This window comes from Bdellovibrio bacteriovorus, from assembly GCF_001592735.1.
GTDB classification, from domain to species: domain Bacteria; phylum Bdellovibrionota; class Bdellovibrionia; order Bdellovibrionales; family Bdellovibrionaceae; genus Bdellovibrio; species Bdellovibrio bacteriovorus_D.
Map to the genome: position 1 here is coordinate 115,191 of NZ_LUKE01000002.1, position 57,671 is coordinate 172,861.

Genomic DNA, 57,671 nt, shown 5'->3' on the forward strand with positions numbered 1-57,671 from the left:
TCCCAGACCTGCTGTACCGACACATAAAATAAAAATAAGTTTGACCATATGTGGACGCGAAGCAATGGGACAATATCTCCGTACTGCGCTCCAAAAGTACTACGTACTATCACATCAGCAAAAATTGATATCATCGCAGCCAAAGCAATAGCCGCCAAACTTAATAAAAAGAACAGCATTCTTAATCTTCGATAATAAGCAGAAAGACTTTTGGACTTACTTAAAATAAGCCCAGGCAACATTGAACTTATTAAACCTGAAGCTATGAATCCCCATGGTTCCGATATTTTTACTGCATTTGAATAAAGCGCGATATCCCGCTCCATCCCGAAAAAGCCCAAAATCAAAATATCCTGCCTGTAAACCAATAATGATAGAATAGACACCATCAAAAGAGGAGCCGACTTTTTCATTAGTCCGACTAAAATATTTCGATCGAATCCATGGTTAATAAGGGATCTCAACTCACCTTTTGCCACAGCTAAGCTTCCCAACACACAAGTGACATTGGTAACTAAGACAACAAAAACTTGGGAAAATGACGAGACTGAAAAATGAGCGGCTGTAATGCGATATGTCGCCCCCGCCGAGTTCCCAAAAAATAAAATTATCTGCGTTTTTAAAGCCTGCAATTTGTTATCAAAGTAGTAAACGATACCACTGTAAAACTTAAAGGCCTGCCCAATGGTCATCATCAAAACGAAAAGCAATAGAGTATCTCCGCGAACAAAAAACAGAAGCCCTATAACCGCTGAAAATATTATTCCGACGAGCGAACCGATCAGACCAATAGCTATTATATAACTTCCAACTCGATCCTGGTTCTTAACCATTTCAATTTTAGCAACATTAGGATGGGCCAAGTTCTCAAAAAGCTGGATGAACAAAAACCAAGTCGAAGCCAACTGCAAGGTTCCATAGTCAACCAAGGAAAGCGTCCTAGCGACCACGATGGAGGCGCCAAAACTGATCAGCACCCAAACAACATTTCCTGCGAAGATCCAAGTGGTGTTTCTTAAAATTTTATTTGAAATAGTGGCTTTGAGAGTATTGATCACCAGAGTTTGTTCTCGTTTAGTTTTACAAACGCCCCCAACAAAAAGAAAAACAGCGTGCCAAAATTAGCCACCATAAATATTTCCCACACACCGTTAAGCACTAGAAGTACCGCGATGCAAAGACTAATAAAAACATATTTATAACCTGCTGGCACATCCACGCTGAATGATTTTTTCAGAATGAGATAAAGAAAGCAGACATAAGGAACAAAACCCACAAGACCCATTTTCCATAGCGCCGTGATATAAAGATTGTGGGGCGATAATCCCGCAGGGTATCCGATACCAGGTATATCCTGGATAAAAAGCTGAAATCCGTGAAACCCTGTGCCCACCAATATGTTTTTTGACCATTGCTGAAGGGCGATTTTATACAGACCAATACGCCCGCTAGAAAGCATGTCTAAATCCATTCTCTCCAACGCGGTCACAATTTGATCAATTTTATGAGCCCAAACACGTCCCACATAGTCAGACGTAAAAAACAAAACTAGCGCGGTACCAAATATAAACACTACACCTACAAGCACTTTAGGCGTGCGACGCAAAAAAAGCCCCATTACACAAAAAATGAATACCATCATTGCCAACAGTGCCTCTCGCGAAGCCGAATTGAAAATAAGGTAGGAAAGCAGTACCAGGTTCACCAACCCTAAAGCACCCTGCCAACTTCTGAATTGCATCGCGGCGGCTAAAATCGAAACCGCCGCCATGAGAAAATAGAAAGATGCTAAAGAATTAACTCCAAAGGCCGCATAAAGCGGAAGGTTAAAAAAATCGCCCTGCAATACACTCATTCGGTCACGGAATAGACCATCATATTCTGCATGCACCGAGAAGATAACAACGACAACAAATAAAAAAATGAGTAACTGGGCCCATTTCAAAATTTGTTCGAAAGTTTGCTTATCCTTAATCACGGAGATAGCCAAAAAATATCCCAAAATCGGTTTATAGAAAAAAAATACCGACAACACTGGTCTTATCTGCAGAAAGCCATAATGTTCTATAGCTATGACAAAAACTGCCAGAAAAGACATGAGCACGGCTAAACAAAAAATCAGAGTTTCCAATCGACCGATCTTAGTTAAAAAAAAGAAACCGCCGAAACAGACCGCGATGTCCGAAAGAGGAATTTGCAAGCCACTTATCTCAAACATAGAGATTGGCAAAATCAAAATAAGCGCTAACAGAAAGGAAGCAATGCCCCGAATTCTCTCTTTATTTTGAGAGAGCTTCACGAAGCTGGAATGTATCAATGTCATGTCCTTTCAATATCACGGAAGCAGGTCATATTATGACTCTAAAATTCACCCCTTAACGCAAGGTGTTGCTGGTTTTAAGATAGACACGTAGATACTACTGCTCAACAATAGCACCATTCTTCTACACTCTATTCTATTTCCGGAATTGCATGATTTGGTCTCTGTTCACTGACTTAGCTATAGCCACAAATATTTTATCTTATCGGAGTTTGGATTTTTTCTTCACGCTGGTTATATTGGTTGGTTTGTCGAGATGGATGAAACGGAAAGAACCATTTCTAGGGTCCATCTTCGCGGAATTTCCAATTTTAAATCTTTGCGTTTGTGCTTTTATCTTGATCGCCGCTTTAGGGTATCTGACCTATAATTCGACCTTAATGAGCGCAGCCGAAGACATTTTCAGTTTACGCTGGATAGCAGCGCTGTATGCCTCTATTTACCTAGGAATCCTCTTGAGACAGGCTTCTCCAAAATGGAGTTTAACTTCTCCGCTTTTGCCTTTTATCTTAACAGTTCTGCTTTTAATTTATCTCTTTCATCCCAACCGCGACATTATTAGCTCTGAAAGACGTCTTCTAATTTTTTACCAGAATACCAATCATCTCGCATTGGCGCTCCTTTTTCCATGGGCACTTTATCTTGGGAATTTTTCCTTAGAAAAAAAAATGTTTAGCTTTCGAACTATTCCCTGCGTGCTAGGACTCATGCTCTTATCCTTGGCCATTCTTTTTACTTATTCCCGCTCCGCTTGGTTTGGAATGATCATTGCCGGAATTTTTGCTTTAGTATACTCAAGGCAACGCTTATTAATTTACTGTACTATGGTCGCCGTCGCCTTCTGCGCTTTCTGTTATCTCACCAATGCATTTTACATCCAGGATCGAGTTAACTATACATTTGATTTCTCTGAGGCCAGCTCCCAAAATTCGCGACTCGTTGCTTGGGAAGCATATGGAAGAATGTTCCTGGAACATCCCTTACTAGGGGTTGGCTTGGAAAACAGTAATAACTTTCAAACTAAATATTATGACCAAATGAACACCCCGGAAATACTTCGGTCCGGACACGCTCACAACCAATTTTTACAAATCTTAGCTGGGGTCGGAATCTTCGGTTTTATTTCTTACTATGCCATCATCTTTACGGCTTATATATTCTTTCATCGTCATTTTTATAAAGCCAAATCTGAATCGTCAAAAAAAATGGCCCTTGCCGGGGTCCTCATAATAGTATCTATGCTATGCGCATCGATCACCGACACCCCTACCCGGATTGCTGAAGGCCGCAACTATGCACTGTTGCTTCTTGGCTTAGCCGCTGGATTCTTGAAAAAAGACGACCTCGAGTTGAGAAATCATGAACCTCGAAAATCTTAAGTATATTTTTTTAGCTTTACTTTCTGTGCTTTTGTTCGTCACTGGAGTCGTGACTCCCCAGTATAATTGGGACATCATTGGCTATACGGCGGCTTCATATTTTCAAGATGGGCTCAGGGGAGAAGATCTCAGAGCAAAAACCTACCAAGAGATCTCCCGCGTTCTTCCTGAACAAAAATATCGTGATTTAACGGAGCTCGGAGAATATCGAAGAACTGTAGCTACTGACCCTACCGCCCTTGAGGAACACATGCCGTTTTATACTATACGTATGGCTTACATCGGGGTTGTGAGATCTTTTGAACAGGGACTCAATATTTCTGCCCCCACGGCTACTTTTTACACTGCCGCTTTTTTCGCTGGGTGTACTTTCTTTGCCCTGGGACTTCTTTACACCTTTCACGGTGTCTGGATGCTTTTACTCTTTTTCATCGCGACACTCTTTTCCGGTTTTCTAGATTTAGCACAGCTCTCAAGTCCTGACTCTATGGCAGCGTTTTTTTCAATTTTATGCCTGTTGCTAAATAAGAAAAATTCCCGATGGATAGTCGTGCCACTCACAATACTTCCTTTTATTCGTACCGACTTTATTATTTTGGCGGGTATTTTTGGGCTATTAGAGTTACGACGTGCCCGCTTCGCCAATTTCTTTTTGTATATCTTGCCACCATTGCTTGGATACTTCGCAGTAAATTCGCTAAACGAAAACTACGGTTATCTTAAAATTTTCAATTTTACTTTAATACAGATTGATCCACACCCTAAGAGCATGGGAATCGAAGTATCCCTGTTTCCATATCTAAATGCATATCTAAATTGTCTGGCTGACTTTATTAGACATAAACATTTTTGGATATTTGCAGGATATTTTATTATCTGGTGGCGCAACTACAAAAACAAAGGTGATACCTATCAGCAAAGAGAATTCATCGTAATCTTTGGATTCGTTCTCTTACACCTACTGTTATTTCCTGCATATTATCAAAGGTTCTTTTCCTGGTGTGCCGCAATCGCCGGCTGGAGAGTTATCTCTTGGATTCTACAAAACAGGAATCACCTATTTTCAAAATTCAAGTTCAAAACCCACTTTATAAAGACTTAATGATCTGATCAAATCGACCTAAAATACAATCGGCTTGAAAGTCTTTAGCACGACTTAACGACAACGTCTCATAATCCCGCATCGCATCGGGTTCTCCAAAAAGTTTTAATATTGCCTCCGCCATTTGCTGAGGATCTTTGACCGGCACTAAAATCCCGTACTTACCATTATCTAAAACCTCTCGAGGTCCCACCGGAGAATCCGTCACGACAACTGCTTTTTGTAAAGCCATCGCTTCAACAAGAACAAGGCCAAAACCTTCTAGAAAAGCTGAATGCACAAACATCTCTGCATTCTTCATCCAAATATAGGGATTCGGACGAGCCCCCAATAGCACGATATCCTGCTCTAAGTTTTCTTTTTTGATCTCGTCTTTGATTTCCTGACGGCGCGGCCCATCACCAACGATGTAAAGCTTACGATCAAACCCATTGTTCTTCAGTATACTGTAAGCCTGAATTAAAGTAATAAAATCTTTTTCAGCCGCAAACCGCCCCACAGCCAAAATATATTTGCCTTTTATAAGACGACGATCCTCTGCCGACAAATCACTGTCATCGTTAGCACTTTCCTTAATCCGCTCAATATCAAACGGATTATAAAGCGAAAACACTTTCTCTTTTAAAGACGGCAACAATGTTTGCATTTCTGTCTTAAGATGCTCACTAACAGCTAAAATCAGGTCATAAGCACGCAAGCGAAGACCAAACTTACGCAGTTCCAACTCGTCCATGTGGGATTTCGGCCCATGAATCCAGTAAATCTTTTTATATCCAGGGAAATGATACGCGAGTTTAATCAGCACTGATGAAAAATCGCAAATGTAGCTTTCTTTAGGCAAAGAAAGAAAGGCTTTTTTCATACGGATAGTTAAGTCGAGTTTTGCAAAATTATTTTTGCGCCATTGGGCAAACCAGCTTAACTTTTCGTTGTCCGGATATATCGTCTTAATTTCCACATACTCTGGCACACTGCTTAGAAGATAGTTATCCGGAAGCTCATCCCGCAAAATTAAACAAAGTTTATACTTCTCACGATCAATGCAACTTAAGTATTCAATCAAAGCACGTTCAGATCCGCCGAAAGAAAGGTGTTCCGCCAAGAATACTAAATGCGGTCGATCCGCAATGAAATAATGTTTCTTTTCGACAGGAAAGAAAAAGAAATCGATATAGGCGTGATCCGAAGTGTGTTTTTTATCCTGTAGGGCTTTACGAGCCTCTTCGACCGAATAAATCTTTTCAGACTTCGGATCAAAGACGTTGTAATCTGCATTCTCAAAAAACTGGAAAGGATCTTTATTCCCTTCCGTCAGCGTTGAACATTCAATCAGGACAATAGGACGAAATTTCTTTAAAGTTTCGATGGCTCCATTAAGAACTTCCACTTCATGTTCTTGAACGTCAATTTTGATCAAATCGATCTTTTTTAAATCCTCTTTTTTTACAAACAGATCCATGGTGGTCAGGGAAACTGAAACCTTTTTTGCCGTTTCAACGTTGGGAATACTATCTTTATTCAAAGAATTACCACCATGATTATTCTGATCCATGTAAAACACGGCCGTGCCTTCACGATCAGAAAGAGCCTCTGAAACGATCTTGATGTTATTCAAACCATTATGATCGATATTTGCCTGGATACATTCTCTAGATTTTGAATCAGGTTCAAACGCATAAACCTTAGTATTCGGTCCTTCCATGGCAGCCAGGACGGAGTAAATTCCCACGTTGGCCCCGACATCCAGAAAGACGCTATCATTACTTAATACCCGACTGATATACTTTTGATTTTCACTCTCATAAGAGTCCACACCCCAGTGCATAAGGTGGTAAGATGGACCATATAAGTCACCGAGATAAAGAAAGAACTTAAGACCTTTGCTCTTCACATAGGCAATGCCTTCGGGATGAACACCGAAAAGGCGACGCAGCCAACGAGGTTTACTAAATTGGAGAGAAAAAAAATTCTTTATCTTATTCAAAATAGGCCCTTCATTTTTTAGAAGCCGCCACCATACCTAATCATGACTGGTACTACACCCAATGTCGCTTAGCATTAATGCCTTACCTTTAGGGTTTTGAATGGTAGCTTGCTCAAATGACTAGATACACCGTGTGCGACTTAGATAACTGCTTAATCAAGACTGATCTGCTGTACGAGCAGTGGCTGGTACTTCTAAAGTCAAAGCCTTGGTTTTGGGTCTTAAGTTTTTTCTGGCTTATGAAAGGCAAGGCCTTTTTCAAACACAATTTGGCTACGCACACGAAGCTTCAACCCGATTCCTTACCCTACAGATTTGAAGTGATTGATCTTCTAAAAAGAAGAGCTTCCGCAGGAGACGTTCTTATTTTAGCCTCAGCAAGTCCGGAGCCTTGGGTCCATTCAGTGGCGTCTTATCTGGGTCTATTTCGCTCAACTATAGGCAGCACCTCTTCAGACAACCGCAAAGGCTCATCAAAACTTCGCGCAATCCAAGATCTCTCTCAAGGTGTTGAATTCTCGTATATTGCCGATGCTCCGGTGGACCTTGAGATATGGAAAGAGTCTCAAGAAATCGTAGCGGTTAATGCCTCGCCCTCCTTGAAAAATAAAATCCACACCTTAAATAAGCCAACCCAGTTTATAGAAGACGGAAATAAATCCTTATTAACACTTATCGTAAAACAGTTACGCCCCCATCAATGGATTAAAAATGTTCTAGTTTTTCTGCCTGCGCTTGCTGGCCATAGATTCCAAAGCTTAGACGTCCTGACGAATGGATTTTTAGCTTTTTTTGGGTTTTCCCTAACAGCATCATTTGTGTATATCCTTAATGACTTGCTGGATCTGTCATCAGACCGCAACCATCACAGCAAAAAAAATCGCCCCTTTGCCTCGGGAAACCTACCGCTTATTTATGGCTTCGCCCAATTACCCCTTCTATTGGCAGTTTCGCTAGGTATTGGGCTTCTTTTACCGCCTCCGTATCTTGGATGGATTCTGACCTATTTGATTTTAAATTTGGCTTATTCGCTTTATCTAAAGCAAAGCGTGGTGGTAGACATCATAATTTTGTCTTTGATGTACACCCTAAGAATCTTCGCGGGATCCGCGGCTACTGATGTTCCGGTTTCTGAATGGCTTTTAAGCTTCTCGACACTTTTCTTTTTTAGCCTTGCATGTATCAAACGCTACACGGAAATTATCCGCAGCAAGAACAAGATCACACTTGATGGGCGCGGCTATAGACAAGTTGATCATCCGATGGTGCAAAACTTAGGTGTCGGCGCCGGGCTACTTTCAATTTTGATTGTGCTTATGTATCTTCAAAGTGAAGACGTTCGCCGACTATACACCCAACCACAAAATCTTTGGTTTGCGACGCCCGTTTTACTTTTTTGGATTTCGCGCATTTGGATTTTAACCAATCGTGATGAAATCCATGACGACCCTGTGGTCTTTGCCGTTAAAGATAAAATCAGCTGGGTCTGCTTAGGTATATTGGCAGTTATCTTTGGGATATCATCATGAGCGAGTTTCCAAGTTGGGGATTTTATCCGCCGGCGAAAGATCAATCCCTTATTGAGTTAAAAACTAGATTCCACCCCCTGCCCACCAGTTCCCAAAGTATTTTGCCCCGAGGACTGGGAAGATCCTATGGCGATTCCTGCCTCAATAATGGTGGATCTTTGATTGATACTCATCTGCTAAATCATTTTATCGAGTGGGATCACCAGAACGGTGTGATTCGTTGTGAGGCCGGTGTTTCATTTGATGAAATTTTAAAACTCGTTGTTCCGAAAGGTTGGTTTTTACCTGTCACCCCGGGAACCAAGTTCGTAACCGTCGGTGGCGCGATTGCCAACGATGTGCACGGGAAAAATCATCACAAGTCCGGCAACTTTGGAAACCACATTCTTTGCTTTGAGCTGTTAAGATCATCTGGTGAGCGTCTTATATGCAGTCGCCGAGAAAATAGTGATTTATTTTTTGCGACCATTGGCGGTCTGGGGCTGACCGGGCTAATTACGTGGGCCGAGTTTAAACTTGCGCCCATCAATTCATCTTGGATCGTTCAAGAGCAAATTCAATTCCATTCGCTGGCAGAGTTTTTTCAACTGTCGATAGAGTCTGAAAAGGATTACGAGTTCACCGTATCTTGGGTTGACTGCGTAACCCCCGGAAAAGACGTTCGAGGAATCTTCATTCGGGGCAATCAAGCAAGCCCTCGCCAAGAAGCCAACTTTAAAGTTCACGCCGATCCAGGCATTAAACAGATTCCATTCTTTTTCCCTGAATGGTCTTTAAATTCGGTTAGTGTCCGGGCATTCAATGAGCTCTACTATCGCAAAAATCTTTCAAGCACTAAAACCAATGTAGTTCATTATGAACCCTTTTATTACCCCCTTGATGCTATTCACAATTGGAACCGGATTTATGGACGACGCGGTTTTTTGCAATATCAGTGCGTGGTCCCCTATAAAAACGATTCGGGCAAAGCTTTGGAAGAAATATTCTCTATCTTCAAAAAAACGCAGATGGGATCTTTCCTCGCAGTTCTTAAAACTTTCGGTGCAATCAAATCAGAAGGTCTTCTTTCATTCCCACGCGAAGGTGTTACGCTGGCACTGGATTTTGCAAAACATGGCATAGAACTTTTAGAGACCTTAGAGCTTTGTGACAAAATAGTCCGAAGTGTGGGCGGAGCCGTTTATCCAGCAAAAGACGCGCGCATGACAGCCGAAAGCTTTCACTCGTTCTTCCCAAGAGCAGAAGAATTCAAAAAACATATAGATCCCCAATTTTCATCCAGTTTTTGGAGACGCATCCTATGAAGAAAATCGTTATTATCGGAGCAACTTCTTACATTGCCCAAGACGTCGCAAAAATCTATGCCGCTGAAAAAAATGAATTTGTTTTAGTTGGACGTAATCGTCAACATCTTGAAGTTATCTCCCAAGATCTTAAAGTTCGCGGAGCCAGCCAAGTTCATATATTGACTGAAGACCTTAACCAAATATCTGAGCACGCAAAACTTGTTGATGCCATTTGGTCCCAGCTGCAAAACGTCGACATTGTTTTATTAGCGCACGGAATTTTGGGTGACCAGCGAAAAGCCGAAACGGATGCTAACGAATTTTTATCCATCATTAATAGCAATTTCGTTAGCCATGCTTCACTTATGAATTTGATTGCAGAAAAAATGAAGACGCAAAAAAAAGGCACTATCGCAGTTATTTCCTCAGTGGCCGGCGAAAGAGGAAAACAGTCCAATTATATCTATGGCGCCGCAAAAGCCGCTAAGTCCGTATTTTCAGACGGCCTTAGAAATAGACTTTTTCCCTATGGGGTTCATGTCTTGACCCTTAAATTAGGATTCGTTGATACTCCCATGACGAAGTCCTTTAAAAAGGGTCCCATCTGGGCGAAGTCCCCGACTGTTGCTAAAGGAATTGTTCACGCGATTGCAAAGAAAAAGGACTCCGTGTATCTGCCATTCTTTTGGCGCTACATCATGATGATCATCACCTCAATTCCAGAGAGAATATTTAAGAAATTAAGCCTTTAACATCTTCGCACAGCTGTCACCTCAAGGACCGCAATACTTAATGGCTGTTTTGCTTTCTTCATAATTTGCTAAAACTTTTAGCGCTTCCCAACGCACGTCGCGCACCCATTCCTTTTGGGAAATCTGCTCAAAGTGATCGTAGGCTTCAAGACAGATGCTAGATTCGTCGTTACAATTTATATATCGAAGGTTTTCGCAGGCAATACCAATGCGACGAACAGCAAGTGCGCGAGAGGTCTCATCTGGATGAACGGCCTTTGTTCCGGCGCCTAAGATTTCGTCGAGCAGGAATCGAACCGTCTTTTCGGCGTCCGCCCGTCCAATAGGAGCAAAAGGTCTTATTTTCTCGACCACCACCCTGGACACTGTACTTCCGCGAACTCTATGCGCATCGAGAATTAGGCCGAGACTCGCAAGGTTCAAATCTAGGGACCCCATTTCCAGATCCCACGCCGCCGACCTTTGCATCATCAAACCATCCTGACCATCGCAGTAAGGTGGTTCTGCGGCCAACAAAATGCGTACGGAGCTGCTTCCCGGGAGACTCCAGACGCTTTTGATATAATCATCCCAATCACTAATAAATGAACGTCTTGATCCATCCGCCATAGTATAGTTTTGACTACAGGGCAGACGCCCTGCATTGTAACTTTCCAACCAGGGGCCTGCAGCTTCGCCGCCTTTAAAATGCGCTGAAAACGGTTTAAATAGAGATGCTTGAGCTTCATACTGCACAACTGAAATTGGGGCACCATCATCATTCAGATGGTCTGGATACATAGTGGAATCCGCCGCGTACTGCTTTAAGATATCTATAAATGAAGAATCAGTGGGAGCCAAAACCCGCAGGGCCCGCAAAGTACCGACAAATCTGCTGTAACCCACAATTTGGTGATATCCCCCTGAGGTGAGCCATCGCTGGTCCCCAATGGCTTTCAAATCCTGCAGCAATACACCTGATGATCGCTTGCACCCGAATTTTGCTATCTCTCCAACAACATTAAACAAACTATCTGGAAGGTACCCGTCTTTTCCGGGTAAGGCATCTTCCCCAATATGAGCGCTCAGTATTTGCTCTAAGTCCGTTAAACGAGCTTCATCTGCCGCACTCAAATTCTCACATTCAGCGGCCTTTAAAAATAGCGATTGCTCAGTCAGGACATTCTCGTTCTTATTCAACGCTAACGTTTCGCTGCCCTGGTTCGCAGTTTCCTTACAGCCAACTGCAAATAGTAGGGTTAGGCACATAAAACTTTGTTTCACCCAAAACCTCCCGGCGAAGTTTTATTATATCCTCCCTCATCTCCATCTAAACTATTTTCTATTTCTGTATAATTCCGAGAAAACCTGTGTCATTTAAGTCACGCATTTTTGAGAGTACTTAGGGACTCGTTGTTCTCAAAATTAGATTTTCATTGAATCTCTGTGTTGACTCCGACACTTGTCAAAGAGTCATAAAAAATAAACTAGTCGATTATTTTGGCGTTATAAGCGGCCGCAACATTAACATCGCCGCCCGACAGTTAAAGTGAACCCCGTCATTCCAATTCACATGGGTAGCATCCGCACCCGCAATACCGTTAAAGTTATCCGCAACCGACAACCCCGGCTTATTTAAAGTTTTTAGCTGTTCAATCCAATTTAAATGACGTTGATAGATATCCGGTTGTTCTAATTTTAGACGGGCTAAAAAGTCAGGGTGATAAGGAATAATCACCACCTGAACTTCAATACCCTTGGCCACCAACGCATTCATAACGTCAGAAAACTTTGTCCAGGCCTGACGACTTTGCTCTGGGCTGATCACCCCGTGTACATAGCTTTGATACAACAGGTTCACTTCTTTTTTTAAGCTTTCAGCAGTTTCATTGCCCTGATAATCCGAGCTTTGACACAGACGATAGTCAATCTCGGCCCCCGAGCCTTGGGTGATCTCGGTTTGATTGCGATTTTTTAAAAAGTGCAACGAAGCTTCCAGGTTGTTGTGATCCAAAAGTCCTTGCAACGCTAACAACTTATCGCTTACGGAAAATGAATCGTCCGCTTTTAAAAAATGCTTTAAAGCAGGTGTATTTTTAATCTTTGCATCTCGGGTTTCACCGACAAGCTCAAAATAATCCGCTAGCCAAATGACTTTGCGAAGTTTGATATTTTCTTCGGCAATTTTTAAAAACGCTAGCTTCGTGGTGGCCTCGGCCCCGGCCGCACTGAGGTTCAATGTTTTTAAACCAGAGACCTCTTGCACCCATAGAGGAGGTGTTGTCTGTCCGCGAGAAGATCCCAAGATGATCACTTCTGCGTCTGGATGAGCTAAGATTCTTTGCGCCACTTGATAATATGAATTTAAAGTCCGCTTATTTACGTCAAGTTGAGGACATTGATAATAACACTGTGGATCGACCACATAGTTAACACCGGCGATTACCGACACTATCGTTAAAACTGAAATCAATAAAGTTATGAGACTTCGTTTTGCCATCTTATGTTCCTAAAATTGGAAGTATAAAAACGGCGATTCTTCGCCCATAAACGATAAACACACCACGAATAAAAATGCCAATATCAAAGCATTTTTATAGCTCGGCTTAAACTGGATCTGCCAGGTGTTCTTAGCCATGAAAGCCGCCCCTAAAGCCACAGCCAACATCAAGAAAAAGCGATCTTTATGTTTTGTGGGAATAAGCATGATATCCCACGCATAAGATCCACCATTTAAGAAAAACACCTTTTCTAACCACATCGTCGCCACACCAAAATTGGGCGATCTAAAAAACACCCACGCCACTGAAACAAAGAGGAACGTTAAAGTCCACTGCACATATTTGTTGCGAATGACATACCACCCGCGATCTTTAAAGTAACGTTCAACGGCAAGTAGAGATCCATGCATGACTCCCCAGACGACATACGTCCAAGCAGCCCCGTGCCATAATCCACCGATGGCCATTGTCAGCATTAGATTGCGATACGTTTTAATTTTGCCAGCGCGGTTGCCGCCCAGAGAAATGTAAAGATAATCCCGCAACCAAGAAGAAAGCGTGATGTGCCAGCGCTGCCAAAATTCGGTGATTGATCGCGATTTATACGGCGACATAAAGTTCGCTGGGAACTGAATGTTCATCATTAAGCCCAATCCCACGGCCATATCCGAATAACCACTGAAATCAAAATACAGCTGCATGGTATAACCGACCATCGCAAGCCAGGCTTCTGTATTCGAAGCCATTGCCATATTTCCAACCAGTGGATCAACCACCGCGGCAATACGATCGGCGATCAACATTTTTTTAGAAAGACCAAAGACAAAGAAATAACACCCTCGCCAAAAGTTTTCGGCATTAAAAACATAGGTCTGCGGATTTTCAAGCTGCGGGACAATTTGATTATGACGGACCAAGGGGCCAGAGATTTGATGAGGGAATAATGTGACGTAACCCGCGAATTCTAACAAATGCCCATGAGCGTTTGACGTGCGACGATACACGTCGATCACGTAAGACATGGACTGGAATGTGTAAAATGAAATACCAATAGGTAAAATAAGATTCAATGCTGGCAAGATCGAAGATCCCCCCGCCATGGTAGCCACTTCGTTTAGGTTTTCAGCAAAGAAGTTATAATACTTAAAAAATCCTAAAACACTTAAGTTGGCGACGATTGAAAGCATCAACAGAGCTTTGCGCTTCCCTTGCGACGAGGTCCAAAAAATGGCCTTGGCCAAATAGAAATCCATAACCACCGTAAAGAGCAGCAAAAAGACGAAGGTGCGACTCCAATAGCAGTAAAAAACAACGCTTGAGAAAAATAAAAACCAAAGCTGAGTTCTTTTATGAGAAATAAAGAAATAACCCATCAAAGTGATAGGCAAAAACAAGAATAAGAACGCGTATGAATTAAAAAGCATTAGGGACAGAAATAATGGAAAACCAGGGCCGGCGCAAAACCTGAGTTTAAATTCATCGCCACGTCGCGTCTTTAAGGGCTATTAAGCTGAGGTCCCAGCATTCGCATCACACTTTTACAAGTAAGATGAACGCCGTCATTCCAATAACCAGACCCAAAATCATCCCCTGGCACCCCATCAAAGAAATTAAGAACCTGGACGCCGGGAGCGGCTAAGGACTCTAAGTCCGCAATCCAGTGCTTTTGATACTCTTTGGTTTCCGGATACTCGGCAGCCAGTTTCTCATTAAATTTCGGATGAAAGGGAGCAATCAACAGTACTAGCTCAATATTCTTCTCCTTCAAATGCTGAACTTGTTTTTTAAATAACTCCCAATACTCCGGACTTTGAGGCCTTTGCACGTGAGGCGAAAAAATTCGGTAAGAAGATTGGATATTCTTTTTTAAATCCCCCTGAGGGATTTCAGATTGAAAATCCATAGCCTCACACCGAGCGTAATCAATGTTTGCGCCCATTCCCTGCTCCAAAAAGAGGGGACTGGTTTTATCATTAAGCTGCTCAATCGCGGCTTCAAAAGTATTGTGATTAATGAGCGTTTCTAAAATCAAACCCCAGTTTTGGATCGGATTTTTCTGGGTGATGTCTTTGATATGTGCTTGCAACGACGGGGTTAGTTTCATTTTTATATCTGTAAATGAAGGTACTAAGTCCAGATAATCCGCAAGCCAGATTACTTTTTTTACTTTAGAACCCGCATCTAGCGAAACATTTAAAACCGACATCTTATAAAGCAGGTCCCCACCACTTTGAGACAGATTGACCGTTTTTTTCCCCGTCATACCTTGGATCCAGTGCGGTGGTGTGGTTTCACCACGCGAAGACCCGAGAACCAAAATCTCGGCATCGGCATTTGCCATCGCAGTTTGGGCCACTTTGTAATAAACATTCTGGGTTCGTTTGGTTAGGTCAACTTTCGGACAGTGATAATAGCACAATGGATCCACCGCATAGTCGAACGACATAAGCGCCAAGCTTAAAATAAGTGCGAATCCAAAAATCCAGAAAATTGACCGTTTCGTGTTCAACCTCGAAGCTAAAACCACTTTTATTCAAATAGCTTTAGAAGAAAAACCTTTCCAAGGCAAAAGCTTCTTTCTTCTTTTGCTTTTATCTCGAATCAAGCTACCATAAAACCCTAAGGAGCACCAAGATGACCTTCCTCGTCGTCCCCTGCTACAACGAAGAAAAGCGGTTAGACATTAAAGCCTTTCAAAAAGCTTTAAGTCCGGATTTGCACATCCTCTTTGTCGACGACGGCTCGAAAGATCGCACCGTGCAAATGTTAAAAGATAATTTCGGCAACAACCCTTACGCCCACATTTTGCCGCTAGCAAAAAATGGCGGCAAAGCCCAAGCCGTGCGTTTAGGGGTTCTGCATTTATTAAAAATCCCTGAGGCGCAAAAAGCCGACTGGTGGGGTTTTTGGGATGCCGATCTTTCCACCGACCTAAATGAAATTCCGCAATTTCTGATTTATCAAAAAACCTTCGCGCCGCAAGCTTCGGTCATTTGTGGCAGCCGCGTTTATAGACTTGGATCAAAGATCCGCAGATCTGCTTTACGCCATTACCTGGGCCGCGGATTTGCCACGATCGTCGCTCACGCCCTGCAGGTGGAAGCTTACGACACCCAATGTGGAGCAAAACTTTTTAAGCCCTTCTTAGCCGAAAAAGGCTTCCAAGAAAGCTTTATCAGTCCTTGGATTTTTGATATCGAAGTCCTATTAAGAATCGGCCAAGACCACGCCGTGGAATACCCGTTAGCTAAATGGGAGGACGTGCCGGGGTCTAAGGTCAAAATTGGCCGTGAGATCTTTCGCGTTTTAAGGGATATCTGGCTTATCCGCCAAAAATACGTGTCCAAGTTTTAGCCATCCTTAAGGTTTCTTCATCCCCCGAAGGGCAAAGTGGAAACCGCCTCTGATTTAGGGTAAAACAGCTCCATTCAAATAACAAATACGGAGTCCCCCGCTATGAAAAAACAGGTTCTCGCCTTAGTTGGTTGCGTATTATTGCTTTCTGCTTGCTCTGAAAGTTCAGACAAGACCCCGAAAATTAATATTATGGCTAAACCCGCAAACCCCGCTTCAAACTCTTACGTTGCTGACGTTTTTAGAACGGTGAATGAGTCAAGTGCGTATGTTCCTTCGGAAGACGCGATCTATGACAAAAAAATTCAAAACAACACTGAGGTCACAGACCTTAAGGGATCGGAACAACAGCGCGAAGCTTTAAATAAGCTAAATTCCACAGGCCGTCAGTTTGTGGATAAAGTAAAATCAACTTGCACCGTTAACAATCCAACCGTCTCAAACTCTGGCGAGCTAAAATCCGGCTCTACCATTGTCGCTAAAATGTCGTCTTCAACTACAGGTAAAAACTGTGCCCTTGAACTTAGCACTGACGTATCGGCGTCGGTTTTCTTTAATGAAGTCAGCACTCGTGGTTCACAGCTTTCTGATATCAATCGCGCCGCAGCGACTTTGACTTTAACGGCGACAAACCGTCGTTTCTTGCGCGACGAACGCATTATCGCGGCTTCAAATTTAAAAGAGCTAGCGATCAACGTCAGCGCGAGTGCCTATGGTTCGATTGACGGGAATAAAAAAGTAGCGAGTGCCAACGCCAGCCTTGATGGCGACATTAAATTGGTTCTAGCCAACGGTGAAGTGATCTCCGGTCCTATCAACGGGATCTTCGGATTGTCAGCCAACGGAGAAAATTCAGCCAAAGTTGAAATGACTGTCTTATTTAAAGGCTCTTCACCCAAAGGTGACATCTGGTTGGGCATGCAATTCCGTGATCAAAAAGCCGAGATCTATCTTAACGGCCAAAAGATCTCTGAATCTTCAAGCACCAGACAGTTGACCGACGCTTTTGAAAGCACGGCGAAATCTTTAGAGATGCAGTTTTAATTGCCGTAATATTTCTTCCTCACTGGTACCGTTAAAATAAGCGCGGTACCAGGTGACAGCCGCCTTAATAGACTCTTCGACACTCAAAACGGGCTGCCAACCCAAATCTTGCAAAGCCAAATCGCTATTCATCGTCCCATGAACCGACGTGGCTTTAGAACTTAAAGCCACCCCTTCAACCGAACCCATCCAAGAGCGTTTTATCAACTCTAAAGCATCGCCCACTGTCGCCATCGAATTTGAACCCAAGTTGTAAGTCGGCGCAAGCTTTGGACCCCGCTCAAGTAATTTTTCTGCCAGTAATAACAAACCCCGCACTTGATCCAAAACATGAATCCACGACCGCATGGAAGAAGGATGACGCAAAACCATCGGCCCCCCACCCCGCACACTTTCAACCGCTTCGCGCATGAAAGACTTTAAAGCAAAATCTCCGCCGCCAACCCCCGCCCCCAGACGAGCGGTCGCGAGCGCAATTTTATGTTTGTTGTACTTGTCAGGATTAAAAAAACTGTGACGATAAGACAGCGTCACAAGCTCTGAACACAGCCGCGCGGTGGGTAAAATCTCATACGCGCCAAGGGCTGAGTCCTCAACCGACGGCACCACTGCGGGTCGCGCATAAACCTTATCCGAACTTGCCACCACCAGGGCGCGCACCGAGGCAGTTTCGCGCAAAAGCTCTAACAAGTTGGCAGTACCGACAACGGATTTCGCAATTAATTCAGGACTTTTGCGATCTTCTTCAAACAAAAATCCCAACTCTCCTAAATGCAGAACAATATCACTTTGCGCGAAATTTAAAGTATCACTTAAACTTTTCTCGTCGCGAATATCGGCGTAAGTCATCGATATTTTTTGCGCCAAGCCCGAGACATCAAATAAACTGAGAGCTTCAGAAGAGGCTTCCCCAAAGCCAAACACCTGAGCCCCTAGATAAGTCAGACTTAAACACGTCCATGCCCCCAAAAAAGACGTCGGCGAAGTGACAAAGACTCTTTTCCCCTGCCAGAATTCGCGACTTAGAGACATTAATGATTTCCTGAAAGACTTTGTTCGATACCTTCAAGGCGATGTTCGGGCTGAACCCATTTGGCTAAGACTTGCCCCTGATACTGCCAGTAAAATCCCACAGGTTCCGCGTCATAAATGGCGACGCGCAATTGACCGTTTTTTTCGGTGGCCTTCATTTTTAACAAAGTTTGCGCCAAAGAATCGGGACTGAGCTTCCCAGCGGCGGCCGAAGGTGTACAATGTTCCTCGTACATCCGAGCGAGTAAACTTAACTCAACAAGGTTAAAAAGAGAGTCCCGGATCAGATATTTATCGTCATGCAGTGATTTCATAGACCTCAAGGCTAACGCGACACCACCATGACATCCAAGTGAATTCTTATTAACGTGGGAGCCCATGGAGCAACAAAAGATCCCCATCCAAGCCAATGTCAGCGATGACCGTCGCAGCGAAGGTTACGTCAACGTCGTGTATTTTAATCCCGCCGCCCGGATGAAAGAAGCTTTAAAAAAGCTCGCTCTTTTTTGGGGAATCGCGATTGTATCTGTCGCCTTGCCGGTTGTGCACTTTGTAACCGTGCCTTTGTTTTTTTGCTTAGGAATTTTCTTTGCCTATCGCACTTATAAAAGTGAAGGTCGTGTGATCGAAGGTCTTACTCGCTGCCCGCACTGTGAAAACGAAGTGCCTATTAAGCCCGCCGAACTTCAATGGCCTCTGACGGAAATCTGCCAAAATTGCGCACGCGTGGTGCGTATCGAAAGAAAATAGATTGAGTCCTCAATGAAGTTTATTAAGCTTAATCCATGATGAAATTTTTCTCGCTCTTTTTAACTGCCACTTTTTTATCGTCTCCTAGCTTGGCCCAAGACATGATGTCAGGCTTAACTCCACCCAAGTTTCAAAAAGTCACTTTGGGATATGTCGGCGTTTTTCACAAAAAAGCGCAGTTCCCGAATGAAGAAGCCGCCGTCCGCTTTCAAGCTTTCGACATGTCCGCCCCCATCATTCGCGATGACACCGAGTCTTGGACCGCCTCACTTGCCGGCAATGAACTGGCGGTGAATCCTACACAAGGTGAGCTTTCAAGATTTTATGATCTAAAAGTCGGCTTAGGTTACACCAAAGCGCTGGATGACAAACGTTTATGGTCGGCTTCGATTCGTTATGGCTCGGCCAGTGATCGCCTTTTTGCCAATCCCAGTGTTTCAACCATAGGGGCAACGTGGTTCTATTCTTATCCCAAAGACGAAACCGCACGCTGGTTGTTCTTAGTGGATTATTCAAACAACCGGCCGATTTTAAACAATATCCCGCTGCCAGGATTCGCTTATTTTTACACCCCATCCAAAACCTTTAAACTGGCCGTGGGCGCTCCATTTGCTTCGGTGACTTGGGACTTTCACGAATACTGGGGACTAGAGGGTTTCACCCTTGTTCCATGGGTGGTGAAAGGGAATATCTACTATCGCGTCAATGACTTTGCCAAGCTCTACGCCGGCTTAGACTTTTCACAAATCACTTATTATCGGGCAGACCGAACAAACAACAAAGAACGAGTTTTTTATGATGAGAAAAAACTGTTCCTCGGTGCAAAATCTCCGCTCTCTAAAAATATTCTTGCGGACTTTGAAGTGGGACACGCTTTTGATCGGGCGTTTTTTGAAGCCGAAGAGTACGAAATTGATCCAGAAAACCCCACTACTATTGCCAACGCGTTTTATGCTAAGCTATCCTTAAGGCTGTTCTTCTAAGCTTGGTGGTAGTAAATGGAATTTCATCTTGAAGGTCCGATCAGTGAAAAGACCGAAATCTTTAGTCAGGACGTGCGCAAAGCCACAAGCCTGACATTAGATCTGCACAGAGTGACCTTTATTAACTCTATCGGAGTTAAAAATTGGATCACATGGATGATGTCGGTCCCCACAAACTGCAAGATCGAATTGCGTAACTGCCCGTTTGTGATCATTTCTCAAATTAACATGGTTCAAGGATTCTTACCAAAGACCGCGCGTGTGCAAAGCTTCTTTGCTCCTTACGTGGATGAAAATGGGGATGAGCTGATCCGCCATCTTACGCGCGGGGTGGATTATGAATATGCCAACGGCGCCACCCCGGCGGTTTTGACTTTTGTGGAAAATTATATCGATCCACAGACAAAACAAGAATACGAACCGGATTTTGTGCCTAGTAAGATCACAAAGTTTTTGACGGACGTCTAAATTAAAAATCTATCCGAAACGACCGGTGATATAGTTTTCTGTACGGCGGTCTTTAGGATTTGTAAAAATCTGATCACTTTCCCCAAACTCAATCAAATCACCTAAATACATAAAGGCCGTGTAATCAGAAACGCGCGCGGCTTGATGCAGACTGTGGGTCACAATCGCGATCGTGACATCTTTACGAAGTTCCCCAATAAGTTCTTCAATATGTCGAGTAGAAATAGGATCTAACGCCGAAGTCGGTTCATCCAATAATAAGATCTCAGGCTCTGTCGCTAAAGCTCGTGCGATACACAAACGCTGTTGCTGGCCGCCGGAAAGTGCGGTCGCGGGTGTGTGCAAGCGGTCTTTAACTTCATTCCAAAGCCCGGCTTGTTGCAAAGATTTTTCCACGCGCTCTTCAATAAAACTTTTCTTTTTTACGCCGCGAACTTTAAGTCCGTAAGCCACATTTTCGTAAATACTTTTAGGAAATGGATTTGGTTTTTGAAAAACCATCCCGATACGCATGCGGACTTCCATCGGATCAATTTCTTTACCTAAAATATTTCTTTGATCCGGGTGAAGCAAGATTTCACCTTGATAGTTCGCATTTGGATAAAGGTCATGCATACGGTTAAAACAACGCAATAACGTGGTCTTACCGCAACCCGAGGGGCCAATCAACGCGGTCACACGATCTTCATAAACCGGCAAAGTCACACCGTTAAGAACTTTTTTATCCCCGTAAGAGAACAGCAAATTTTTTACTTCAGCACGCAGTTTTAATTCCATGAATTACCACTTCATCTTTTTACGGAAACGAGAGCGCAAATAAATCGCCCCGCCGTTCATAATTAAAGTCATCAAAAGCAAAATCACACCCGTCGCCGCCGCATTCACGTGGAATTCTGGCTGCGGACGCGAGAGCCAGTTAAACATCTGGATCGGCATCACGGTAAAAGGATCCATCAACCATTTGAAATTCAAAAACGGAAAATGCCCTTCCACCGGCGGCGTCGGCAAAAAAGCAATAAAGGTCAACGCACCGATGGTAATTAACGGAGCCGTTTCCCCAATCGCGCGCGATAAAGAAATAATAACCCCGGTTAAGATACCGCCTGAAGAATAAGGCAAGATATGATAGCGGATGGTTTGCCATTTACTAGCTCCCATGGCGTAGCTGGCTTCGCGGATGGTATTTGGAATCGCGCGAATGGCTTCACGCGTGGTCACGATAATGATCGGCAAAACAAGCAAACCTAAAGTCAGTCCGGCCGTCAGAATACTTTGACCTAATTTAAGCTTATAGACAAACAAACCCAACGCCATCAGACCGTAGGTGATCGACGGAATACCGGCAAGGTTGATAATATTGAGCTCAATTAAATGCGAAATCCAATTTTTTTTAGAATATTCCTCTAAGTAAACACCCGCGGCCACGCCTAATGGGATGGCACAAAACGCGGTGGTCAGCATAATACAGAACGACCCCACCCATGCCGACAAAATCCCCGCGCGCTCCGCAAACCGGGATGGAAAGTTCGTAAAGAAATCAAAATTAATACGCGGAACACCGGTCACGGCCAAATCCACGATCAGCGCTAAAAGTGTGATCAGCGCAAACAACAAAGACATAAGCCCCATCATCGCAAAGACAAAGTCCCAGAACTGACGGCGCTTGATATTGGCAAGAATATCTTGGTTTGCTTCCATCTATTCTCTCTCCTGAAATTTTTTGCGCAAATAAAGACCCACGATATTAAAACACAATGTCAGCAGCAAAAGACTTAAACCCGCGACGTAAATCGACTGATAACCAATGGATCCGTGCGGCAAATCCCCCAGACTTACTTGCACGATAAAGGCGGTGATCGTCGCTGCCGGCTCTGTCGGATTTAGGGTCAAATTCGGCTGCATCCCCGCGGCAATCGCGACAACCATGGTTTCCCCCAAGGCGCGCGAGATACCTAAAATATAAGCGGACGTGATCCCTGAAAAGGCCGCCGGAATCACGACTCTGAAGGCCGTTTGCATACGTGAGGCCCCGACCGCAAACGAAGCTTCGCGCAAATGGTTTGGAACCGTGCGCATAGCATCTTCACTTAAGGAACTCACATAAGGAACAATCATCATCCCGATCACAAGGCCCGCACTTAGAACGTTAAATCCGCCTAACGACGGAATGAGTTTTTGCAAAAGAGGTGTCACAAATAAAAGGGCAAAATAACCATACACGACCGTGGGGACCGCCGCTAAGAGCTCTAAAATGGGTTTTAAAACTTCGCGCGCCGAAGGTCTCACGTATTCACTTAAAAAAGCTGCGGCCACGGTTCCCAATGGAATGGCCACCGTCAAAGCAATAATTGTGGAAAGAAAAGTTCCACACAACAGAGGCAAGATTCCATAACGAGGATTTTCAAAAAGTGGTGTCCACTGCGTGTCGGTTAAGAAATCAATCACCGACACATGCGCGAAAAACGGAATACTTTCCGTCACCAGAATTCCCACAATCCCCACCGTAACAAGGACTGAAGAAGCAGCGGCAAAAAATAAAACCGTCTCGATAAGACGTTCTCTTAAACGACGCATCCGCCGGACCGGGTGGTCGGCGGACGTAAATTCAGAAAGTTTTTTAAGTTGATTCTTACTCACAGAATTACAATGAGCCTTCTCGTTTCATCAGATCTTCAATCTTAAGACCGATCTCAGAATGTCCCCCGAAAACGGTGCCCAGCTTGTTTTCTTTGACATGCTTTTTACCGATTTCATAAGCCTTCGCGGGCAACGGCACGTATTTGACTTCGGGAACGATTTTCGCGGCATTGCTTAAATAGAAGTTCACGAAATCTTTGATCTCTGTTTTTTTCAAAGACGCTTCGCTGACATAGATAAACACCGGACGAGACAGCGGGAAGTAAGTGCCCGTCTCAACCGTTTCACGCGAAGGTAAAACTGCTTCGTTCTTTTTTGGCGCTTTATCGCCACCAATGATCGCTAGCGCGTTGAGCTTTGTTTTATTTTCCTCAAAATAAGCTAAAGGAATATAACCGATCGCGTATTGGTCATTAGCCACACCAGTGACGAGAGTGTTGTCGTCTTCACTGGCTGTGTAATCGCCGCGCGAAGATTTAGATTTTCCCACAACGGCTTCCGTGAAATAGTCAAAAGTTCCCGAGTCCGCCCCGGCACCGTAAAGTTTCATATTTTCTTTCGGCCAAGCGGGGTTGATATCGCTCCATTTCATGATTTTGCCTTGAGCTGCGGGTTCCCACATTTTTTTAAGGTCCGACACAGAGATGGATTTAAGCCATGTATTCTTTTTACCTACGATCACAGCAGTTGCGTCATAAGCAATAGGGATTTCAAGGAATTTGATGCCCGCTTTACGGCAAGCTTCAAGCTCTGAAGTTTGAATAGGACGAGAAGCATCTTGGATATCGATTTCGCCACGGCAGAATTTTTTAAATCCGCCACCGGTACCAGAAATACCCACGGTCACGCGAACTTTGCCTTTTTGGGCTGTTTGAAATTCTTCCGCCATTGCCTCGGTGATGGGGAACACGGTGCTGGATCCATCGATTTTGATCACCGGCACTTGAGCGTGGGCGAAGAGGCCTAAAAATAATGACACGGCGATAATCAGTTTATTCAACATAAAAAGCGGTCTCCTGTTGGGATATAGGTCTAGCACCGTTCAATAGCCATGTATTGTTAAGGTTTCATTGAGATTTAGCTGTTTCGCGTTAGCCGAAGTTTATGTAAACTCCATTTCGTATGCATAAAAAGTATCTCTTGGATCCCAATAGCATTTTCATCAAAATCAACCACGCTATTGCTAATAGCGTTTATATCTTTGATGTGGACGATAGCGTGCTAGTTTGGCTTTCAGATCGAGGACAAGAGCTGATAGGCCTCACTTTAAAGGACATCCAGGCGCTGGGCCCCGCCTATGTAGAAAAGATAATGCATCCAGACGATTTGCCCAAGCTTATAGCGACGATCCGAAATATCGGCAGCATCCAAGACGATAAACCGATTCTTTTGGAATACCGCCTGCGCCATCCGAACGGCAGTTTTAATTGGGTGCATGATCGCATCACCGTTTTTTCTAGAAAAGAAAATGGCGAAGTGGAATCCGTCTTAGGGGTCGTGACTTTGGTGAACAGCCTCAAACGTCGAGAACAAGAACAGCTTAAAATCATCGAAAAACTAAACCTGTCGCTTTCGGCCGCAAAAATGGGAACCTGGGAGTGGGACTTAGAAAAAAATGTGCTGCATTGGGATGATCGTATGTACGACATTCATGATGTGGATCCCGCCACGGCCAAGCCCCCGGTGGAAGAAGTGTGGGCCCGAGCTGATCGCTCAGACATGGAGCAAGTAAATATCAAAGTTCAAGAGGCGGCAGAAAAGCGCCAGGATTTTTACGTCACCTATCGCACGAAATATCGCAACGATGAAATCCACCACATTCGCGTTTACGGACGATTTATTTCATCCTTAAACATCAATCGAATGTATGGTGTCGCCTGGGATTCGACCGAAGAAATTAAAACCGAACAAGAAGCGGCGGAAGCCAAAGCGCGCTTGATTTCTTCCACTAAAATGGCGGCATTAGGTGAAATGTCTGGCGGGATTGCTCATGAAATCAATAACCCCCTCACCGTCATTCAAGCTCGCGCGTTTCAATTAAATCAAATGGTTGAACAAAATAAGCTTGATCCCGCGAAAGTAAAACAGGCCGCCGAAAGTATTAGTCGCACGGCGGATAAGATCGCCAAAATCATTAAATCCTTGCGCTCCTTTGCCCGCGAAGGAACCTATGATCCCTTTGAGGTCGTCGCCGTCAACCGCTTGATTGAAGAGACTTTAGAGTTTTGCCGCACACGATTTTACAATCACGGTGTGGAGATTGAAGTCGGCCCTATTGATCCCGATTTAGAGATCGAATGTCGAGTCATCCAAATTGAACAAGTGCTTTTAAATCTGCTCAATAATTCTTTTGATGCCATTCAAAATCTGGAGGATCGATGGATCCGTATAAATGTTAAAGACATGGATGAAGAAGGTATTGAAATCATCGTGACGGATTCCGGGGCCGGCATTGCGCCGGATTTGCAAGATCAAATCATGATGCCATTTTTTACGACCAAAGAAGTCGGTAAAGGCACAGGATTAGGTTTAAGTATTTCTAGCGGGATCATTCGCAGCCACAAGGGCTCATTGCGCTTAGACCCCGTCAGTGAAAACACCACTTTTGTGGTGCAGTTGCCAAAATTTCAAGAAAACTTAGATCACTGACAGCGAGAACAAACGCCAAAAAAATCCAGGCGATGAGAGACTTGTTTATAGCCCATGCCTTCCACCGTTTTGATATGACTTTCTAAATCACAGATATGCAGGGGTTCCACCCTTTGGCAATGGCGGCAGATCACGTGATGGTGGTGATGGCCGGACTCCAAAGCCAATTCAAAACGAGCCACCCCGTCACCAAATTCTTGGCGCGTGACCAAAAGCACTTCTTCAAATTTCTTTAATATCCGATAGATCGTAACTAGGTCGGCCCCTTCAGATTTTGAATCGAATTTTTTAAAAATCTCGTCGGCCGAAATAGGCTCTGGATGGGCCAGCAAAATCTTAAGCACCTGACTGCGCTGTTGGGTGACTTTCATCCCCCCATTGCGCATTCGCGTGTGAAGCGAATCCATATCGATATTTTTTCGTTCGGTGCCACATTTGCTCATGACTCAGGAATCTACCCTAAGTCGCCATCAAAATCCACCCTCTAAGCCTGATTTCTAAGGCGTTCTAAGCTATTTAGGCCGTAAAACGAATAGGCGAAAGCTGAGAACACCGGAAGTAAAATAAAAGCGAAAGGAATATATGAGGCAAAGACTAAAAGAGCACCTAAACCCCAAAGTCCGGCGGATTGTTTTTTTGCGATAAGCACCCGTTCTTCCTTAGAGGCATAGTCTTGCAGGACATCATAAACAAAAATCTTTTTATTCATCCAGATCACTAAAATCGCCGGAATCACCAGTGGCATTCCAGGAATAAGCCACAGCGGAAGAGTCAGGAAGAATAAAACCACAAAGACGGTCAAGGTTTGGAGTGAATTCGCTAAGCTTCCTAAGGTCGATCCGCCTTTTTTCTTTTCTAGGTTTGAGAAATACTTCACCGCCACTTCACGTTGCACTAAAGGGGTTACAAAGATCGACGTCACCAATAACACCGCAACAAAAAGCACCGGAATAAAGACCATCAACAAAAATGCGCTAGAAAAAATGGCCGGTAAAGCCTCGCGATTTCCCACCAGCACCTCCCCTAACCACTGCACCCACGCCCAGTTAGAAAAAGTATGCGTCACGCTGACAGAGAGCGAATTCCAAAAGACAATCAGGAGGACGGAGAGTAAAAAACCGGTTAAAAGTGGGGGGCATAAAACCACAAACCACGTGCGAAAATTGAAGAGGGCTTTGATTGCTTGCTGTAATGACTTTATGACCATGATGCGTTTATGATATTATGAATTCTATGAAAAAGACACTCCACCTTTTTAGACACGGCGAAACAGACTGGAACGCGATTCGTCGCCTACAGGGGCATACCGATATTCCACTCAACGACGAAGGCCGCAAACAAGCCCGGGGTCTACAAAAATATTTTGCCGAAAATCCGGTGGATGTTTTTTATTCTAGCGACTTAAAACGCGCCCATGAAACAGCCCAGCTTGCGAACTTCGTTTTGCAAAAGCCCTTAACGACAAGCCCCGAGTTGCGGGAATCCTTTTTAGGAGACCTTGAAGGAAAAACCCGGGACGAAGTGTTTGTACTTTACGGCGAAGAAGATTGGCAGCGTTGGTCTTCGGTCCGCGCCGAAGATGCGGATTTTTGTTTGCCAGGCGCTGAAAGTTCTCGCGAAACGGTGTCGCGCGTGCTTCGTTTTTTAACTCGCTTTTGCCAGGAACATGACTTTACTTCGGCCGGGATTTGCACCCACGGCTTAGTGATGCGCAGGCTTTTACACTCGTTAAATCCGGAGCTAAAAAGCCTGATCGCAGTTCCAAACTGCAGGGTGTATCCGATCACCTATGATCTAGAACTTAAAAAATTCCACTTTAATCACAGCGAATAACGAGTCAGATCCAAATATCCAAAATCAAAGTCCGCCGTTTTTTTCTGATGCGCGGTGAGCTCGTCATAGTGCTGCCAAAATTCAGGGTTTGTGCGCGGGATTCCGAATTTAATCACAAGTTTATTAAAATCTTTTTCCGTTTTTATGCTCTTGACTTGATTTACAAACGCCCCCACTTGCGCTTCTTCGACGGAAAAAATCATATTGGGATACGAACCCATATAGTCTTCTTTAATTGTGAGGGTGTCTTCTTCCGGCGCCATACGTAAGGACTCTCCCATGATCCAAGAGATATTTTCATGCTCTTTATTGCGGATGATCGAGAACACCCGCAAGTCTTTTTGAGTTCGCACCTTTAACATCGCCAGATCCGGAAAGAATCTCGCAAAAGGTGTTTTGGAAATGGCTTTGATGGAGGCCATCTCGCGCAATGTTTTTTGGAGTTCGTCGGCTTTAAGCTGGTTTTGAAATTGCTCTGGCGTTTCAATGTTTTTCCAATTTAAGGCGTCAAGCTTGCCGCGCGCTTCGGGTGTGAGACGATAAAACAAGATCTTTTCGATCATTTGTTTTTTTGTCGCCTTTTCGTAAGTAAACTTCACGCCCGTCGGCTCTGCGGACCCCACGGTGGGAAACACATAAGTCATTTTAACGTCCGCTAATAATCCGCGATACCATTCGCGACGCAAAGTCAGACGTTCTTCGGGAGGTAAGAACATCAAGAATAACTCTTCGGCTTCCATGCGGATCATATCCATATAAACGCGAGTTAAAAATTGATGACTGACGTTTCCAAACACATCAAAGTTAACGACTAAATTGTAAACCAAACGCTCAAAAAGTGGATAATCTAAAACAAAAACCGTTTTTGGCAAATCCCCTATCGCGCCTTGTTTCACCACCGCATTATCATCATGACGAAAAACCGTTAAAACCGCATTGGGATTGGTTTTATCCCCATTCCAGATGTCGTTAAGAACATACCCTTCGGGTCTAAAGGTTTTTAAATTATCCACACGGATTTTGCGGTACTTTTCACGGTGATCAATCAAGGTCTTATAAAACAGCGGCGTTTCTTTTATATCCACGTCACTGCCAAAAACCCCCGGCAACATCAACAAAGGTGCAACCTCGTCGGAGTATGATTTTGAAAATACGGTTTTGTCGGATTCGGGCTCCATGAAAAATACATAGAACTGCTCTTGGATCGAGTTCACCGCATTGCTGCCGTTACAAACCGGGCCTTTAATGAAGGTCGCCACGTGGTATTGGGAGTCCTCCAAAAGAAAACGATAGCGGGCTTTGGTGGGAATATCTTTAAAGGCTAAAAACGGATTTTCCGCCACACTTCGTGCGTAAGAAGGTGTGCTAGATGCTTTCCATTTGGTTTCATAAAAGATTTCTTTTACGCGCGAAAGCTTCATAGAGCTTAATTGGTAAGGTATATGCGTTTTCCTGACGACCGTGCCCGTAAATGGCGTCAGGCAATAATAAAACTTTTTCACCCCCGGATCGTCATTGGGCCTTCGCGTGGCGATCTCCATCGGATTTTTAGAGCATGCCGTTTTTGAGCGGATCAGTTTAAAAAATAAATTGGAATCTTCGGGAAAGTGAATGTGGGCTAAAAATAAATGCTCGAAAATATATCTAGCCACTAAATGTTCTTCGTTGCTAGAGCCATTTAAAAACTTCTCCCACTCTTTGATTTGTTTTTGTGTTTTGACAGGCACCTTCACTGTCGGAGTTTCCACGGGCGCCCCCGCCTCGATCCACTTTCTCATCGTGGAAAGTTCGACAGAGTTCAGTGGCGGAAACCCATAGGGCATGCCGAGTTCTTTTAAATCTGTCAGTGTATCGGGGCACACCGCGGATTGGGCGACTTGTTTTTTAATGGCGACTTTTGGATTTTCTGCCCGCAGTTTTAGCAGACTGAAAAATAAATTCTCTTCAGGTTTTCTTGAAGTGTTAAGCTCAAAGAATCCCATGTTTCGCCATTGTCGGGTCGTGTGGGCATCCACCCACAAGCGTGTGGGCGGGACACTGGCGGTGCGAAGTCCGTTATAGACGTTGGATTTATTGGCCCCCCGTTCAAATCCTTCACGGCCTTGCAGATTCACCTGGCAAGGGGCATTGAAACAGCTGTGGCAGGCCACGCAGCGGTTGTCAAAAAGGGGCTGAACCTCACGCGCATAAAAGTTTTCTGACAATTCGGCCAGCGACACGAAAGGTGTCATAGTGAGGACTATAACGCTGACACACTTTAACAGAATGAATTGCATATATGTGGGCTCCCTGTATATTGAAACAATAGTAACTTAAAATCTAAGGACGATCATGGATAAAATTCCTTCTCAAACAGTGCAAAATTCGATTGACCAAATCTGCGGGATTACCGAGGAAGCGGACCTTGAGCTCGCGTCCCAGCATTTTTTTGATGTCCAACCGGATTTGGGTGGCTTTTTCATGGAGTTTATCGAGGACATGAGCGAGGAAGCTCAAGACTTGGGCTTTATGATGGCTTTAATTTTAAATAAAGCTTTTGAGGATCAGTATAAAAAAATCCGCCCTATGAACGAAGACGAAGTGGTTGCGCGTTTTGAAGCCAATGAAGCTGAGTTTGAAAGTTTCTTAAAGATCAATGACGATATGATTGCCGACCTTCAAGATAAGGCGCGCGCCGAAGGACAGCCGGAAGTCTTTAATTATATCGTCGAAGAACTTTTCATGTCGCCAGAGCTTGAACCCGCCTTGGGCGCTAATGAACAGATTCATCTTTTCATTATCTGTAAATTCTTGATTGATTGCCTGAATGAGATGGCCAAAGAAGGCGCGCCAGAACTCGTTCGCCACTAAAAATGCCAGGTTCTTTTAGCCGCTTTTCTTTAAGATGACGTTGATATCGTCGATCTCTTCTTTAAAGTAGTCATTTTCTCGCAAACGAATATGGGGATCCTTCGCGGTCCCCTCTTGAATACTGCGAATCACACGCCGAGCATTATACAAAGGCCCCGCAATCCGACTGGTGAGGCGATTAAAAACAAAAACTCCCGCCAGCAGGCACACGGCTAAGGGAATGGTTTGATAGATTAAAAAACTCACCTTATAACGCGATAAAAATTCGGCTGCCGACATCGAGCCCACGACCTCTTCGACTTGCGAAACGAAAAGATACCCTGCCGCCACTTGGCCCATAAATAGCGACATGACAAAAAGCCCCACGTACATCAATACGTCGTATTGAACCTCACGGTTGACGATCAAGCGCCGGCGCGCATGGGGTTTTTGGTCCATAAAAGACTCCTCTTGCTTAGGTATCCATTCTACCGGAAAACTTCCCCCGGAGCCCGCGCTTTAAGGTGCCAGGTCCTATTTCTGTACATACCGCTTCCGTAAACAGGACCTGGCACCAAAAAGTGTCACAACCTTGAACTTTTTTTCGGCATCTCCTTTAGAGACGGCGTTAATGGCTTCTTAACCGCGATTCGCACTGGCCGTGGCATTGCATCGTCTTTAGCTTGTATGAAAACCCTTTTCGCCCTCACCTTATCCATCCTGCTTTTCGGAGCTCACGTGGCCCACGCGGAAGTAACTCGCGTTTTGGTCTCCGTCGGCGAGCTCGGGCCCAATAAGGATTTGCAGTGGCGAAAAGAGATCTGCGCTGACATCCATAACATCGGCAATCAAATGATGACGGAGGGTGTTCAAGTCACCTGCCGCCAAGACTCTATTCACGTGATTGATACTTACCTGCAACAGCTTAAGGGTGATAACCAGTACCATATCCGCGTCTTAAAGGGTTTTAAAGGGGCTTACCGTCTTTCCGTTTCTAATTGGAATCGTCAATTTGAGAGCGATTTTGCAACCCTGGGATGGAATATCGGCCGAGAGCCTCACACCCGGGATCTGGGACAAGATGGCCTGATGGTCGTTTTAACAAATTTCTTTTCTTACCTTGAAAACGAAACCGCGCTTAAAACCGAGTGGCTTTTAAATGCCCGCACTCTTTCAAACGCCATCACCTATGACTTTAAAAATCTATCGTTTAAGTCGGTGAAAGATCGTAAGCGCATTTCCGTGGCGACAGCTTTGCGACTCTTTGAGCAAGAAAATCCTGAAAATATGGACTACCTGCGCAGCCGTCAAGAAATGGCCTTGGCCTACGCGGCGATCGCGCGAAATGATTTAAATATCTTAAATCCCGAAGACAACCTGCTAGACATCTTAGAAAAGGCGGCCCTGCAAGGAAGACAGGCCGCTTTAAGATGGAGCCGCGTCATCACATTTGACGAACGAGCGGTTTCAAAATTAACTTTGGAGCTGATCCAAGAGGCTTCCGACGAAGCCCTGCCTGGCGGAAACGATGTCCAGCAAAGGCCCGTCACTTCGGAGCTGCCGACCCCGAAAAAGGCGCTAGGCAAGTTGGTTTATTTATTTTAAGTGGACCAGGGCGTTTAAGCTGACTTTTTAACAGCTTCCTGCAAGGACATTTTTAAAGCGACAAACGCCGGCTTATGGAAGGGCTGACCTAGTGTGAGCTCAATATACTGAATGGCGGCCGCCGCATTTTTAGGATGCGGATTATTCACCGACTCCATCACTAATTCCGAAAAACAATCCGCTAAAGCTACGATTCGCGCAAACGGATTCATCTTAATATCCCGGATGCGACGAGGATACCCTTGCCCGTGTGCATTTTCGTGATGTTCCAGCGCCATGGCGATCACATCTTCAGAGATCGAAGGCATGGTTCTTAAAATTTCTACTCCTCGATACACGTGCGACTCATATATCGCCGTTTGTTCACGGTTCATCGCATGTCTAGGAAGTTCTAAGATATCATCAGGAATGTCTTTAAGGCCCACATCGTGAAGCAGGGCTCCTAGAGCTAACTTTTCTAAGTTTTGTGACAGCGTCCACTTCATGGATTTGGCGATGATCACCGACACGGCAGAGACCATCATCGAATGGCGAATCAAACCGTCGTTCAGACTGTTCATCATCTCCACCACCGAAGAAATATCGGTTTTACGATCTACCAAAATTTGAATAGATTTACTGATGACTTTAGAGTGCTCGAGTGCTTGGTGATCAAAACCTAACTGCGAGATTTCGTTAAATATAGACTCTGCGGCTTTAGAAAGGACCAGGGCCTTTTTATCTTCGGCGATGGCCTCGTTTTCTAAAACAATCCCCGCCACCGTCAACGCTTTACCCACACACTTGTGATATTCCGACTTACGCACATAAAGCCACTCGGATCGTTCAGGGAAATGCATTTGATCAAAAAGGACTTTAGCGCCCTCTTTTAAGATCATCACGTAATTGTGTTCCGAGAGTTTTAAAAATAGATCGACCGGAACCTGGGTTCCGGCGATAAACTGCTCTTTAGAAACTGCAACGTACTCTTCGTGCTTTGGACTCATGTGAATCTCTTATCGGACCTCTTGAGGATACCTTGAGATTCTCATTTTGAGACAGGACTTTGTGCCCGCCAGGCACCCAGGGCTATCGCCCTTCAATTAAGCGCAACGAAGCCTCGATCCATTTCTTTTTAGAGGTCACATAAAAACGCAGCTTTTCGGGATGAGAGGCCTTGGAGTTTAATGTCAGCTCAATAGGATCAATCTGCTTCCATGCCTGCCCATTCTTTTCAATAAAGCGAACTTGGAAGGTCCCACGACGGACTTCGTCTACGGACACCTTAGAAAACTTAGGGTGGGCTATATTAAACACGCCCTGCATGGGGGCCGCTCCGTCCGTAAATAAAAATCTGGGGACAGGGACGCTGTAGCGCTCTTTAATCATGTCGCCGGTGATGATGCAGGCAGAAAGGCGGATCTCAGCTTCAACGAAGTCTTTTTTAGAATTTAAGTCCGACTTATCGATATTAAATCTAACTTGGCTGATTTCCTTTTGCCCTTCATAAGTGCATGACGACGTCATCCCAAATAAAAGATTGAGTTTGTATTTAAACGCCACCTCTTGAGCTAGAGAAATATGGGACGCGAATAGCACTGCTATAACAGAAATTAATTTAAGCCTAGCCATTTGTTCTTCTCCTCAATTAACTGAAATGCGGTTGTGACCGGGATTTCGCCATATGAAAAATTCTGTTCAACCAGTGCATGCTCTTTCATATGCGGTCTAAATACATGCAAACTGACTGACGTATTTTTTAACTTCTTTAATAAAAACTTTAAAATCACGTCTTTTGAATTCGACTGCGCAATCCAATTAAAGAAAGCCTTCGCGCGGGCTTCTTCCGTGTTTTGTCCTAGGACCTGATGGATCGCCATGACAAATACAAATCTTTCGTGCGCCTCTTCGTCGATTTTGATGTTTTCTCTAGATGTTTTTCTAAGATTTAAGATCTCGCTTTCTAATTCTTTGATCCAGCCCGTGTTATTACCACCTTGTGCGAATAACGGAGACAAATCTTTCCAGGACATTTTCACGTCCCAAGACAACTCTGCTTGTTTGTCGTCTTCAGGTTTTGGCAATAGCCCCGCTTGCATGGATTTTAAATCCATATTCAGCGATGACGTAATTTGCGAAAGCGCGTAGAGCGTTAACGGCCTTTTTTCCGTGTAGAAGTGCGTACACGTCAATTTAAAGCTTCCGTCAAAGAATCGAGTTTGTGGGTTATTCGCGTCAGCTTCAAAGGCGGCCCATGTCGTGCAGACTTCATTGGCAGGATCATTGCCCAGCGAAAAGCGCTTGCTAGAGTCGGCAGAGCTTTCCAGTAAATAAAAGCGATGACGTTGATCCACCAAGTTTGATGGGTTCAAGGACTCTGGCTTTAGATCTATGAAACCATCCCAACGAGTCTTGGTCGTTTTAAAAAACCACACATTCGAGTGCATGTATTTGTTGATATAGTCAGCATCATATTTTACTTCGGCATATTTCCCATGATAGTCCGCCTCTTTACCTACTTCGCCTTTTTTTACAAGTTCCGCCATGGGAACACGATACACCCCGCCCTTTTGCGCTAAGGCCGAGTATGACCATGTTAAAACAGGTAACTTTGCAAATCTGGTAACGGCGCGAAAAAAAACTTGAGCACTGAAATCATAACCGCGAGAATCACCAAAACCAACGAGCGCATTATTTTCGTCTTCCATGTAAACATAGTGACGGCTTAAAAAGCGGTACGATCCACCAAAGTTTGCTTGCGGTCGTACGCGAGAAGATTTGTAAATTTCAAGATATCCACTGGCCACCGCTCCCGCCGTCCAGCCGGACTCGACAGTAAAGCTTTGACCTCGCTTAAGTTGATCTATGGATGCCCCCATCACCATCTCTTTGGTCAATGTCCACGGCGATTTTGAAGCCGTCTCCTTAGATGAAGCAAAAGAGCTAAATAGGTATTTACGCATATAACCTGGGCCCACGCCAATGCCTGCGCGCGCGGGTCCGAGAGACTTTCCGTAACCCACGTTTATGGTCACAATTAAATCGACGGAGTCATTAATACGATACAGATTCGCCGGAGAATTCGAGTGTGGATTTTTTAAAATTTTTCTTTTAATACGGAACATAAATCCAGGGCCCACGCTAAAGCCACCAAGGCCTTTATCGTATTCGTAAGCAACATAGGGAGAATGCGCCAGCAAATACTTTGCAAGACCTTCCACATCTTCATAGCGATTTGAGATAAAATCCCGAATCTTTGCATCCAGACGGTCAAAAGTGAAATCCACTTCCAAGCCTTCCGGATTTTTCATCAAAACACCATCACGGATGACTTCGCCATATTGGAAATTTTGAACTTGAGATAAAAAGATGTTTTTCTCTCTCAATAACGAAGCACGGCGGGAAAGAAGCTTCACCGCATTCCACTGTGCGAGTGAATTAGGCATGCCGGCTTTTTGAAAGGCTTTCGCTAAGGCAAAAGCCGTCAGATCTTTGGTACGCATGCGGAAACTCTCTAGATCTTCGGGCTTAAGGGTCTTTGCCACTTCAAATGGAATTTCTGCAGACAAAAGATTTGGATTTGAAAGCGTGTCATTCATACCTAGGCATAAGTGCTCGGAATCAACACAACCTAGCCATAATAAATCCACAGCCGGCGCAGCACCTTGGGCCTTGAGAGCTTGCCGTAAAGACTTTTTCACGTAAAGATGAACCCAATCCCCTTCATGAGTCCAAGACTCAAAGATATTTTCCATTTTGGCTTGCAAGGGAGCCTCTTTAGATAAACGTAAAAAACGTTGGAAAATGGCATTGGGAATTATAATTTTCTGACCATTGGCCCACTGCGAGTCAAAGATTCCATTTCCTGTAGACAAAAGTAAAACTTGATCGCGTGCCGCACGAAACTCTAAGGCACTTGAGAAAATATACTTGCTCTCGCCATTTTGTAAGACGACTTCTTGCGAATCAATTTGCGCCGACCAATGGTCGCGATTGTCCGCGAATGCTGTCACCGACAGCACCATCGTTATTACTAAATAAAAAAATGCCAAGATCTTAGAAATCATTTACGATTAAAATCCCAATTTAATGTATTGTCGGTAAAATCTTCTTTTAAAGAGTTTTGGATAGATTTTGGCGTCCAGTAAGCCACCATCGGCACGCGCTCTAAAGAAGCTGTGCCCACCATCCAAGATCCTAACCATCCCGGGTTTTGTTGCACCCAAGGAACGGTTCTGTCGCCACCTAAAAGCCAAACCAGTGATTCTCCATTTTTGCCAATCGGCGCACCCGTCACCCAAGTGGTGCAGTTATTACCGCACTCGCTTTTATTGTTATCGATCTTGCCATGAGTTCTTGGATCCCCTTCAAGGCGGAAACGACCCAGCACCGCGTTTTTATTATCTTTGATGTTGGCGATGTATTTGGTCATGTTGACTTCTTCGAGACGGCTTAAAAGCACGATCGGCTCTAAGCGACGTGAAGAAGCGGCGGCATAATCCCCCGTACGGAATTTAGAAAAATACTGAATGGGGTTGTAACCAAAGTTATAAACTTTGCCATCTACTTGCACCAAAGTGTGGCTGGCGCGCTCTTTTAACGGAAAAGTCATAGCCTGGATCGTGATCATGTCTAAGTAATCTTTTTCAAGCTTAGAAACCTGGGCGGCTGATAAACCATCCGTTGAAATCATCAAGACGTCACGGTCCGTGTTGGTTTTTTGTTCGCCATCACGGTATTTAAAAGTCACGCCTGGAATGACTTGCACATTGTCTTTCCATTGATTTTTAAAAGAAGCGAGTCTTAATTCCAACCCGCGGCGAGGAGCCATAAGACCTGTGTGTCCTTCGGAATATCTTTTAGGCAGTACCGACTGGAAATTCACGAAAGTTTCATTCAAACGGCTTTCCACCGCAAACTGAGACAAAGCTCCTTGAGTTAAAGCGCGGGCTTGCTCGGTGGTGATTTGGCCTTGGGCATGATCTGCCGCAATTTGAGTTAATTTGGCAACGTAAGCCTCTTGCGCCGCACTCACCGTTTTTGAAAGTCCACTGGCATCTAAAGCTTGAAGAGTGGGTCTCCACGATTTTAATGGATACGCAAAATTACGGAAAGTTTCATGAACTAAAATGGCTTTATCAAATTCGAATTTTTTTGGCGCCTTACTTGGATAAATAGTTTTTAGTAAGTTCTGCACTTCAGGTGTGAACTTTTCAAAATCGCTTTGAGTATCTAAAACCTTGATCTTATCCATACCGACAAAGGGGCTGCGACCTTTTTGGGCGTAATAAATAGATCTGGCCACGCGGTCAACCAGCAGAGCTTCGTCTTTATGGGCGTCACGCACTTCCTGAGAAACGCGCGTTGTGCCCGCAATGTCCGGGCGCCATGAAGAAGAGCCAATATATTTAAAGGAATGCTCAAGCTTGATGATCGCGGCGGTTTCTTCGGGATTTAAAATTTTACCGTGTGCCACTTCCGTCATGGCTTCGACCATTTTTTTATGGCGGAATTTCACCATGGGTCCTAGATAAGGATGTAAGAAAGGTCGCATCACTTCTTTAGAATTGTCCGCCGCAAATTTTTCAGCCCCTTGAGCCATGCGCGATAAAACGTCGGCCTCATGGACAAAGTTAAAATACCCGATGTCTTCTTTTAAAGTGACTTCTTTGATATCTCCGCTGGGAGCAAAGAAGCTTTCTTTGGGTTGGCTGATCATGGCTTGCATGGATCCCACACCTAGATTTTTGTTAATCCAACGAACTTGGTTGAGCCAAGTTTCAAATCTATTGGCTGGAGCCACGACGATTTCCACGTTCCCCGTGTCGTCTTTAATAAGTTGCTGAGGCAGAAATGAAAGTTCGGGATTTTTATCTAAAAGCACCATCACCGGGTCTTTGGCCCCAAACGGAATTGATTTTGCCTTGGCAAAAACCCATTCCATGCGCTTTTCAACCGGCATCGCCAGCCATGCTTGTTTTGAAATCCCCGCTTCAGGTGCAGGACCATAGAAATTTGTCAACGGGCCGACTTCATTCAGAGTGTATTCGGATTCAAAACCAAATTGCATTTCTTTGCCCGCGGTTTTTAGCGAGCCCTTGGCAAACGCAAAGCCTTGTGCATCAAGTTCAATCAAATCTTTGTAAGAGATTTTATCAACCGCTTGCAGGCGCGCTACGGGAGATACCGCCCCTTTAGTAAAGACCGACTCACAGCGCATGGCTTCGGCCATGGCCGGTGAAACGGCCGTGACTTGGGTTAGCAAGATGGCAGCGGCGATAAGATGTTTTTTAGCGAAGTGCAATTTCATAACTGACTCCTAGTGTCCGGCAAACACCGCAGAACACGCGCGGGCTTTGATGCTTAAAAACTTTTGATAATCTTCAGGGTGATTCACGCGGAAAAACCCGACTGTTTCACTCAGACGTTTTAATCCCAAAGTCTCACGCACCGCTTTAACCACATTAAAGTTGTTGTTTGGTTCGCGATTTTCAAACAAAGGGTAACCTTTAAACCATGTGGTTTCGACTAAGAACTTAGACAGAGGATCCTGCGGCATCATGTACATCATCATTGAAGAAAGACGTAAGTAGTTCCATTTCATCACCGGCAAGATTTTATCAAATCCTTCAGCATGAAGCTTGTACATCACTTCTTTTTTCACTTGGCTGATTGGAGACTTCCACGCACCTTCAATGCCCATCACTTCGGCACCTTGGCGGTACATGAAATCGTTATAGAACTCTCTCCAAGTAGGATTGTAATGAGGTTGATTGATCAGCTTCATAAAGCCTGGTGAAAAATCACCTAAGTATTTACGACGGAATTCTGGCACTTGGTAAGTGGCCGCAATGTCTTTGCGGTTTTCAGGGCTTAAGTAAGTCTTAATCAAATCAATAATTTCTTGCGGCGTCGCCTTGCTGCGGTCCCCTTGAGCGATTTCGACATTCACTTGAATCGAAACGGCTAAACCATCCGCCGTGCCCTTCGCACCCGAAGCTTTCAAAGCGTCCATGGCTTTTTGCAATTTTTCGACATCCGCATAATGAATCGGATCCGTCACGATTTCGGTGATCAATGTTTTTTCGTAAGCTTCTTCTAAGTTACCAATCGCTGAAGAACCATTATCCTCAGGTTTTACGACCACGCGTCCAATGGCAGATTTTTGTAAATGATATTCCGGCACGCCGTATTCATTAGGAACAATTTGAATTTCACCACCGATTTTCTTTTGTACAATCAAAGCGATTTCTTTGGTACGAAGTCCCGACATCTCCACTTCGATCCCTACGCGCGGGGCTTTGTCGGCATCAAATGCTTCATCATGAGCAAACTTCATCAGCTGTTGCGCCTGAGCGCCCACTGAAAGACATAATAAAAGGAATGTCATTGCCGCGGTTTTCATTAGTGCTCCAATGTCTTTGTCCAAGTGACAAAGTCGTTCCAGGCTTTATCGCCGATTTTTTTAACCTTGCTTAAACGGATCGAATAGTTTTGCGCAAAATCCAATAGTTCCACGAAGTCAGCGCTTTGCAATTTCACCGGGTCCTTTGCGTTCTCTAAAACCGGTGCAAAATAATCTTTTTGCATCATGCGAAAGCCTTCAAGAGCATAGTCATGACTTTCAGGGTTTGCCGCGTCCTTCATCCAATCGACGATGTCATGTTTCACGTGTTTTTTGGCGTTGGCTAAATTATTATAAAACATCCAGCCTTCGGTGCCCTCAATCGCCCAACCGTAATGATCTTTCACGTGACGAGCGTAAGCACCAATCGTTTTTGGTGTTCTTAAAAACCCTGACCAATTGGTTCTTTCACCCCGATTGGTGTTCACTTCAATGATTTGCAGCTTTCCTTGGGGAGTGACGAAAATATCAAAAGAAAATCCCATGCGATGAGAAAATCCTTTAGGCATGCTTTGCAAAAGGTCTTCAACAAAGCGATCGACCGCTTCAATTTTTTCTTTGTTTTGTGGGGTGTACCAGCGAGTTTCGGTCGCCCCTTTTACGACATGACCATAAAAAGCATGGGCGCGGAATTCATTGGCTTCACCGTATTTTGAATTGGACAATCCCGTCCCTTCGATCATCCCCATCATCATCAGTTTTTCACCACTGCCGATGCGACCGGTCTTGTTACCGCCAAAGGCTTCGGCCATATCCGCTGAATTATAAAGAGCATTATCACCCTTCATTAAAAGGTCGACGATTTCTTTTTTGTCTTTATAAAAGCTTTTACCACTAGAAGACCAATCCAGTGTGGGCTTGATGATAAAACCTTGAGGAAATTCTTTATCTAACGCGGCTGAGAGTTTTGCTTTAGACACAATCACTTTGCCGTCGGCATTGACGAATTTATTTTTGGCTAAGAACTCTTTTACACCCATTGTTGGGGGGTGGAATTCCAAGAAGCGATCCCCTAAGTGTTTTTGCAGGATTTTCGCCATGATAAGCTTATCGGCCATTAAGTGCGTGGTTTCAGAGAATTCCACGATCTTGTTATCATAGAAAAAGCCCATCAAATCATCGCGTTTGGCGCCCAGCTTTAACTTCAGTGGGGCGTAGGCAAGATCAGCACTTTGATTTTCTAAAAGAATCCGCGCTTCGACCTTGTTCACTTTATCATTCAAGAATGTCACAGGAGAGTAGTCTGAAACATGGGAGAAGACTCTGGCGCAAACAGGGGCCGCAGGGGCATAAGCTCCCATGAAGAGACTTCCAACAATCGCAATAGATACCGCTACAGATTTCATCTGCTACTCCTACCTAACTGGTAGATATAGCAAGAGCGGCACCGCCCCAAATCCATTAAAGCAACGCTCGGGTGTGCCGAATCGAGACGATAACAGATTTAGTCATCGCCCTGATAACTTCTTTGACAGCAGCCTGGGGACACAACTAGCGATGTAAAAAGCTAAGAATTTTTCCGATCGTTGTAAGCACCCCGGGTTTTGGTGCGGCAAGCTGTTTAGGTCCTGGCGGGGGCTGAATGCGATCATTGTGATCGTTAATATATTCTTCAGGGGGGCCCTCAGGAGTGTGCGTCTGCGAGGGCTTAGGATGATGTTCTTGGTTTTGAGCCATAATTCACCTCCATATGACCCATTTAGTTTACGCCCAGCCTCCCCTGCGGACCAAGGCTGAGAATGGTGTATAACCGCAATGGCCTTATGTCGCGGCGAGACAACTCTACTATAAGCCCATTACACCCTATATTGCTTTCAATGGATTTTCATAGGACATCCGTTACCAATTTAGAATTGGCCATCCGGCCTGCCTTGAGATACAAAGGCCCCTCTAAAACACCCCTCTTAAAGGATTTGTTATGAAGTCTTTGGCCGTTATTTCTTCGATCTTGTTGCTCAGTGTTTCTTCTTTTGCGAAAAGTGCTGACGCCTACAACTGGCTTTTCCAAGATATGAAAAAAGCGGAGAGCTTAGCGGAAACCGTTTCGGCGCCAAAACATGGCGAATACTTTTTTGGCGACAAAGAAGCCCGCATGTTGATTTATGACGACGCGACTGTTGAACATGCATTGCAATTAAAAAAAGAAGGCAAGTTCCAACACTTTGCGATTAAGTCGGAGGACGATAAACGCAAACTTCGCGAGCTTATCGATCAGGGTTATGAAGCCGATGCTTTAGTGACTCATATCTTTCAAACGGTTGAGATCGATGAAGTGAAATTCAACTTGATCGCGTTACTGCCGAAAACAAAATTTAAAACTTTGGATTTCCGAGGCTATCAATATTCTACAAGCCTTCCCGGCTTCCCGGGCTTACGTGCGAAATACAATCGCACCGTGACGTTTTCATCAGACAAAGAAACTGGCGCGTTGGTTAAAGGCGAAATCTATCAAATGTCTTTAAGCGGACTTTTACAGCCCGTGGTTCTTCCCCTTAATTAATTAAACACTTCCAAAGACCGGGAGAATGACAATCTTGAAAAGGTTCGTTCCCGGTCTTGCTCAAGCCTGATCTTTTGCGCACCATGGAGTCCTCAAGAGGTGCAAAAGATGCGACAAGATTTAAACCCAACGACCACAACCCCGAAGGTTTTGGCCATTGATGACTGCATTGATTCTATAAGACTTCTATCGACCATTCTTTCCCACTATCACTGCGATTTGGACCTGGCTTTTGATGGCCAGGACGCGATTCCCCTTTTGCAAAGTCAAAACTTTGACCTCGTGATTTTAGATTGGCAAATGCCCAAGATGGGTGGACAAGAAACCTTGCTGCTCTTAGAACAAATTGTTCCGCCTTCACGGAAAAAATCCCCGACGCCTGTCCTGCTTTACACGTCTTCGCATTACTCGCAAATCACGCTACCCGAGTTGCGACAGTTTAAATATGCCGGATGGATTGATAAACAGAGTTCTTTTAATTCAAAATTCCGTTCCATCGGGAATGCACTCGCTCTTATTTAGTTGAGTGGTGAAAGTTTATTTCCACACAGGACCCGGAAGAAGATTTCTTTCGGGTCTTTTTTTATTTCATAATGAGCTTACAACAAAAAGGAGGCCATCATGGCAAAACAAAATAGTTCACGACGAAGTTCTTCAAGCTCTTCAAAACCATCTAGTTCATCTTCTCGCTCTTCTTCGTCATCCGTAAAATCTCAAAGTTCAAAACGTGGTGCAAGAACCACTAAAAATGACGAAATGGATGAAGAATAGGTATTACTGAACTAGGAGGTTTTTATCTCCTAGTTCGCTCCCCCGGCGGAAATCCCATTGACCGTCACCTTTTGATTTGCAAAATCAAACGTCACCTTATGAGATCCCTGAACTGTCACGTGCACCTGAGCCGCCATTCGTTTCACAGATGTGATCGTATTAAACCCTCCCAAACTTTTTCGCCATCGAATCAATTTTTGATAATGCAACCAAAGTGATGCATCATGCTCCGCCAAGGTGATTTCAGGCTGGATGGAAGGCAAATGCCATTGCGGGTACTTGAAACCCTCCGCTTGACCATAGAACATTAACAGAGGGCCTGGCAGGAACGCCATCACGGAGGCCGCAAAGAACGTTTGTTCCCGGGTGTGGGAGAATAAAAAGCTGGGTGTGTCGTTATTTTGCAGATAGCGCGCCACGCGGGAAGCATCTTTATTTTTTTGCTCACGCAAAATATCGGCTAAATATTGGGCGGCGGCTTCAGGATCCTTTTCATTAAAAATTGTTTCTTCGTGACCTTCACCCGTCTGAAACGCCCATCGCGACACCCAGTCTGGATCTTGATTGTTCCAATCATAAGCCCACGTGTAGGGCCCAGCGGCGAAAAAAGCTTTGTCTTCCGCTAAGATCAAGGCCTCGGGGTTGATCTTTTTTAGCTCTTTGACAATGCTTTCATAAAATAACGGCCATCGTGAAGCGGGTGCCCAACCAGCATCCAGACGAAATCCATCAACGGAAAATTTCAAAGTCCAATGCCTTAACACTTCAATCGCATACCTTTGGACCGCGGGATGGGCGTAATTAAGATTCACTAGCTTTTCCCAGAAGTAATAGACAAAAGGAATTTCATCTACCATCAGAATATTTTGAAATTGCGAGTACACGCTGGCCGTTTCAATTTCATGCTGATAAAAATCATAAAGGCGTGATGCTTTACCGTTTCGTAGAACCTCTTGAGCAAAAGGATGCTGCAAGGGTGTGTGATTCAAAGCGATATCTAAGATGACTTTGATATTTAACGCGTGGGCATTGCGGATTAAGTTTTTAAATTGTTCTTCAGTTCCATAGCTGGGATTGATCGTAAAAAAATCGATGGTGTCATAAGATTGACCCGGCTCCGCAGAAGGAAAAATCGGCTGCACCCACAAGACGGTCACACCCAGATCTTTGAGTTCCGGCAGACGTCGCGTGATTTCAGAAATCACCGTGAGCGGGCGACCTTGAGTGAAGTAATAAGGCGAAACCCCATAAATCACATCATAGGCCAAAGCACGGCAGGATAAAAAACCAAAGAAGAAAAAGAAAATAAATTTGAACATGACGGCATAAAGTCAGAGACCGTTTACAGGGTCAAGCACAACCGCCACGACGAGAAAGAGTAATATTAAACAACGAGGTTTGGTTTATTTTTTAGGATTCATTCGTATTCATCATGAAAACGCCACCACGAATACGGTTCGACCTTCTTATTTAAAAATAGTCGTTTAAGAAATTAAAATATCTTTCGGTCATAATATCTGGCTGCATAGCATCGCCTTTAGAATCCAAAACTTCCGGCTTTTCTAATACGACTTTGCCGCCCACTTTTTTATAGTGAACATCTTTTTTGAAAAGAACCAATTTTTCTTCTTTCGTGCCGTCTGAATAATAAGGCACTAAAAAGCTTTCGATATGGCTTTTGGATGGTAAAAAATGAGGCACAAGGTTCAATTGATAAATAAAAATGGGAGGGCAGTTTTCAAAAATCACTTCCCTAGCCTGAAGTCCAGAGCTCCATGCATGAAAGTGGCGAACGCCCATGGAGTTAATAAGCTTTAGACCTTCGAGGTCGACAATTAGATCGTAAGTAGGATTGATATTAAGACCTTCAAACTCAGAATCAGGCTCTATCAGGCTGCCTTCGATGGACATCATCGTGCAATTGCCTGAAGTTTTAACATTCATTTTAACAGCCACAACGTTCCTCCTGAACCTTTAGACCACCTCCCTGTATGATAACGGCGCGGCCGAACGCTGTCGAGTCCGTATGTGAATAATAATTTGAAAATGTTCGGGGACAAAAAGTTCTTTTTTGAACCCTGGGAACGTATTCCCAAATAAATAACGACCTTCCAATTTTCACTTTTACTTTTGCTTCTTCAAAACATTCTCGCACCCACGCAGATTCAATCGGATAGAATCAAACTTTTTCATATTTATAAAATCTTAGTTATTACTCATATTTCGCGGCTTAAAAGTTCACCAGCTGCATTTTATTGGTTTTCACGTTGTCAGGTTCTCTAGGTGGCTCATTTTAATGATTTTCTCGCAATCTTACTAAGGAAACCAATCCAAAGTTCCGAAAAGAGTACAACCCTTCTAGAACGTGTAGGTACGGTTATGAGAATTTTCATTTTGCTAACAGTTTTTTTCGGATCATCTCTGACAATGGCAGCCCCCGCCTCTTTAAGTTATCAAGGTCGTATCGTCAAAGCAGATGGTCAGCCGTTACAACACACAAGTGTCAGTTTCCAATTTGAAATCACTTCACCCAACGGATCCTGCGTTATATTTCGCGAGCAAGTCAATGGCCTGAATATGGCTAACTCCAACGGTATTTTTGATACGCCGATTGGAGCTTCTCACAATTTCCCTCTGACCGCGAGCTTCACCATATTAGACGCATTTAATAATCTTGGCAGCTTTACTTGTGATGGCGGCGCGACTTACGTTCCGGCAGTCAATGATGGACGCCGCTTGCGCGTGCAATTTCATGATGGCTCTTCTTGGCGTATGATTTCACCGGATTCGATCATCCGCTCTGTCCCTTTTGCAGGATTCAGTCTTGCCGCTGAAAAACTTGGTAATCATCCGGTCGCGGATTTTGTGATGAAGAGCTCTTTACCTAGCACGGCGTGCTCTGGCACCCAAGTCCTTTCGTTTAATGGAACTGGTTTTCAGTGTGTGACCGATCAAACTGGCAGCGGTGGCGGCGGCACCATCACGGGTGTCGCGGGTTCAGGCCCGATTGTGGTCTCTGGAACAGGCAACGTCACAATTTCTGCGACGGTCGGAACAGCTTCGGGAACTTTGGCCGCGGGTAATGATTCGCGCATCGTCAATGCTTTGCAATCTGGCGCGACCGCCGGCGGAGATTTAGCCGGCACTTATCCGAACCCTACTGTTGCTAAAATCAAAGGAGTGGGAATTGATTTTTCAACCGCTCCCACCACGGGAAAATTTTTAAAATTTGATGGGACTAATTGGGTTCCGGGTGACATGGGTCAAAGTTCAGCCTCAACATCGGGATATTTGTCGGCGACAGATTGGAATACTTTTAACTCTAAGCAAGACGCCCTGACATCAGCGATCACCGGAAATTTTTGGAGTGGTGACGGTACGAATGTGTATCGCACGACAGGAAAAGTGGGCGTTGGGACAAACTCTCCGGATGTGTCTTTGACGATTCAGTCCACCACACCTTCCACCGCCGTTCATCCGAATCGCGCGGGTGTGATTGTTAAAGCCGAAGGCACGGACGTGGGCGGTCGCTATGCGGCTAGAACAGCCTCTGGCACCGAGAACCCCACCTTTACCGGTTATCGAAGCCAAGGAACCTTGGCCGCCCCCACTGCTATTAATACTTCTCAACACCTGCTGAATGTCAACGGCATGGGTTATGATGGGGCCGCTTGGAAAGAAGGGGCGTCGATCTTACTTTCACCAGGGGAAGCTTGGGATACGACAAAAACCGGAACTAATATTATTTTTAAAACCGCCACCAATGGCACAAACTCGAGCACCGAAAAAGTGCGTATCTCGCACAACGGTCGCATCGGGGTTGGGGTCACTTCTCCGGCGGCGCTAGTTGATGCGGAGTCCACTGGAACAGGAACGATGGTGTCGGGTCGCTTTGCCAGCAACCCGGGTGCCGTGGGTGCCGCAAATCTAAATGCGTTAGTCTTAGATAATACTTTTGGCGCAGGAAACTTTAAAAGTGAAATCAAATTCCGTGGCGGTGGCACAGACCAGTTTACGATCGGGGTCGATCCCGCGGGTTCGGGCACACAAGCTTTTTATATCTGGGATGCGATCGCCAACGCTCGCCGTCTGAGCATGGATTCCTCGGGTAATATCGGATTCGGGGTTGATAATCCAACGCAAAAAATAGATGTTGCGGGAAAAGTCAAAGCCACCGAGTTTTGTATCGGTGCTTCATGTATCAGCTCTTGGCCGTCTGGCGGCGGAAGCCTTGCTGCCGGCAGTGTGGGCACAACAGAACTTGCTGATGGTGCTGTCACTCAAAACAAACTTGAAACGGTGTCCGGCTTAACGGCCGGCACTTACGGCAGTGCAACGGCAATCCCCGCCGTAACAGTCGATGCTAAGGGACGTGTGACGGCGATTTCAACCAATGCCATCACCGGACTTCCGACGGCTTCGGGCGCCAGTGGAAAATTTTTGAAATCAAATGGCACGGTGTGGTCCGGCCAAGACATTCTTTTTAGTGACATTAAAAACTCGGTCGGTGGTTCGGCGTTTAATGTCGGATCGTGCGCTGCCAATCAAACCGTCGCTTGGTCTTCATTAACGGATTCATTCACTTGCCAAGGCATTGGCTCTTTAGATGCGGGCGCCATCACGACGGGCACTATCGATGCCGCGCGCCTTCCCTCATCGGTCACCACGGCCCAATGGACCGCGGCCAGCGGAAATGTTTATAGATCTACGGGAAGTGTGGGTATCGGAACCGCTTCACCAGAATCTTCACTTCATATTAGTGGTGGCGATATCTTGCTAGATAACGCGCGGTTTTTAAAAATGAAACGAAATACGGGCGGAATGGCCATTGATGTTTTGGGTTTTGCCTCTGGCACGGACAACTTAAAATTAAAAATGGGCACATCGTCTTCGACAGCCGGTCTTGATTTCGTAAATAGCAGTAACAACGTGATGGCGACATTAACGGGCGCCGGAAATTTTGGGATCGGATCCTCCTCGCCTTCTCATTTATTAAACGTGGTCGGTGGCGGAAATACGAACAAAACCGTTTTGGCCGAGCTTCGCTCTAATTTTGGTGGTGCGGGAACTGGGACGACTCTAAATTTAGTTAATAGCACGGTTGCTGGTGGATTTGCTGGCAGTGCCGCGATTGAGTCCATCCGTCAAAGCGACACGTCAGGGGATTTTGCCATTAAAGCGGCGGATTCTTCGGCTACTGGCGTGGAAGTCCTGCGCATCAAAGGCTCTAACGGGAACGTCGGGATCGGAACGAACTCGCCGACTGAAAAACTCAGTGTCGTGGGCGGGCGTTTGGGTGTCATGGCCAATGATTGGAACGACATGTACAACCACGTCTCATCCAGCAGTGCAAGTCCTAACATCTATACGGTGAGATCTCGTGGGACCTACTCATCCCCCACCTACGCCCAAAATGGGGATATCCTAGGAACCATCCAAATGCGTAATCACAATTCAAACTCTGGCGCCGGAATGATTTCGGTTGCCACTGAAAACCACTCTGCCTCGGCGGCGGGTGCGAATCTGATATTAACGGTCGTTCCCAATGGATCCTCGTCGTATGCAGAATCTATGACTCTGCTTGCTAATGGCAATGTGGGGGTCGCAACCCCTAATCCGCAAAGTGCCTTGCACGTCACAGGTTATGTGCAACTGGATGTAATCAATGGTGTCCCCGCCGCTACAGATTGTGATGCCGCTGCGGAATACGGAAGAATTAAATCAGATCCTACCAATAACAAACTTTATATGTGTGGATCTGCAGGATGGGTTGAATACTCCGTCGGCGCTGGCGGCCCCACCACCTGCCCGACCGGATACACTTTGATTGGCGCGGCCGGATTGCCAAGCAGTTACTGCATCAGCACCGTAGAAAAAACAGCCGCGACGTTCTTAAATGCGAAAACAACTTGTTATGCTGAATCCACCACTCGTGGTGTGGCTTCGTTGTGCTCTAACGACCAGTGGTATCGAGCGTGCAAAACGGGTTTACCTACCGCCATGAGTTCTGGAAATAACGAATGGGCCAGTGATGAACACTACAATATCAGCGGCACTCATTTTGCCCTCACGATGGGTAACGGAAGTTGTGAAACCATGACCGACCAAGCGATCACGGGAACACGAACTTATCGCTGCTGTATTAAGTAGTATTCTCCGAAAAGCAATTCCCGCGCAAAAATTTACTGCTTTAAAAAAGGATAATCTGTGTAGCCCGTCTCGCCTTCGGCATAAAAGGTCTGAGGTTGTGGCTCATTGAGCGGAGCATTTTGTTTAAAGCGCTCGGGCAGATCCGGATTCGCGATAAAAAGTTTTCCGAATGAAACGGCGTCTGCTGCTTTGCTAGATATTAATTTCTCTGCACTTTCTTTGGTCATCTTTTCATTCACGATCAATACGCCGTGATAGTTCTTACGAATGATCGGCGTGATGCTGTCGGGCCCTTCGTATTCACGAGTGAAGATAAAAGCCACTTTGCGTTTATCCAGTTCTTGAGCGGCATAAGCAAAAGTTTTTTCTGGGTTTGAATCCCCCATATCATGGGAATCACGGCGAGGTGCTAAATGCACGCCGACTTTATCAGCACCCCACACGGAAATCACCGCATCCGTGATTTCTAATAAAAACTTCGCGCGATTTTCAATCGAGCCTCCGTATTCATCGGTGCGATGATTGGTGCTGTCTTGTAAAAACTGATCAATCAAATAACCGTTGGCCGCGTGAAGTTCGACTCCATCAAAGCCCGCTTCTTTTGCGTTGGCGGCACCGATTTTATATTGTTGGACGATCTCTTTGACTTCGGCAGTTTCAAGAGCTCTCGGGGTCACATATTCCGTGATCGGTCTTACTAAGCTGACATGACCTTTAGGTTTAATCGCGGAAGGCGCCACAGGTTCTTTGCCATTTAAAAATACCGGATGAGAGATTCGTCCCACATGCCATAACTGCATAAAGATCAGACCGCCTTTTTTATGAACAGCCTCCGTGATTTTCTTCCAGCCTTGGACTTGTTCTTTGGACCAAATTCCGGGCGTGTGCGCATAGCCTACGCCCATCGGCGTCACCGCGGTGGCTTCAGTCAGAATCAAACCTGCCGATGCGCGTTGTTCATAGTACTTCACCATAAGATCGTTGGGGATGCGCCCTTCGCCGACCGCGCGCGAGCGCGTTAACGGGGCCATAACAAGTCTATTTTTAAGAGTGAGAGAACCTAGCTTTAAAGGATCAAACAATGTCGACATGAAAACTCCTGATGATCACTTAGATATCAAGGGTTCAGCTTAATTGCAACAGTTATTGTTACATTATAAACTCCCCTCCTGCCTGTTGACACATTACAGCTCCTTAAATTGCCGCATGATTAAGAACCCTATTAAAACTGTCCCCAAGTTTTAACTAACCATAAGGAGAGGTTTCATGAAGAAAATGGTTTTAGCAGCAATGTCGATGGCTTTATTGGGCTCAGTTTCTTACGCCAATGATTTTGTGACTGAAAATATCGACAACTCTTACGTCTATGAACAAGAAGAAGGCGCGATGTCTCCAGAAGCCATCGAAATGCTTTCACCAGATGGTATGCATGTTTTTGGCGCTACTGAAATTCAGAGCTGGCCACGCCGTCCGGGACCAGATCGTCCGGGTCGTCCAGGCCGCCCAGGTGGACCGGGTTATGGTCACCCAGGTCGTCCAGGCCCTCGTCCTCCACAATACGTGACTTGTTTTGCTCGCAACGCCCGTGGCGAAATGTTCCGTGCGACTGCCAACGATCCCCGTTGGGCTCAAAGAATGGCGATGGATAAATGCGAACGCTTCTCTCGCTTCTGCCGTCCTGCTGGCTGCCGATAATTTTTTGTCACTCAACAGAACGCAAAGGCTCTGATCTCTAGATCAGGGCCTTTTTACTATCAGGACCCCAGGCCGCGCCCTGCGACTTTTGCCTCGCCGCCTTTATGCAAATTACTAAAAAGCCCCATGAAGAAATCTTAACTGCGATATATCAGTTTTAAACCAAAAAGGCTCGTGGCACGTGGATCGCAAACCAGGATTTCGAACGAAAACAAAAACGTCTGAAACTTTTTTCAGCGAATTCATCGGAGAAAAAAAATGAACTTCAAAATATCTGCGCGAATTTTGCCTCTGTGCGTGTTTGCCACATTGGCCGCATGTTCTTCAAAACCAAAAATGGCGGACATTGACCCGTCGTCAAACCCAACCACCGAAATCACTCGCTTAGAAGCGGCTATCGCCGAGGGCCATGCAAAGCAGCTTGATGTCCTGGCAAGTGACGATTTTGAAAAAGCTCAAAAATATCTTAAAGAGGCTCAAGATGACTTAGCTTCTTCTCAAGATCAAAAAGAAATCTTGGGCGACGTGGCTCAAGCTCAGGCTTACCTAGATAAAGCGACTCAAACAGGCGAAGAAAGACGCGCCAAAGTATCGCAAATCATCGAAGCTCGTGAAAAATCATTGGCAGCTGGCGCCCGAAACTTCCCAAGAACAAAAGAGGCCCTTAAAGATATCGATGATGACCTTCGTTCGGAAGCAAAAAAACTTGATAAACTTAAAGTCGACGAGATCGCGAAATTCCAACGTGATTATCTAAACCTTGAACTAGAATCTGTTTTAGAAACCCAATTGGGCGACAGCCGTGCACGTATTAAAGCTGCTGACGACGCAAAAGCGCGCAAATATTCTCCGAGCGCTCTAAAAACAGCGCAAGTAGACATGACGACGGCCGAAAATAAAATCCGCGCCAATCGCAACATGCCAGAAAATTTTTCTGCCGATGTCGCGAAATCGAAAGAGTCGGCATTGATGCTAACTTCCGTTCTTGCGGCGACCAAAAATGGAAAAGTCGATGAGGGCACGGCGACTCGTTTGGTAGAACAAGAACAAAAAATCAGTTCTTTAAATAAAAATCTAGAAAGCTCAGAGGCGACCAGCCAAGCTTTAGAAGGTCAAGTTTTGCAACAATCACAAAACATGGCGGCCCAAAATGCTCGTTTGCAAAAAGCCAACTCTGCGATCGCTTTGCAAAATTCGATTGCTCAAGCGCAAAAAAGTTTTAGCAAAGATGAAGCAGAAGTTTTTCAACAAGGAAATAACTTAGTCATTCGCCTTAAAAAAATGGAGTTCCCATCAGGCACGGCAAATCTGCCGGAATCCTCAATGGATCTTTTGGCTAAAGTGCGTGACATTGCTGTGGACCTTAAAGCGTCTCAAGTTGTCGTGGAAGGCCATACAGATTCAACCGGCACGAAAGCTGCTAACATGAAGCTTTCACAAATTCGCGCGGATTCTGTCGCGAAGTATCTTGAAAACAACGGCCTTGAAGAAGCGAAAGTTTCCGCTGTGGGTGTTGGTTTTGACAAACCGCTGACTTCAAATAAAACAAAAGAAGGTCGTGCGCAAAATCGTCGCGTAGACGTGATTGTAACGCCCACAACTTTATAATTCACCCATCCCTCCGGCGAGCTCGCCCCTCGAGCTCGCCATTTTTTTGTATTTCCGACTGTGACACGCCGCTCGAAGAGTGTGTTTACAACTCATAAACATCCTAGAAAAAGTTTTGTCATTTGACTTGAACTTATCGTCCCTCGGGGGATAGTCTACGGGCATGAAAGAAGCCTGGCAGACACAGTTCGAAAATATTCTCGAAAAACAGTTTCAAGATATAAAGAAACGCAATCGCCGCTTTTCCTTACGGACTTTCGCTAAGACGGCCAATATTTCTCCAACATCCATGTCTTTTATTTTGAACCGCACTCCGAACTGGAGTCTTTCATTAGAGCGAGCCATCGAAAGTTTAGAACACCTCAAGGTGACCCAAGAAAAGATCGACCACTTTAAAGTTATCGCCTCAAAAAAGCTTCATGAAGCCGCGGCCTCTTTGTCAGAGTTTGACCAAAACTCGATGCTTACCAGTCCTCACTATATCCCGATTCTACTTTCTCAGAATCTAGATACGGTCCCGTCAAACAAAGTCCTTGCTGAAAAATTAGGAATTGAAGAAACCGAAGTCTTAAACATCATCGAAAATCTTATCAGCTTAGGCCACTTAGAAAGAGTTCAAGGCAAAGTCCGCCTTCCCGCCGCTTCCGATAAATTAAAAACGCAAGATGGTCCTTCAAATGAGGTGATCCGTCAGCATCATGCGGCGAACATGGATATTATTCGTCATTCACTTTTAAATGATCCTGCCGAAGCGCGCGATGTGACAAGCCTCACCTTTACCGGCGATGCCAGTCAGATAGAGGAAGTAAAAAAAGAAATTCGTCAGTTTTACCAAAGAGTGCATGCGATCATGAATCATTCTGAGAAAAAGAACGAAATCTTTAAAATCCTTGTGGGCTTCATGCCACTGAACCTTCACGAATCTAATGAGAGTTTATGAAATTTCTTTTTTCGGTGTTAGCGTATCTAATTCTTCTTCTGGCTGTTCACAACGCCCACGCCAGTTACGTCTTTGTGGGAAGTGGTGGTGAAGGCTACGAGTCCGAAGGACAGATTTACACCCGAGATCTTTACGATTATGACCTTCACAAAACCCCGTGGTTTGGAAACGATCGCGACCCGATTCTTGAGGCTCGCCTAAAAAATTGGGATCAACTCGACCTTTCTGCGGAAGAACGGGATTTGCTCTTAAGAAAACTCACCGATCTCAATGCCCGCCACCCCTATTTGGGTGATGATATCATGATGGTTTTAGAATATTTCCGCTGGTCCTACAGCAACGAAAAACTGGTTCTTTTAGAGCCCGACGAGATTCGTAAGCCGATTGATAAAACCAAAAGGGTTTCCATTGCCAATCGTTTTATAAATTCAATCCTTGTCGAGCGTAACGCGTTTCAAAAGCTGGATTCAAAAAATAAAATTGCTCTGCTACTGCATGAAGCGATTTATTCTTTGACGGATATTCATTATAACGAAAAAGGCATGGCTGTGGTGAGTGTAGCAACAGCCAGACTGATTACATCCACATTATTTGACAAAGCCGCCCTTGAAAGTGCTTCCACCGCGAACTTGTTCCGAAATCAACTTCGTCTTTCACTCAATTCCGATCTTTTCCGAGCTTTTACCGGAAGCTATGTGCAAGTAGTTTTGTCGGATAAGTCGGGCTCATTAAGCTCGTCTCACAGAGCCGTGTTTTCTTTAAACGGGATTCTTGGCGACTCGCGCCCTTTAAAAGAGATGTGTATTGTTTTTTTAAGCAAAGGCACGGCCCCCTTGGGATATGTGGAGCTTTCTGCTTTGGATAAAATCGTGAAAGCTGAAAGCTATCATTTTCCTTCGGGAACCCAAGATGCTCTTTCTATTCAAATCTTTTCTTCGGGACATATGGGTTTTAGACTTACTACCACGGAACCTGAGAACTGCTCCTTTATTATTGAGGAGACAATTCGAAGAAGATTCACGGCAAAAAAGAATTAGACTCTTGAATTTCTGGTGGGCGGTCCGACCGCCCTTTAAAACCTAAGTCGTTCCCATGTCGTGTTTAATTTTAATAAACATCTAGTCGCCCTTTGAGGGTTTAGTGCCTTATCCGACTTCGAGATTTCTCCGATAAGAAGATCATGAACTCGGTGATTAACCTCGGAACATTTTGGATTGGTATTCTGGTCACGTTTTACATTAGCTTTGTAAATGCGGCCCCGACGACATTTAGCTATCAAGGTCGAATTGTAAAGTCAGATAATAAGCCGCTACAGTATCATTCCGTTTCATTCGAATTTCGCATCACTAATCCCAATGGGGCTTGCGTGCTTTATCGTGAACAAGTGAGTGGCATCGACATGTCTAATTCGAACGGGATTTTCGATATTCCTATTGGCTTAGGCACGAAGCTTTTCCCACTTTCATCTAGCTTTAATCTTTTAGATGCGTTTGAAAATGCGGGCACTTTAAATTGTGAAGGCGGAGCCACGTACTCGCCGCTTTCGACCGATGGACGTTTATTACGCGTGCAATTTCACGATGGAAGCGGATGGAAGTTGATTGCTCCGGATAACATCATCCGCTCGGTTCCGTTTGCGGCATTCGCCGGCAAATCGGGTTCAAGCTCAATGTTAGGCACAAAGACCGAAGCGGATTTTGTTTTAAAAAGTTCTATTCCCACTTGTGGAACGGGTTATGTTTTAACTTCTACTTCCTCCGGAATTCTTTCGTGCGCCCTGGCCTCTGCTGGCTCTGGCAGCGGAGTGAGCTCTATCGCCGCATCGAGCCCTCTTTCTGTGGCAGATCTTGGAAGTGGATCCTATTCTATTTCTGCAAATGTCGGCACAACCGCGGGCACATTGGCCGCCGGAAATGATTCGCGAATTACAAACGCCATGCAAACAGGTGCTACGGCAGGCGGAGATCTTTCCGGCACCTATCCAAATCCAAACGTGGCGAAGATCCAAAACATCGGTGTGACATTTACCAGTCCCGCTTCAGGACAGTTTTTAAAATACAACGGCTCTCAATGGGTGAACGCCACCTTGTCCTCCGCGGATCTGCCATCAGGAACGGCTTCAGCCACCGGAACTGCGGGCGCCATTCCGTATTTTAGTGCCACAAATACTTTGTCGGACTCTCTGATCTTCCAATCAAGTGGACGCATCGGCATTGGCACAACCACACCGGCATTTGCGCTGGATGTTGTCGGAGATCTCAATATCACCGGAAGTATTTTGCAAGGTTCTTCTCGACTGCTCCACAACTACACAGCCTCTGGCACAACGGGAAAAAATATTTTCGTCGGCATCGGTTCAGGCAATACGACCATGGCGTATTCAAGTAACGTCAACAACGCCAGTCTTAACACCGGACTTGGAGCTGACACCTTAAAGTCACTCACCACGGGGCGCAGCAATGTGGCCATCGGTACGGGGGCGACAACATCTGTAACAACCGGTTCCTACAATGTTGCTGTTGGGGTGGATACTCTTTCAGTAGCGACTTCCGCCGGGTGGAGCACAGCTCTGGGATACAAGGCCTTAAGCGCAACAACTTCGGGAACCTCCAACTCTGCCATGGGGGCTTATGCCCTTTCGGCTAACACAACGGGATTAGATAACGTGAGTGTGGGGGCTTCTTCAATGCTAAACACCACCACCGGCAGTTTTAATACGGCCTTAGGGGGCTACAGCCTTGGAAGCTCTGGCACCGGAGACTCCAATACCGCTGTCGGTCACGCAGCCATGCAAAGTAAATCCGGCGCGCTTAATACAGTTCTTGGAAAAAATGCGGCCAAAGCACCAGGTTCCATAAATAATGCCGTGATCCTGGGCGCTGGTGCTGGTGATGTGCAATCCGGTTCTACGGGAAATATTCTTGTTGGTTATCAAGCAGGTAAAACCATCACCTCAGGGTCCTATAATATTTTGCTTGGTTACGACATTGATACTCCCGCCGTGACGACAAATAATTTCCTTAATATCGGTAACATGATCTATGCCACAAACTTAGGAACGGGATCCACAGCCGCCACGGGAAACGTCGGGATCGGTGTTACTTCCCCCACAGAAAAATTGGATGTCAATGGCAAGGTCAAGGCGACAGAGTTTTGTATTGGCGGTTCTTGTATCAGCTCTTGGCCCTCGGGTGGTGGCAGCGGAACCGTCACAAATATTGCCACCGGCACGGGCTTAACAGGGGGCCCTATCACCGCCACGGGAACTATTTCGATTGCTAACGGTGGTGTCGGTACAACCCAGCTTGCCGATGGCGCGGTCACGCAAAACAAACTTGAAACTGTGAGTGGATTAACAGCCGGTGCTTACGGCAGTGCCACAGCTATCCCGGCCATCACTGTCGATGCCAAAGGGCGCGTGACAGCGATTTCAACCAATGCGATCACCGGTTTACCGGCGGCCAGTGGTGTCAGCGGTAAATTCTTAAAATCCAACGGCACGGCGTGGTCCGGCCAAGATATTTTATTTAGTGATATTAAAAACTCTGTCGGTGGATCGGCGTTTAATGTGGCTTCTTGTGCTGCCAATCAAACTGTCGCGTGGTCTTCGCTGACAGATTCATTTACGTGCCAGGGCATTGGGTCCTTAGATGCTTCTGCCATCACAACGGGAACTTTAGATGTGGCGCGATTGCCCGCCTCGGTGACTGATGGTGTTTGGGCGGCTTCTAGTGGAAATGTTTATAGATCCTCTGGAAACGTCGGTATCGGAACGTCCTCGCCTATAAGCCCTTTGCATGTGACGGGACAAATCCGATCAGACTTAGGCTTATCCGTAACCAGTGCGGGGAATATTTATAAAGACGCTTCTAGTAATCTTGCGTTTAATTCCGCCACCAATGTTATTAATTTTACTAACTCTGCACTGACATCCACTTACATGACCATTGCTTCCGGAAAAGTAGGCATTGGTGAAACAAATCCCGCCCACAAACTTTCCGTGAAATCACTTTCACAAGAAACGGCCAACACGGATATCGCCGCCGCCTTTAGTTACATGTATGCTTGGCCGACGACTTCAAGTGCGGGCCGATTTATCGGACAATTTAATGGGGTTGAAAACGGAAATACGGCCGCTATCACTGGCGAACTTGTCGGACAAGCCAATTATGTCAACAACCTCACCTCCCCAGCAATAAACAAAATCACGGGTTCCTGGAGTGGCGTTAAAAATCGCAGCGGCGGAGGAGCCGTCGCGACGGCGACTGGTTTTCAAGGTGAAATCGAAAATCTTTCTGCAAGCACCGTCACTACCGCGATGGGTGTTCAGTCCTCAGTCACCAACTCTGGCAGCGGCGCCATTACCAATGCATATGGTTTGTATGTGGGAGACGTCCAAGGAACCAATAAATGGTCGGTTTACGCCTCGGACACTTCCGCGCTTAATTATTTTGGCGGCTTTGTGGGAATCGGAAACACGACCCCCACTGTGGCTTTGACCGTCGGTAGTACGGTCAATGGAAACGGAACGATTTTAATCAATCGTCAAAATACGGGCGGCAACGAGGGTGGAGAAATACAATTTGCTCCGGGAACTAATGGAGAAG

General features: G+C 45.1%; 50 protein-coding genes (2 of these 50 cut by a window edge). 23 read left to right on the forward strand and 27 right to left on the reverse strand.

Annotated elements, in window-relative coordinates; all coding sequences use genetic code 11:
• Positions 1-1,058: the 5' portion of an oligosaccharide flippase family protein gene (locus AZI86_RS11105; RefSeq protein WP_061835259.1), read on the reverse strand. The gene continues 238 nt to the left of window position 1, outside the view; the window shows 1,058 of its 1,296 coding nt (coding positions 1-1,058); the start codon lies at positions 1,056-1,058; its stop codon lies off the left edge, out of view.
• Positions 1,055-2,299 (reverse strand): O-antigen ligase family protein, encoded by a 1,245-nt coding sequence (locus tag AZI86_RS11110; RefSeq protein ID WP_061835260.1) that lies wholly within the window; start codon positions 2,297-2,299, stop codon positions 1,055-1,057. Before AZI86_RS11110 ends, AZI86_RS11105 begins: the two co-directional genes overlap by 4 nt.
• Positions 2,300-2,472: 173 nt before the next feature.
• Here AZI86_RS11110 and AZI86_RS11115 point away from each other — a divergent pair, with 173 nt between their 5' ends.
• The gene (locus tag AZI86_RS11115) at positions 2,473-3,699 is read left to right on the forward strand and encodes an O-antigen ligase family protein (protein ID WP_061835261.1); all 1,227 of its coding nucleotides are present in this window, start codon (positions 2,473-2,475) and stop codon (positions 3,697-3,699) included.
• Positions 3,680-4,801, forward strand: coding sequence for a hypothetical protein (locus AZI86_RS11120; RefSeq protein WP_061835262.1), 1,122 nt, complete (start codon positions 3,680-3,682; stop codon positions 4,799-4,801). The genes AZI86_RS11115 and AZI86_RS11120 overlap by 20 nt, the downstream gene beginning before the upstream one ends.
• Here the strand turns inward: AZI86_RS11120 and AZI86_RS11125 are convergent.
• Positions 4,788-6,785 carry an FkbM family methyltransferase gene (locus tag AZI86_RS11125; RefSeq protein WP_061835263.1) on the reverse strand — a complete coding sequence of 666 codons (1,998 nt, stop codon included), beginning with the start codon at positions 6,783-6,785 and terminating at the stop codon, positions 4,788-4,790. The two genes, AZI86_RS11120 and AZI86_RS11125, sit on opposite strands and share 14 nt — an antisense overlap.
• Positions 6,786-6,901: 116 nt before the next feature.
• Between AZI86_RS11125 and AZI86_RS11130 the strand changes: the two genes are divergently transcribed.
• The 3 genes from AZI86_RS11130 to AZI86_RS11140 are packed head-to-tail and all read left to right on the forward strand — an operon-like array spanning position 6,902 to position 10,352.
• Positions 6,902-8,314 (forward strand): UbiA family prenyltransferase, encoded by a 1,413-nt coding sequence (locus AZI86_RS11130; RefSeq protein WP_081111894.1) that lies wholly within the window; start codon positions 6,902-6,904, stop codon positions 8,312-8,314.
• A complete protein-coding gene (locus AZI86_RS11135; RefSeq protein ID WP_061835265.1) occupies positions 8,311-9,618 on the forward strand; it encodes an FAD-binding oxidoreductase in 1,308 nt (435 codons plus the stop codon). The genes AZI86_RS11130 and AZI86_RS11135 overlap by 4 nt, the downstream gene beginning before the upstream one ends.
• The gene (locus AZI86_RS11140) at positions 9,615-10,352 is read left to right on the forward strand and encodes an SDR family oxidoreductase (protein ID WP_061835266.1); all 738 of its coding nucleotides are present in this window, start codon (positions 9,615-9,617) and stop codon (positions 10,350-10,352) included. Before AZI86_RS11135 ends, AZI86_RS11140 begins: the two co-directional genes overlap by 4 nt.
• 21 nt (positions 10,353-10,373) lie before the next feature.
• On the opposite strand, the gene AZI86_RS11145 is transcribed toward AZI86_RS11140, so the two are convergent.
• From AZI86_RS11145 to AZI86_RS11160, 4 genes are all read right to left on the reverse strand, one after another.
• A complete protein-coding gene (locus AZI86_RS11145; protein WP_061835267.1) occupies positions 10,374-11,615 on the reverse strand; it encodes a hypothetical protein in 1,242 nt (413 codons plus the stop codon).
• Between the two features lie 211 nt (positions 11,616-11,826).
• A complete protein-coding gene (locus AZI86_RS11150; RefSeq protein ID WP_061835268.1) occupies positions 11,827-12,831 on the reverse strand; it encodes a hypothetical protein in 1,005 nt (334 codons plus the stop codon).
• A gap of 9 nt (positions 12,832-12,840) precedes the next feature.
• Positions 12,841-14,256 (reverse strand): MBOAT family O-acyltransferase, encoded by a 1,416-nt coding sequence (locus AZI86_RS11155; RefSeq protein ID WP_061835269.1) that lies wholly within the window; start codon positions 14,254-14,256, stop codon positions 12,841-12,843.
• Between the two features lie 71 nt (positions 14,257-14,327).
• Complete coding sequence (locus AZI86_RS11160) at positions 14,328-15,278, reverse strand: hypothetical protein (protein ID WP_157684689.1); 951 nt, start codon at positions 15,276-15,278, stop codon at positions 14,328-14,330.
• A gap of 188 nt (positions 15,279-15,466) precedes the next feature.
• Between AZI86_RS11160 and AZI86_RS11165 the strand changes: the two genes are divergently transcribed.
• Both AZI86_RS11165 and AZI86_RS11170 read left to right on the forward strand, forming a co-directional pair.
• The gene (locus AZI86_RS11165; RefSeq protein ID WP_061835271.1) at positions 15,467-16,186 is read left to right on the forward strand and encodes a glycosyltransferase; all 720 of its coding nucleotides are present in this window, start codon (positions 15,467-15,469) and stop codon (positions 16,184-16,186) included.
• 102 nt (positions 16,187-16,288) lie between these two features.
• Complete coding sequence (locus AZI86_RS11170) at positions 16,289-17,230, forward strand: hypothetical protein (protein ID WP_061835272.1); 942 nt, start codon at positions 16,289-16,291, stop codon at positions 17,228-17,230.
• On the opposite strand, the gene AZI86_RS11175 is transcribed toward AZI86_RS11170, so the two are convergent.
• Entirely contained in the window at positions 17,213-18,262 is a 1,050-nt protein-coding gene (locus AZI86_RS11175) for an NAD-dependent epimerase/dehydratase family protein (protein WP_061835273.1), read from the reverse strand. The two genes, AZI86_RS11170 and AZI86_RS11175, sit on opposite strands and share 18 nt — an antisense overlap.
• Positions 18,262-18,576 carry a hypothetical protein gene (locus AZI86_RS11180; RefSeq protein WP_061835508.1) on the reverse strand — a complete coding sequence of 105 codons (315 nt, stop codon included), beginning with the start codon at positions 18,574-18,576 and terminating at the stop codon, positions 18,262-18,264. Before AZI86_RS11180 ends, AZI86_RS11175 begins: the two co-directional genes overlap by 1 nt.
• A gap of 64 nt (positions 18,577-18,640) precedes the next feature.
• On the opposite strand from AZI86_RS11180, the gene AZI86_RS11185 reads away from it, so the two are divergent.
• The 3 genes from AZI86_RS11185 to AZI86_RS11195 are packed head-to-tail and all read left to right on the forward strand — an operon-like array spanning position 18,641 to position 20,463.
• Complete coding sequence (locus tag AZI86_RS11185; RefSeq protein ID WP_061835274.1) at positions 18,641-19,012, forward strand: hypothetical protein; 372 nt, start codon at positions 18,641-18,643, stop codon at positions 19,010-19,012.
• 35 nt (positions 19,013-19,047) lie between these two features.
• Positions 19,048-19,995 carry a hypothetical protein gene (locus AZI86_RS11190; RefSeq protein WP_061835275.1) on the forward strand — a complete coding sequence of 316 codons (948 nt, stop codon included), beginning with the start codon at positions 19,048-19,050 and terminating at the stop codon, positions 19,993-19,995.
• A 15-nt stretch (positions 19,996-20,010) separates the two neighbouring features.
• Positions 20,011-20,463 carry a hypothetical protein gene (locus tag AZI86_RS11195; RefSeq protein ID WP_061835276.1) on the forward strand — a complete coding sequence of 151 codons (453 nt, stop codon included), beginning with the start codon at positions 20,011-20,013 and terminating at the stop codon, positions 20,461-20,463.
• A 9-nt stretch (positions 20,464-20,472) separates the two neighbouring features.
• Here AZI86_RS11195 and pstB read toward each other — a convergent pair whose 3' ends face one another.
• The 4 genes from pstB to AZI86_RS11215 form a co-directional block, all read right to left on the reverse strand.
• Entirely contained in the window at positions 20,473-21,240 is a 768-nt protein-coding gene (pstB, locus tag AZI86_RS11200) for a phosphate ABC transporter ATP-binding protein PstB (protein ID WP_061835277.1), read from the reverse strand.
• Positions 21,241-21,243: 3 nt separating this feature from the next.
• Positions 21,244-22,161 carry a phosphate ABC transporter permease PstA gene (gene pstA, locus AZI86_RS11205; protein WP_061835278.1) on the reverse strand — a complete coding sequence of 306 codons (918 nt, stop codon included), beginning with the start codon at positions 22,159-22,161 and terminating at the stop codon, positions 21,244-21,246.
• Positions 22,162-23,037 (reverse strand): phosphate ABC transporter permease subunit PstC, encoded by an 876-nt coding sequence (pstC, locus tag AZI86_RS11210; RefSeq protein WP_061835509.1) that lies wholly within the window; start codon positions 23,035-23,037, stop codon positions 22,162-22,164.
• A 67-nt stretch (positions 23,038-23,104) separates the two neighbouring features.
• Positions 23,105-24,103, reverse strand: coding sequence for a PstS family phosphate ABC transporter substrate-binding protein (locus AZI86_RS11215; RefSeq protein WP_061835279.1), 999 nt, complete (start codon positions 24,101-24,103; stop codon positions 23,105-23,107).
• Positions 24,104-24,222: 119 nt separating this feature from the next.
• Between AZI86_RS11215 and AZI86_RS11220 the strand changes: the two genes are divergently transcribed.
• Complete coding sequence (locus tag AZI86_RS11220; RefSeq protein WP_061835280.1) at positions 24,223-25,749, forward strand: PAS domain-containing protein; 1,527 nt, start codon at positions 24,223-24,225, stop codon at positions 25,747-25,749.
• Here the strand turns inward: AZI86_RS11220 and AZI86_RS11225 are convergent.
• Entirely contained in the window at positions 25,743-26,156 is a 414-nt protein-coding gene (locus AZI86_RS11225) for a Fur family transcriptional regulator (protein ID WP_253715891.1), read from the reverse strand. The two genes, AZI86_RS11220 and AZI86_RS11225, sit on opposite strands and share 7 nt — an antisense overlap.
• 77 nt (positions 26,157-26,233) lie before the next feature.
• Complete coding sequence (locus AZI86_RS11230) at positions 26,234-26,956, reverse strand: EI24 domain-containing protein (RefSeq protein ID WP_061835282.1); 723 nt, start codon at positions 26,954-26,956, stop codon at positions 26,234-26,236.
• Positions 26,957-26,982: 26 nt separating this feature from the next.
• Here AZI86_RS11230 and AZI86_RS11235 point away from each other — a divergent pair, with 26 nt between their 5' ends.
• Entirely contained in the window at positions 26,983-27,582 is a 600-nt protein-coding gene (locus AZI86_RS11235) for a histidine phosphatase family protein (protein WP_061835283.1), read from the forward strand.
• Here AZI86_RS11235 and AZI86_RS11240 read toward each other — a convergent pair.
• Complete coding sequence (locus AZI86_RS11240; RefSeq protein WP_253715893.1) at positions 27,570-29,813, reverse strand: fatty acid cis/trans isomerase; 2,244 nt, start codon at positions 29,811-29,813, stop codon at positions 27,570-27,572. The two genes, AZI86_RS11235 and AZI86_RS11240, sit on opposite strands and share 13 nt — an antisense overlap.
• A gap of 100 nt (positions 29,814-29,913) precedes the next feature.
• On the opposite strand from AZI86_RS11240, the gene AZI86_RS11245 reads away from it, so the two are divergent.
• Positions 29,914-30,432 carry a hypothetical protein gene (locus AZI86_RS11245; protein WP_061835284.1) on the forward strand — a complete coding sequence of 173 codons (519 nt, stop codon included), beginning with the start codon at positions 29,914-29,916 and terminating at the stop codon, positions 30,430-30,432.
• A 15-nt stretch (positions 30,433-30,447) separates the two neighbouring features.
• Here the strand turns inward: AZI86_RS11245 and AZI86_RS11250 are convergent, their stop codons facing one another.
• A complete protein-coding gene (locus AZI86_RS11250) occupies positions 30,448-30,870 on the reverse strand; it encodes a hypothetical protein (RefSeq protein ID WP_061835285.1) in 423 nt (140 codons plus the stop codon).
• A 228-nt stretch (positions 30,871-31,098) separates the two neighbouring features.
• On the opposite strand from AZI86_RS11250, the gene AZI86_RS11255 reads away from it, so the two are divergent.
• Complete coding sequence (locus AZI86_RS11255; RefSeq protein WP_157684690.1) at positions 31,099-32,016, forward strand: hypothetical protein; 918 nt, start codon at positions 31,099-31,101, stop codon at positions 32,014-32,016.
• Between the two features lie 14 nt (positions 32,017-32,030).
• On the opposite strand, the gene AZI86_RS11260 is transcribed toward AZI86_RS11255, so the two are convergent.
• The 7 genes from AZI86_RS11260 to AZI86_RS11290 form a co-directional block, all read right to left on the reverse strand.
• Positions 32,031-33,002 carry an HD-GYP domain-containing protein gene (locus AZI86_RS11260; protein ID WP_061835287.1) on the reverse strand — a complete coding sequence of 324 codons (972 nt, stop codon included), beginning with the start codon at positions 33,000-33,002 and terminating at the stop codon, positions 32,031-32,033.
• 82 nt (positions 33,003-33,084) lie between these two features.
• Positions 33,085-33,627, reverse strand: coding sequence for a hypothetical protein (locus AZI86_RS11265; RefSeq protein WP_061835288.1), 543 nt, complete (start codon positions 33,625-33,627; stop codon positions 33,085-33,087).
• The gene (locus AZI86_RS11270) at positions 33,609-36,062 is read right to left on the reverse strand and encodes a hypothetical protein (protein ID WP_061835289.1); all 2,454 of its coding nucleotides are present in this window, start codon (positions 36,060-36,062) and stop codon (positions 33,609-33,611) included. Before AZI86_RS11270 ends, AZI86_RS11265 begins: the two co-directional genes overlap by 19 nt.
• Complete coding sequence (locus AZI86_RS11275) at positions 36,059-38,305, reverse strand: hypothetical protein (protein ID WP_061835290.1); 2,247 nt, start codon at positions 38,303-38,305, stop codon at positions 36,059-36,061. Before AZI86_RS11275 ends, AZI86_RS11270 begins: the two co-directional genes overlap by 4 nt.
• A gap of 9 nt (positions 38,306-38,314) precedes the next feature.
• Entirely contained in the window at positions 38,315-39,400 is a 1,086-nt protein-coding gene (locus AZI86_RS11280) for an amidoligase family protein (RefSeq protein ID WP_061835291.1), read from the reverse strand.
• Complete coding sequence (locus AZI86_RS11285) at positions 39,400-40,746, reverse strand: hypothetical protein (RefSeq protein ID WP_061835292.1); 1,347 nt, start codon at positions 40,744-40,746, stop codon at positions 39,400-39,402. Before AZI86_RS11285 ends, AZI86_RS11280 begins: the two co-directional genes overlap by 1 nt.
• Before the next feature lie 145 nt (positions 40,747-40,891).
• Positions 40,892-41,077 carry a hypothetical protein gene (locus tag AZI86_RS11290; protein ID WP_061835293.1) on the reverse strand — a complete coding sequence of 62 codons (186 nt, stop codon included), beginning with the start codon at positions 41,075-41,077 and terminating at the stop codon, positions 40,892-40,894.
• A gap of 241 nt (positions 41,078-41,318) precedes the next feature.
• Here AZI86_RS11290 and AZI86_RS11295 point away from each other — a divergent pair, with 241 nt between their 5' ends.
• The 3 genes from AZI86_RS11295 to AZI86_RS19220 all read left to right on the forward strand — a co-directional run bounded on the left by AZI86_RS11295 (position 41,319) and on the right by AZI86_RS19220 (position 42,671).
• On the forward strand, positions 41,319-41,900 hold the full coding sequence (locus tag AZI86_RS11295; protein ID WP_061835294.1) for a hypothetical protein: 582 nt from the start codon (positions 41,319-41,321) through the stop codon (positions 41,898-41,900).
• A 108-nt stretch (positions 41,901-42,008) separates the two neighbouring features.
• Entirely contained in the window at positions 42,009-42,422 is a 414-nt protein-coding gene (locus tag AZI86_RS11300; RefSeq protein WP_081111909.1) for a response regulator, read from the forward strand.
• A 99-nt stretch (positions 42,423-42,521) separates the two neighbouring features.
• Positions 42,522-42,671: a hypothetical protein gene (locus AZI86_RS19220; protein ID WP_157684691.1), complete on the forward strand. Its 150-nt coding sequence runs from the start codon at positions 42,522-42,524 to the stop codon at positions 42,669-42,671.
• Between the two features lie 29 nt (positions 42,672-42,700).
• On the opposite strand, the gene AZI86_RS11305 is transcribed toward AZI86_RS19220, so the two are convergent.
• Both AZI86_RS11305 and AZI86_RS11310 read right to left on the reverse strand, forming a co-directional pair.
• Positions 42,701-43,990 (reverse strand): alpha-amylase family glycosyl hydrolase, encoded by a 1,290-nt coding sequence (locus AZI86_RS11305; RefSeq protein ID WP_061835296.1) that lies wholly within the window; start codon positions 43,988-43,990, stop codon positions 42,701-42,703.
• A 151-nt stretch (positions 43,991-44,141) separates the two neighbouring features.
• Positions 44,142-44,627, reverse strand: a complete 486-nt coding sequence (locus AZI86_RS11310; protein WP_061835297.1) for a hypothetical protein — start codon at positions 44,625-44,627, stop codon at positions 44,142-44,144.
• Positions 44,628-45,098: 471 nt separating this feature from the next.
• Here AZI86_RS11310 and AZI86_RS11315 point away from each other — a divergent pair, with 471 nt between their 5' ends.
• Positions 45,099-48,821: a beta strand repeat-containing protein gene (locus tag AZI86_RS11315; RefSeq protein WP_216635910.1), complete on the forward strand. Its 3,723-nt coding sequence runs from the start codon at positions 45,099-45,101 to the stop codon at positions 48,819-48,821.
• A 32-nt stretch (positions 48,822-48,853) separates the two neighbouring features.
• Here the strand turns inward: AZI86_RS11315 and AZI86_RS11320 are convergent, their stop codons facing one another.
• On the reverse strand, positions 48,854-49,912 hold the full coding sequence (locus AZI86_RS11320; RefSeq protein WP_061835299.1) for an alkene reductase: 1,059 nt from the start codon (positions 49,910-49,912) through the stop codon (positions 48,854-48,856).
• A 175-nt stretch (positions 49,913-50,087) separates the two neighbouring features.
• Between AZI86_RS11320 and AZI86_RS11325 the strand changes: the two genes are divergently transcribed.
• From AZI86_RS11325 to AZI86_RS11345, 5 genes are all read left to right on the forward strand, one after another.
• A complete protein-coding gene (locus AZI86_RS11325) occupies positions 50,088-50,516 on the forward strand; it encodes a hypothetical protein (protein ID WP_061835300.1) in 429 nt (142 codons plus the stop codon).
• 258 nt (positions 50,517-50,774) lie between these two features.
• Positions 50,775-52,124, forward strand: coding sequence for an OmpA family protein (locus AZI86_RS11330; protein ID WP_061835301.1), 1,350 nt, complete (start codon positions 50,775-50,777; stop codon positions 52,122-52,124).
• A gap of 163 nt (positions 52,125-52,287) precedes the next feature.
• Complete coding sequence (locus tag AZI86_RS11335; protein ID WP_061835302.1) at positions 52,288-53,064, forward strand: DUF4423 domain-containing protein; 777 nt, start codon at positions 52,288-52,290, stop codon at positions 53,062-53,064.
• The gene (locus AZI86_RS11340; protein WP_061835303.1) at positions 53,061-54,101 is read left to right on the forward strand and encodes a hypothetical protein; all 1,041 of its coding nucleotides are present in this window, start codon (positions 53,061-53,063) and stop codon (positions 54,099-54,101) included. The genes AZI86_RS11335 and AZI86_RS11340 overlap by 4 nt, the downstream gene beginning before the upstream one ends.
• A 143-nt stretch (positions 54,102-54,244) precedes the next feature.
• Positions 54,245-57,671 carry the 5' portion of a tail fiber domain-containing protein gene (locus tag AZI86_RS11345; RefSeq protein WP_061835304.1) on the forward strand. Its footprint extends 704 nt past the window's final position, so the window shows 3,427 of its 4,131 coding nt (coding positions 1-3,427); the start codon lies at positions 54,245-54,247; its stop codon lies off the right edge, out of view.

Bases quoted from the DNA above. Each gene is read 5' to 3' on its own strand.
- AZI86_RS11255 (WP_157684690.1), top strand. From the start codon at position 31,099: ATGAAAACCCTTTTCGCCCTCACCTTATCCATCCTGCTTTTCGGAGCT.
- AZI86_RS11300 (WP_081111909.1), top strand. From the start codon at position 42,009: ATGCGACAAGATTTAAACCCAACGACCACAACCCCGAAGGTTTTGGCC.
- pstB (WP_061835277.1), bottom strand. From the start codon at position 21,240: ATGGAATTAAAACTGCGTGCTGAAGTAAAAAATTTGCTGTTCTCTTAC.
- AZI86_RS11155 (WP_061835269.1), bottom strand. From the start codon at position 14,256: ATGCTTTTTAATTCATACGCGTTCTTATTCTTGTTTTTGCCTATCACT.
- AZI86_RS11120 (WP_061835262.1), top strand. From the start codon at position 3,680: ATGAACCTCGAAAATCTTAAGTATATTTTTTTAGCTTTACTTTCTGTG.
- AZI86_RS11295 (WP_061835294.1), top strand. From the start codon at position 41,319: ATGAAGTCTTTGGCCGTTATTTCTTCGATCTTGTTGCTCAGTGTTTCT.
- AZI86_RS19220 (WP_157684691.1), top strand. From the start codon at position 42,522: ATGGCAAAACAAAATAGTTCACGACGAAGTTCTTCAAGCTCTTCAAAA.
- AZI86_RS11250 (WP_061835285.1), bottom strand. From the start codon at position 30,870: ATGGACCAAAAACCCCATGCGCGCCGGCGCTTGATCGTCAACCGTGAG.
- AZI86_RS11150 (WP_061835268.1), bottom strand. From the start codon at position 12,831: ATGGCAAAACGAAGTCTCATAACTTTATTGATTTCAGTTTTAACGATA.
- AZI86_RS11160 (WP_157684689.1), bottom strand. From the start codon at position 15,278: ATGTCGTTCGACTATGCGGTGGATCCATTGTGCTATTATCACTGTCCG.
- AZI86_RS11220 (WP_061835280.1), top strand. From the start codon at position 24,223: ATGCATAAAAAGTATCTCTTGGATCCCAATAGCATTTTCATCAAAATC.
- AZI86_RS11290 (WP_061835293.1), bottom strand. From the start codon at position 41,077: ATGGCTCAAAACCAAGAACATCATCCTAAGCCCTCGCAGACGCACACT.
- AZI86_RS11235 (WP_061835283.1), top strand. From the start codon at position 26,983: ATGAAAAAGACACTCCACCTTTTTAGACACGGCGAAACAGACTGGAAC.
- AZI86_RS11265 (WP_061835288.1), bottom strand. From the start codon at position 33,627: ATGGCTAGGCTTAAATTAATTTCTGTTATAGCAGTGCTATTCGCGTCC.
- AZI86_RS11195 (WP_061835276.1), top strand. From the start codon at position 20,011: ATGGAATTTCATCTTGAAGGTCCGATCAGTGAAAAGACCGAAATCTTT.
- AZI86_RS11175 (WP_061835273.1), bottom strand. From the start codon at position 18,262: ATGTCTCTAAGTCGCGAATTCTGGCAGGGGAAAAGAGTCTTTGTCACT.
- AZI86_RS11275 (WP_061835290.1), bottom strand. From the start codon at position 38,305: ATGAAATTGCACTTCGCTAAAAAACATCTTATCGCCGCTGCCATCTTG.
- AZI86_RS11320 (WP_061835299.1), bottom strand. From the start codon at position 49,912: ATGTCGACATTGTTTGATCCTTTAAAGCTAGGTTCTCTCACTCTTAAA.
- AZI86_RS11285 (WP_061835292.1), bottom strand. From the start codon at position 40,746: ATGAAATCTGTAGCGGTATCTATTGCGATTGTTGGAAGTCTCTTCATG.
- AZI86_RS11140 (WP_061835266.1), top strand. From the start codon at position 9,615: ATGAAGAAAATCGTTATTATCGGAGCAACTTCTTACATTGCCCAAGAC.
- AZI86_RS11130 (WP_081111894.1), top strand. From the start codon at position 6,902: ATGACTAGATACACCGTGTGCGACTTAGATAACTGCTTAATCAAGACT.
- AZI86_RS11340 (WP_061835303.1), top strand. From the start codon at position 53,061: ATGAAATTTCTTTTTTCGGTGTTAGCGTATCTAATTCTTCTTCTGGCT.
- AZI86_RS11230 (WP_061835282.1), bottom strand. From the start codon at position 26,956: ATGGTCATAAAGTCATTACAGCAAGCAATCAAAGCCCTCTTCAATTTT.
- AZI86_RS11185 (WP_061835274.1), top strand. From the start codon at position 18,641: ATGGAGCAACAAAAGATCCCCATCCAAGCCAATGTCAGCGATGACCGT.
- AZI86_RS11245 (WP_061835284.1), top strand. From the start codon at position 29,914: ATGGATAAAATTCCTTCTCAAACAGTGCAAAATTCGATTGACCAAATC.
- AZI86_RS11115 (WP_061835261.1), top strand. From the start codon at position 2,473: ATGATTTGGTCTCTGTTCACTGACTTAGCTATAGCCACAAATATTTTA.
- AZI86_RS11260 (WP_061835287.1), bottom strand. From the start codon at position 33,002: ATGAGTCCAAAGCACGAAGAGTACGTTGCAGTTTCTAAAGAGCAGTTT.
- AZI86_RS11270 (WP_061835289.1), bottom strand. From the start codon at position 36,062: ATGATTTCTAAGATCTTGGCATTTTTTTATTTAGTAATAACGATGGTG.
- AZI86_RS11240 (WP_253715893.1), bottom strand. From the start codon at position 29,813: ATGACACCTTTCGTGTCGCTGGCCGAATTGTCAGAAAACTTTTATGCG.
- AZI86_RS11330 (WP_061835301.1), top strand. From the start codon at position 50,775: ATGAACTTCAAAATATCTGCGCGAATTTTGCCTCTGTGCGTGTTTGCC.
- AZI86_RS11170 (WP_061835272.1), top strand. From the start codon at position 16,289: ATGAAAAAACAGGTTCTCGCCTTAGTTGGTTGCGTATTATTGCTTTCT.
- AZI86_RS11165 (WP_061835271.1), top strand. From the start codon at position 15,467: ATGACCTTCCTCGTCGTCCCCTGCTACAACGAAGAAAAGCGGTTAGAC.
- AZI86_RS11190 (WP_061835275.1), top strand. From the start codon at position 19,048: ATGATGAAATTTTTCTCGCTCTTTTTAACTGCCACTTTTTTATCGTCT.
- AZI86_RS11335 (WP_061835302.1), top strand. From the start codon at position 52,288: ATGAAAGAAGCCTGGCAGACACAGTTCGAAAATATTCTCGAAAAACAG.
- pstA (WP_061835278.1), bottom strand. From the start codon at position 22,161: ATGGAAGCAAACCAAGATATTCTTGCCAATATCAAGCGCCGTCAGTTC.
- AZI86_RS11180 (WP_061835508.1), bottom strand. From the start codon at position 18,576: ATGAAATCACTGCATGACGATAAATATCTGATCCGGGACTCTCTTTTT.
- AZI86_RS11225 (WP_253715891.1), bottom strand. From the start codon at position 26,156: ATGGATTCGCTTCACACGCGAATGCGCAATGGGGGGATGAAAGTCACC.
- pstC (WP_061835509.1), bottom strand. From the start codon at position 23,037: ATGCGTCGTTTAAGAGAACGTCTTATCGAGACGGTTTTATTTTTTGCC.
- AZI86_RS11135 (WP_061835265.1), top strand. From the start codon at position 8,311: ATGAGCGAGTTTCCAAGTTGGGGATTTTATCCGCCGGCGAAAGATCAA.
- AZI86_RS11315 (WP_216635910.1), top strand. From the start codon at position 45,099: ATGGCAGCCCCCGCCTCTTTAAGTTATCAAGGTCGTATCGTCAAAGCA.
- AZI86_RS11325 (WP_061835300.1), top strand. From the start codon at position 50,088: ATGAAGAAAATGGTTTTAGCAGCAATGTCGATGGCTTTATTGGGCTCA.
- AZI86_RS11305 (WP_061835296.1), bottom strand. From the start codon at position 43,990: ATGTTCAAATTTATTTTCTTTTTCTTCTTTGGTTTTTTATCCTGCCGT.
- AZI86_RS11280 (WP_061835291.1), bottom strand. From the start codon at position 39,400: ATGAAAACCGCGGCAATGACATTCCTTTTATTATGTCTTTCAGTGGGC.
- AZI86_RS11215 (WP_061835279.1), bottom strand. From the start codon at position 24,103: ATGTTGAATAAACTGATTATCGCCGTGTCATTATTTTTAGGCCTCTTC.